The 56,641-nt window shown below is 65.1% G+C and carries 54 protein-coding genes and 2 pseudogenes (1 of these 56 cut by a window edge); 23 read left to right on the top strand and 33 right to left on the bottom strand.

The features are described 5' to 3' along the window. The 4 genes from PVW46_RS11570 to PVW46_RS11555 form a co-directional block, all read right to left on the bottom strand. On the bottom strand, positions 1-138 hold the 5' end (the start) of the coding sequence (locus tag PVW46_RS11570; RefSeq protein ID WP_069209624.1) for a hypothetical protein. 1,860 nt of this gene lie to the left of the window's left edge; the window shows 138 of its 1,998 coding nt (coding positions 1-138); it begins with the start codon at positions 136-138; its stop codon lies off the left edge, out of view. Then, positions 138-1,364, bottom strand: coding sequence for an ATP-grasp domain-containing protein (locus PVW46_RS11565; RefSeq protein WP_043145582.1), 1,227 nt, complete (start codon positions 1,362-1,364; stop codon positions 138-140). The genes PVW46_RS11570 and PVW46_RS11565 overlap by 1 nt, the downstream gene beginning before the upstream one ends. 210 nt (positions 1,365-1,574) lie before the next feature. After that, on the bottom strand, positions 1,575-1,835 hold the full coding sequence (locus PVW46_RS11560; protein ID WP_043145583.1) for a hypothetical protein: 261 nt from the start codon (positions 1,833-1,835) through the stop codon (positions 1,575-1,577). 406 nt (positions 1,836-2,241) lie between these two features. Continuing rightward, the gene (locus tag PVW46_RS11555; RefSeq protein WP_274576003.1) at positions 2,242-2,979 is read right to left on the bottom strand and encodes a class I SAM-dependent methyltransferase; all 738 of its coding nucleotides are present in this window, start codon (positions 2,977-2,979) and stop codon (positions 2,242-2,244) included. 478 nt (positions 2,980-3,457) lie between these two features. On the opposite strand from PVW46_RS11555, the pseudogene PVW46_RS11550 reads away from it, so the two are divergent. Beyond that, positions 3,458-3,733 (top strand): annotated as a pseudogene (locus tag PVW46_RS11550) (integrase core domain-containing protein); the annotation flags it as partial. A gap of 51 nt (positions 3,734-3,784) precedes the next feature. Here PVW46_RS11550 and PVW46_RS11545 read toward each other — a convergent pair. From PVW46_RS11545 to PVW46_RS11520, 6 genes are read right to left on the bottom strand one after another with little or no spacing between them, the layout of a single operon-like run. Continuing rightward, a complete protein-coding gene (locus PVW46_RS11545) occupies positions 3,785-5,464 on the bottom strand; it encodes an ABC transporter ATP-binding protein (protein ID WP_069209626.1) in 1,680 nt (559 codons plus the stop codon). A gap of 3 nt (positions 5,465-5,467) precedes the next feature. Then, positions 5,468-6,295 carry a metallophosphoesterase family protein gene (locus PVW46_RS11540; RefSeq protein WP_069209627.1) on the bottom strand — a complete coding sequence of 276 codons (828 nt, stop codon included), beginning with the start codon at positions 6,293-6,295 and terminating at the stop codon, positions 5,468-5,470. Between the two features lie 59 nt (positions 6,296-6,354). After that, positions 6,355-7,905: an ABC transporter substrate-binding protein gene (locus PVW46_RS11535; protein ID WP_069209671.1), complete on the bottom strand. Its 1,551-nt coding sequence runs from the start codon at positions 7,903-7,905 to the stop codon at positions 6,355-6,357. A 46-nt stretch (positions 7,906-7,951) separates the two neighbouring features. Next, entirely contained in the window at positions 7,952-8,836 is an 885-nt protein-coding gene (locus tag PVW46_RS11530) for an ABC transporter permease (RefSeq protein WP_069209628.1), read from the bottom strand. 4 nt (positions 8,837-8,840) lie between these two features. After that, a complete protein-coding gene (locus PVW46_RS11525; RefSeq protein WP_043145587.1) occupies positions 8,841-9,767 on the bottom strand; it encodes an ABC transporter permease in 927 nt (308 codons plus the stop codon). Then, positions 9,764-10,516 (bottom strand): HAD-IIA family hydrolase, encoded by a 753-nt coding sequence (locus PVW46_RS11520; RefSeq protein WP_274575999.1) that lies wholly within the window; start codon positions 10,514-10,516, stop codon positions 9,764-9,766. The genes PVW46_RS11525 and PVW46_RS11520 overlap by 4 nt, the downstream gene beginning before the upstream one ends. A gap of 186 nt (positions 10,517-10,702) precedes the next feature. On the opposite strand from PVW46_RS11520, the gene PVW46_RS11515 reads away from it, so the two are divergent. The 8 genes from PVW46_RS11515 (at position 10,703) to PVW46_RS11480 (ending at position 19,205) form a co-directional block, all read left to right on the top strand. Next, complete coding sequence (locus PVW46_RS11515; protein WP_043145589.1) at positions 10,703-11,575, top strand: LysR substrate-binding domain-containing protein; 873 nt, start codon at positions 10,703-10,705, stop codon at positions 11,573-11,575. A 286-nt stretch (positions 11,576-11,861) separates the two neighbouring features. After that, positions 11,862-12,560, top strand: coding sequence for a glutamine amidotransferase-related protein (locus PVW46_RS11510; RefSeq protein ID WP_069209629.1), 699 nt, complete (start codon positions 11,862-11,864; stop codon positions 12,558-12,560). After that, on the top strand, positions 12,557-13,351 hold the full coding sequence (locus PVW46_RS11505; RefSeq protein ID WP_069209630.1) for a creatininase family protein: 795 nt from the start codon (positions 12,557-12,559) through the stop codon (positions 13,349-13,351). The genes PVW46_RS11510 and PVW46_RS11505 overlap by 4 nt, the downstream gene beginning before the upstream one ends. After that, positions 13,348-14,577, top strand: a complete 1,230-nt coding sequence (locus PVW46_RS11500) for an amidohydrolase family protein (RefSeq protein ID WP_083242300.1) — start codon at positions 13,348-13,350, stop codon at positions 14,575-14,577. The genes PVW46_RS11505 and PVW46_RS11500 overlap by 4 nt, the downstream gene beginning before the upstream one ends. Beyond that, a complete protein-coding gene (locus PVW46_RS11495; RefSeq protein WP_069209631.1) occupies positions 14,574-15,968 on the top strand; it encodes an FAD-binding oxidoreductase in 1,395 nt (464 codons plus the stop codon). Before PVW46_RS11500 ends, PVW46_RS11495 begins: the two co-directional genes overlap by 4 nt. 4 nt (positions 15,969-15,972) lie before the next feature. Then, a complete protein-coding gene (locus tag PVW46_RS11490; RefSeq protein ID WP_069209632.1) occupies positions 15,973-16,854 on the top strand; it encodes a TauD/TfdA dioxygenase family protein in 882 nt (293 codons plus the stop codon). Positions 16,855-16,967: 113 nt separating this feature from the next. Then, a complete protein-coding gene (locus tag PVW46_RS11485) occupies positions 16,968-18,632 on the top strand; it encodes an ABC transporter substrate-binding protein (RefSeq protein WP_069209674.1) in 1,665 nt (554 codons plus the stop codon). 66 nt (positions 18,633-18,698) lie between these two features. Further along, complete coding sequence (locus tag PVW46_RS11480) at positions 18,699-19,205, top strand: DUF2165 family protein (protein WP_069209633.1); 507 nt, start codon at positions 18,699-18,701, stop codon at positions 19,203-19,205. Here the strand turns inward: PVW46_RS11480 and PVW46_RS11475 are convergent. Further along, entirely contained in the window at positions 19,202-20,149 is a 948-nt protein-coding gene (locus tag PVW46_RS11475; RefSeq protein WP_069209634.1) for a GlxA family transcriptional regulator, read from the bottom strand. The genes PVW46_RS11480 and PVW46_RS11475 overlap by 4 nt on opposite strands. A 93-nt stretch (positions 20,150-20,242) precedes the next feature. Between PVW46_RS11475 and PVW46_RS11470 the strand changes: the two genes are divergently transcribed. Both PVW46_RS11470 and PVW46_RS11465 read left to right on the top strand, forming a co-directional pair. Further along, positions 20,243-21,031, top strand: a complete 789-nt coding sequence (locus PVW46_RS11470; protein ID WP_069209635.1) for a class II aldolase/adducin family protein — start codon at positions 20,243-20,245, stop codon at positions 21,029-21,031. A gap of 357 nt (positions 21,032-21,388) precedes the next feature. After that, positions 21,389-24,586 carry a calcium-binding protein gene (locus PVW46_RS11465; RefSeq protein WP_069209636.1) on the top strand — a complete coding sequence of 1,066 codons (3,198 nt, stop codon included), beginning with the start codon at positions 21,389-21,391 and terminating at the stop codon, positions 24,584-24,586. Between the two features lie 78 nt (positions 24,587-24,664). Here PVW46_RS11465 and PVW46_RS11460 read toward each other — a convergent pair whose 3' ends face one another. Beyond that, on the bottom strand, positions 24,665-27,763 hold the full coding sequence (locus PVW46_RS11460) for an efflux RND transporter permease subunit (protein WP_069209637.1): 3,099 nt from the start codon (positions 27,761-27,763) through the stop codon (positions 24,665-24,667). Further along, positions 27,760-28,971, bottom strand: coding sequence for an efflux RND transporter periplasmic adaptor subunit (locus PVW46_RS11455; RefSeq protein ID WP_232786324.1), 1,212 nt, complete (start codon positions 28,969-28,971; stop codon positions 27,760-27,762). Before PVW46_RS11455 ends, PVW46_RS11460 begins: the two co-directional genes overlap by 4 nt. Positions 28,972-29,320: 349 nt before the next feature. Here PVW46_RS11455 and dctP point away from each other — a divergent pair, with 349 nt between their 5' ends. From dctP to PVW46_RS11425, 7 genes and pseudogenes are all read left to right on the top strand, one after another. After that, the gene (dctP, locus tag PVW46_RS11450; RefSeq protein ID WP_274575977.1) at positions 29,321-30,169 is read left to right on the top strand and encodes a TRAP transporter substrate-binding protein DctP; all 849 of its coding nucleotides are present in this window, start codon (positions 29,321-29,323) and stop codon (positions 30,167-30,169) included. Between the two features lie 5 nt (positions 30,170-30,174). Further along, entirely contained in the window at positions 30,175-30,309 is a 135-nt protein-coding gene (locus PVW46_RS11445; protein WP_274575976.1) for a hypothetical protein, read from the top strand. A gap of 37 nt (positions 30,310-30,346) precedes the next feature. Then, positions 30,347-30,487 carry a hypothetical protein gene (locus tag PVW46_RS11440; protein WP_198544055.1) on the top strand — a complete coding sequence of 47 codons (141 nt, stop codon included), beginning with the start codon at positions 30,347-30,349 and terminating at the stop codon, positions 30,485-30,487. Then, positions 30,454-30,597, top strand: a pseudogene (locus PVW46_RS28750) (TRAP transporter large permease subunit); the annotation flags it as partial. The gene PVW46_RS11440 and the pseudogene PVW46_RS28750, both read left to right, overlap by 34 nt. A gap of 80 nt (positions 30,598-30,677) precedes the next feature. Then, complete coding sequence (locus PVW46_RS11435) at positions 30,678-30,851, top strand: hypothetical protein (RefSeq protein WP_274575975.1); 174 nt, start codon at positions 30,678-30,680, stop codon at positions 30,849-30,851. Between the two features lie 46 nt (positions 30,852-30,897). Further along, positions 30,898-31,110 (top strand): GntR family transcriptional regulator, encoded by a 213-nt coding sequence (locus PVW46_RS11430; RefSeq protein WP_274575974.1) that lies wholly within the window; start codon positions 30,898-30,900, stop codon positions 31,108-31,110. 9 nt (positions 31,111-31,119) lie between these two features. After that, positions 31,120-31,608, top strand: a complete 489-nt coding sequence (locus PVW46_RS11425) for an FCD domain-containing protein (RefSeq protein WP_274575972.1) — start codon at positions 31,120-31,122, stop codon at positions 31,606-31,608. Between the two features lie 6 nt (positions 31,609-31,614). Here the strand turns inward: PVW46_RS11425 and hypE are convergent, their stop codons facing one another. From hypE to PVW46_RS11325, 20 genes are all read right to left on the bottom strand, one after another. Next, entirely contained in the window at positions 31,615-32,658 is a 1,044-nt protein-coding gene (gene hypE, locus PVW46_RS11420; protein ID WP_069209675.1) for a hydrogenase expression/formation protein HypE, read from the bottom strand. 2 nt (positions 32,659-32,660) lie between these two features. After that, complete coding sequence (gene hypD / locus PVW46_RS11415) at positions 32,661-33,809, bottom strand: hydrogenase formation protein HypD (RefSeq protein ID WP_069209639.1); 1,149 nt, start codon at positions 33,807-33,809, stop codon at positions 32,661-32,663. Continuing rightward, the gene (locus PVW46_RS11410; protein WP_043145603.1) at positions 33,806-34,096 is read right to left on the bottom strand and encodes a HypC/HybG/HupF family hydrogenase formation chaperone; all 291 of its coding nucleotides are present in this window, start codon (positions 34,094-34,096) and stop codon (positions 33,806-33,808) included. Before PVW46_RS11410 ends, hypD begins: the two co-directional genes overlap by 4 nt. A 3-nt stretch (positions 34,097-34,099) precedes the next feature. Then, complete coding sequence (locus PVW46_RS11405; protein ID WP_069209640.1) at positions 34,100-35,584, bottom strand: sigma-54-dependent transcriptional regulator; 1,485 nt, start codon at positions 35,582-35,584, stop codon at positions 34,100-34,102. Then, positions 35,581-36,411: a hydrogenase nickel incorporation protein HypB gene (gene hypB, locus PVW46_RS11400; RefSeq protein ID WP_069209641.1), complete on the bottom strand. Its 831-nt coding sequence runs from the start codon at positions 36,409-36,411 to the stop codon at positions 35,581-35,583. The genes PVW46_RS11405 and hypB overlap by 4 nt, the downstream gene beginning before the upstream one ends. A gap of 1 nt (position 36,412) precedes the next feature. Next, positions 36,413-36,754 (bottom strand): hydrogenase maturation nickel metallochaperone HypA, encoded by a 342-nt coding sequence (hypA, locus tag PVW46_RS11395; RefSeq protein WP_069209642.1) that lies wholly within the window; start codon positions 36,752-36,754, stop codon positions 36,413-36,415. Continuing rightward, positions 36,747-37,658 carry a hypothetical protein gene (locus PVW46_RS11390; RefSeq protein WP_069209643.1) on the bottom strand — a complete coding sequence of 304 codons (912 nt, stop codon included), beginning with the start codon at positions 37,656-37,658 and terminating at the stop codon, positions 36,747-36,749. Before PVW46_RS11390 ends, hypA begins: the two co-directional genes overlap by 8 nt. A gap of 4 nt (positions 37,659-37,662) precedes the next feature. Beyond that, positions 37,663-38,454 carry a [NiFe]-hydrogenase assembly chaperone HybE gene (locus tag PVW46_RS11385; protein ID WP_069209644.1) on the bottom strand — a complete coding sequence of 264 codons (792 nt, stop codon included), beginning with the start codon at positions 38,452-38,454 and terminating at the stop codon, positions 37,663-37,665. Continuing rightward, a complete protein-coding gene (locus PVW46_RS11380) occupies positions 38,451-39,296 on the bottom strand; it encodes a hydrogenase expression/formation protein (RefSeq protein WP_069209645.1) in 846 nt (281 codons plus the stop codon). Before PVW46_RS11380 ends, PVW46_RS11385 begins: the two co-directional genes overlap by 4 nt. 11 nt (positions 39,297-39,307) lie before the next feature. Beyond that, positions 39,308-39,691, bottom strand: a complete 384-nt coding sequence (locus tag PVW46_RS11375) for a thioredoxin domain-containing protein (RefSeq protein ID WP_069209646.1) — start codon at positions 39,689-39,691, stop codon at positions 39,308-39,310. A 9-nt stretch (positions 39,692-39,700) separates the two neighbouring features. Continuing rightward, positions 39,701-40,021 carry a HypC/HybG/HupF family hydrogenase formation chaperone gene (locus PVW46_RS11370; protein WP_069209647.1) on the bottom strand — a complete coding sequence of 107 codons (321 nt, stop codon included), beginning with the start codon at positions 40,019-40,021 and terminating at the stop codon, positions 39,701-39,703. A 4-nt stretch (positions 40,022-40,025) separates the two neighbouring features. Then, positions 40,026-40,634: a HyaD/HybD family hydrogenase maturation endopeptidase gene (locus PVW46_RS11365; RefSeq protein ID WP_069209648.1), complete on the bottom strand. Its 609-nt coding sequence runs from the start codon at positions 40,632-40,634 to the stop codon at positions 40,026-40,028. Between the two features lie 271 nt (positions 40,635-40,905). Further along, complete coding sequence (gene cybH, locus PVW46_RS11360) at positions 40,906-41,664, bottom strand: Ni/Fe-hydrogenase, b-type cytochrome subunit (RefSeq protein WP_069209649.1); 759 nt, start codon at positions 41,662-41,664, stop codon at positions 40,906-40,908. After that, a complete protein-coding gene (locus tag PVW46_RS11355) occupies positions 41,661-41,834 on the bottom strand; it encodes a hypothetical protein (protein WP_274575969.1) in 174 nt (57 codons plus the stop codon). Before PVW46_RS11355 ends, cybH begins: the two co-directional genes overlap by 4 nt. A gap of 15 nt (positions 41,835-41,849) precedes the next feature. After that, on the bottom strand, positions 41,850-43,643 hold the full coding sequence (locus PVW46_RS11350; protein ID WP_043145622.1) for a nickel-dependent hydrogenase large subunit: 1,794 nt from the start codon (positions 43,641-43,643) through the stop codon (positions 41,850-41,852). A 3-nt stretch (positions 43,644-43,646) separates the two neighbouring features. Further along, positions 43,647-44,747, bottom strand: coding sequence for a hydrogenase small subunit (locus PVW46_RS11345; protein ID WP_069209676.1), 1,101 nt, complete (start codon positions 44,745-44,747; stop codon positions 43,647-43,649). A 222-nt stretch (positions 44,748-44,969) separates the two neighbouring features. Further along, the gene (gene hypF, locus PVW46_RS11340; protein WP_069209650.1) at positions 44,970-47,225 is read right to left on the bottom strand and encodes a carbamoyltransferase HypF; all 2,256 of its coding nucleotides are present in this window, start codon (positions 47,223-47,225) and stop codon (positions 44,970-44,972) included. After that, on the bottom strand, positions 47,222-48,655 hold the full coding sequence (locus PVW46_RS11335; RefSeq protein WP_069209651.1) for a nickel-dependent hydrogenase large subunit: 1,434 nt from the start codon (positions 48,653-48,655) through the stop codon (positions 47,222-47,224). Before PVW46_RS11335 ends, hypF begins: the two co-directional genes overlap by 4 nt. Continuing rightward, positions 48,652-49,644 (bottom strand): NADH-quinone oxidoreductase subunit B family protein, encoded by a 993-nt coding sequence (locus tag PVW46_RS11330; protein WP_069209652.1) that lies wholly within the window; start codon positions 49,642-49,644, stop codon positions 48,652-48,654. Before PVW46_RS11330 ends, PVW46_RS11335 begins: the two co-directional genes overlap by 4 nt. After that, entirely contained in the window at positions 49,641-50,960 is a 1,320-nt protein-coding gene (locus PVW46_RS11325) for a sensor histidine kinase (RefSeq protein WP_069209653.1), read from the bottom strand. The genes PVW46_RS11330 and PVW46_RS11325 overlap by 4 nt, the downstream gene beginning before the upstream one ends. A gap of 398 nt (positions 50,961-51,358) precedes the next feature. Here PVW46_RS11325 and PVW46_RS11320 point away from each other — a divergent pair, with 398 nt between their 5' ends. From PVW46_RS11320 to PVW46_RS11300, 5 genes are all read left to right on the top strand, one after another. Continuing rightward, entirely contained in the window at positions 51,359-52,717 is a 1,359-nt protein-coding gene (locus PVW46_RS11320; RefSeq protein WP_069209654.1) for an ABC transporter substrate-binding protein, read from the top strand. 85 nt (positions 52,718-52,802) lie between these two features. Next, on the top strand, positions 52,803-54,050 hold the full coding sequence (locus PVW46_RS11315; protein WP_069209655.1) for a carbohydrate ABC transporter permease: 1,248 nt from the start codon (positions 52,803-52,805) through the stop codon (positions 54,048-54,050). After that, positions 54,047-55,267 (top strand): carbohydrate ABC transporter permease, encoded by a 1,221-nt coding sequence (locus PVW46_RS11310; protein WP_069209656.1) that lies wholly within the window; start codon positions 54,047-54,049, stop codon positions 55,265-55,267. Before PVW46_RS11315 ends, PVW46_RS11310 begins: the two co-directional genes overlap by 4 nt. Beyond that, entirely contained in the window at positions 55,264-56,508 is a 1,245-nt protein-coding gene (locus tag PVW46_RS11305) for an MGH1-like glycoside hydrolase domain-containing protein (RefSeq protein ID WP_274575968.1), read from the top strand. Before PVW46_RS11310 ends, PVW46_RS11305 begins: the two co-directional genes overlap by 4 nt. Then, a partial coding sequence (locus PVW46_RS11300; protein ID WP_274576008.1) for an ATP-binding cassette domain-containing protein occupies positions 56,508-56,641 on the top strand: 134 nt, incomplete at its 3' end. The genes PVW46_RS11305 and PVW46_RS11300, both read left to right, overlap by 1 nt.

Raw genomic sequence — 56,641 nt, 5'->3', positions numbered from 1 at the left:
GTCAAGGACAGGGCGCTGGTAGCGGGACTTGGCGAAGGGCCGCGCCCGCTCCAATCGCTCGATCGCCATGTCGAGCGTGCCGGAGAGCCGTATCAACGCGGCCTCATCGTCCATGGCGGACGCTTCCTTCAGGCTCATCAGACGTAGTAATCCAGTTCTTCCTGTTTCTTCAGAAGGTCCCGCAAGTCATGGGCATTGTCACCGAAGAAGTATGCCAGTCCCCAATGCGTGCCGAATGCTGACCTTTTGGCCACCTTCTGCTCTCGCGGGTCCGAAAGCTCGTGGAATTCGAAAAAAGGGTGGCTGGCCGTCTCTTCCGGAATCTCCAGTCGGCTTACGACACGGCGTCGGGGATATACGCCAAAACAGCCGGCGTGCCCCTTGGCATCGACGACCTCCTTCGGGAAGAAGGCATCCAGTTCCTCCTGCGTCGTCTTCGGATCGAATGCCAGCACGAGGCCCTGGTAGCCGTTGAAGCCATAGGCCCGTTCAATCAGTTCAAGCGCGTTGAACCCCGGTGGGCGATAAGCGACCTCGCCGAAGTAGAGCTTGTTGTCGTTGGTCAGGAAGTATTCCGGGTGGATGAACCCGAAATCGATATCGAAAACTTCGATCAACTTCTCGATTTCCTCGGTGATCCGTTCCCGGTGCGCCTCGAGCTCAGGCGTCGCCGGTACGAAGACCGAGTAGCCCAGCGTCACATATTCCGAGATGTTCAGGAACTCGATCTTGCCATTCTTGATCCAGGCCTCGACCGCGAATTCCCAGCCGTCGAGGTGACTCTCGAGCAGGGCAGGAAATTCCTCGTCGGGGATGTTGTCGACGTCCTCCGGCGTGCGTATCACCCTGTGCCCCGCGGTGCCGGACTTGTCGAAAGCCTTGAAGTGGATGGGGTCGTTCGGGTCGCCATCGAGTTTCAGAAGCGTCTGGTTCACCCGCTTCAAGAACCGGATCACGTCGCCGCGGTCATGGGCCTCTTCGAAAACGCCTACACGGATGCCTCCGAGCTGCGCTCGGCGTTTCATAAGCGACTTGTCGCGGAAGAGCATCGCCTGGCCCAAAAGGCGCGGGTTCTTCAGCAGCACGGCATTCACGGCGCCGGCCCATTCCACAGTCTCCTCGAAGATTGGGATGGCCACGTCGACGCCCATATCCTCTAGGGTATGCGCCAATTCGTGCGACCGTTCGTTGAGACGGTCGAAATCCCACGGGACGAAGGGAATGTCGTTCTGCTGGCAGTATTCTTCGGCCCAAGGCGGAGCGACCACGACGTATCTGCGATCGAAACGGTCCACCGCGTCGATGGCGTTCAGGCTCCAGCCTAGGAGCGCGACATAGCCCTTGTCCGGGTTCTTGTCGGTCATTGCTTTTCCTTTCGTCAGGCAGATCCCCAGAGACGAGCGCGCGTCCTGTCCGCTCGCGGAACAAGGGAATGTCCTGTTCGAAAGACGCGGCTCCGGCGAGCTGGTTCTGCGTTTTTTCAATTTTACAGGCTAGCCCTGTGCGGCCGGATTTCAACTGGTCCGCCCAAGAGAGGCGCTATGGGGGAAGCGCCAGCAACGCCAAGAGGCTTTTCAGAGAAGGAATTTTGCAGGGCCGTCGGCGCTGATCGTCTTGCGGCCATCCGCCGCCTCGCGGACGTCCAGCCACTCCTTCTCATCGTCGACCTCAACGAAGAAACACCACTCGTCCTGTTCCATCAGAACAATCGCCTCTTCTGCTGTAAGGCTCCATTTCGACTTGCCGAAAAACGATTTTCGGACCCCGCCGATCGCCACGATTTCTGCGCCGTTCCGAGCAGCCTTGGCCCAAGTCACTTGAGCTGGTGCAGCCATAAGGTTCACCCCCTCTCGTTCAATAACATAGTGCAGAACTGCTCAAGGTGAATGCAGTGAGGCGATAGAGGTGTCGAACTGACGGTCGAATTCTTTGGCCATACATCGGCAATCACTCTCTGCTGTATGAGATCGCACACTGTCTCGCTGTCGAACCGGAGACGGCGTTCTGGTGATGATGGGTATATGGAAGCCTTGGGTTTGGGATGTCGACTGACGCTGTGGCTGCACACCCGGCGCGGATGTCAGCTTTCCGCCCTCCGCGTCTGGCGCAGCATCCGGCCCTAAACGGACCTTCGCCCGGCTGACCAACGCTAAGGTGCGGCTTCCCCGAACCGACCGTCCGTGACGTCGTGCAGCATGCGCCTGGAGAGCAAGGCCGGCTGCACGGGACGAAGCGGACCCGCTACTTTCGCGCCCTCAGAGTCAGGCATTCCGCCGGGACGGCGAGGCCGTCGTCGTCATGGAAGTCCGCGAGTTCTTCGACGATCTCCTGGATCAGCCGGTCATGCTCGGCCGCGGGAAGCTCTGCCATTGTTTCCGCGATGGGTGAGCCCGCGATGGCGGCAGTTATGAAGGCCGTTGAATCGGGATGGCGGGCGAATTTCACGTCAAAGGCGACATGGACGTCTATCTGGCCTGCGCCCGCGGCCAGATCGTGCAGACTGTCGCGGTCACCAAGTGAGTAGACCATGTCCCACGGCGCGGTTGTGCCGTCACCGAATTCCCGGTCCAGGACCGTCGAGAAGGCCGCACCGATTGGAGACCGCGTCTTCCAGACGCTCAGAGCCAGACGGCCACCGGGCTTGATGACACGCGCCATCTCGGCCATCGCACTCGGCTTGTCAGGCATGAACTGCAGACTTTGCTGGCAGAGTCCCACGTCGAAGGCCGCGTCCGGCAGCGGCATTGCGGTGACATCGCATTCCAGCCAGGCGATTTCCGGGTAGCCGGCCTCTGCGGCGAACCGGGCCGCGGCTTTGACCATTTCGGCGGAGACGTCGGTTCCCGTAACATCTGCGGCCGAACCCGTGCGTGCGGCCGCCACGCGCGCCACAACGCCAGTGCCGCAGCCGATGTCAATCACCCGGTCGCCGGGCACGACATCGGCGGTTGCGACCAGATCCTCGGCGGCGCGGCCCATCTGGGCGCGAACCCAGGAAGCCTCATAGACCTCTGGACCGCCCCGTCTCAGCTGAAAGCCGGAATTTCCTGTCATGGTCGCTGTTCCCATGATCCTCGCGGCCGACCGCAGAGGTCGTGCCCAGCGAGGCCTGAGTGCTTCGGTTTCACGCCGTCGATGCAGTGAGTGCGATGGTCCGACAGCCAGATGAGGACGCCGCAAAGCGTCCGGTTCGCGGTTCAAGATGTGTCACGAGCATAGCACATCGCCAGGTGTTCTGCAGGCACTTGCGGGCGCACGTCGCAGTTGATGAGACAGAACGGCGGAAATGGGCTCGAAACAGTCACGCCTCGCTGCAGCGGGTCGCGAGGCCACCCGGGCACAGCAGCATATCGCTCACCGGCCCTTAGCCGTCTTTCGTTAGGCCGCGCCCGCTGCGGCGCGGCTTCCCCAAACCGGACATCGGTGGCCACGTGCAGCATTGAATGACGGCCCAAGGTCAGCAGTGCGGGACTGGATCGCCGCTGTGGGCGTCAAGACAGCCTACATAGAACCAGGTTCGCCCTGTGAGAACGGATACTGCGAAAGCTTCAATGCCCGGTTCAGGGACGAGCTGCTAAACGGTGATCTGTTCTACAGCTTACGCGAGGCTCAAATCCTCATCGAGAAATGGCGCATCCACGACAACACCGTCAGGCCGCACAGCGCATTGGGCTATCGCCCGCCTGCACCAGACAGCATCGTGCCGATGGACCAAAGGCCCACGATGCACTAACAATCAAACCGGACCACCCGACGGGGGCATGCCAGTTTTCACTATTTCGAGTCAGGTCACTCCTCCGGAGAGAACCAGCGTCTTGTGCGAGGGCAATTGCAGATCCTGGCGGCCGGGCTTTCGGGGAAGGGGGCTGGGCACCGCGGACAGCAGTCTTTTCGTGTAGGGATGATGGGGCGACCGCAGCACCTGCTCAGTCTCGCCCGCTTCGACGATCTCGCCCCGGTACATGACAGCAATACGGTGGCTGACACGTTCGACGACCGCAATGTCATGCGAGATGAACAGGAATGCGATCCCCAGCTTCTCCTGCAGGTCCTGCATCAGCGCGGTGACACGAGCGGCGGTGGAAACATCGAGCGCGGATACGGCTTCATCCGCAACAATCACCTTGGGGGAAACCGACAGTGCCCGCGCAAGGCAGAGCCTCTGGCGCTGGCCCCCTGAAAACTGATGCGGATAGCGGTCGGCGGCCGAGGCATCAAGCGTCACCATCTCCAGCAGGTCAGAGGCCAGTGCCGCGCGGGCGGCGCCTTTCAATCCGCTGTGCAGATAGGCCGGTTCGGTGATGAGATCGCGCACCTTCATGCGGGGATTGAGGCTGGCGAACGGATCCTGAAAGACCATCTGCACATCGGCGCGTGCCTGTTGAAGTGCCTGCGTGCCAAGGCCGGTGAGCTCGCGCCCGGCCAGGATGACGCGTCCGGCATCCGGCTCGATCAGGCGCATCAGGGTGCGCGACAGGGTGGACTTGCCACAGCCGGATTCCCCGACAAGACCCAGCGTCTCGCCCGGGCGGATTTCAAAGGACACGTCCTTGACGGCGGGCACCTTGACCTTCGACTTCAGAAAGCCGCCGCTGCGGGCAAAGCTCTTGGACAGGCCTTCGACCTTCAGCACCGGTTCCGCGGAGGGAACCTGCGGCCGCAGGGGCGACAGGCCCAGCTTGGGCGTTGCCGCCATGAGGTCGCGTGCATATTGCGATTGCGGGGCCTTGAAGAGAGCGCCGGTATAGGCAACCTCTTCGGTATTGCCGTGCCGCATGACGACGACACGATCAGCGATTTCCGCCACCACGCCCATGTCATGCGTGATGAACAGGATTGCCATGCCGATTTCCTGCTGAAGGCTTTTCAGCAGTTTCAGAACCTCGGCTTGTGTCGTGACGTCCAGCGCCGTTGTCGGCTCATCGGCAATCAGCACGTCGGGTCGGCAGGCCAGGGCAATGGCGATCATGACCCGCTGGCGCAACCCGCCCGACAGTTCGTGTGGATATTGGTCCAGACGTCTGGCGGGATCGGGGATGCGCACCTGGTCCAGTGCACGTTCGGCGGCGATACGTGCCTCGTTGCGGCCCATGCCCTGGTGACGGCGCAGCACCTCGCCCAGCTGTTCGCCGATCCGCATGACCGGATTGAGAGAGGTCATCGGCTCTTGAAAGATCATCGAGATGCGGTTGCCACGGTGGGTCTGCATCCCGCGGTCGGACAATTGCGCCAGATCGATCGGCGCCTGCGCGCCCAACCGGATCTGACCGGCGGTGATGCGCCCGCCCTCACGTTCGATCAGGCGCATGACCGACAAGGCCGTTGCCGATTTGCCCGAGCCGGATTCCCCGACAAGTGCCAGCGTTTCGCCGGCATGGATGTCAAAGGACAGATCGCGCACGGCGGTATGGCTGCCAAAGGCGACAGTCAGCGATTTTACGGAAAGGACGGGAGCATCAAGCATGGGTCAGAACGGCATCAGGGCGGGCGTCCAGCGCCCGGGTTTCGGGGTGATGCGCGCCTCGAACGGGTCTGCGCCAAAGACTTGCCAATGCAGGGTGTCGGACAGTTCGATCATCCCCCAGGCGGCGGCGGGCGCGCCCTGGGTGGTAAAGCTTTCGGTCAGGCTCTGCTGGGTCAGATGGGTGATCCCGTCCACCGTGGTCACAGTGTTCCAGTGAACGTGGCCGGACAGGCAGACCACCGGGACGCGGGCCTGCGACAGGGCCTGCCGGGCGCGGTCGCTTTGCGGATAGCGAGAGACACCTGGGTTGCGTTCAAAGTAATAGTTGCCGGTCTGGCCGTGTCCCGAAACCGGGACATGGCTGACCACCAGTGTCGGCTTTTCGGCGGCCTGCATGGTGCGCGACAGCCAGAGCAGGTCCGGTTCCGGCAGGTCGAACCCGATCCGGTCGGTGCCCCGGCTGATCTTGGGATCGGCCCGCCACAGGGCGATCTGCCAATCGCCGCAGTCCAGCACATCGTTCCCAAGGCTTTGGCCCAGGATATCTTCGTTCTGGGCCGTGGTCAGGTGGTCGCGGTCGTGGTTGCCGTTGACGTGATGGATGGGCGCGTTCACGGCCTTGAAGGCCTCGGCCACCTCGGCTTCCAACCGCAGGTCCGTGGTCTCGTCGATGTCCGAGATACGGTCGCCCAGGTCCAGCACAAGGTCGGGGGCCTCGGCATTGGCCCATGCGGCGAAATCCGCCATCAGCGAGAGCGCGGTATCGCCGCGCTTGGTGTGCGAGGGGGCGCCGTGGTGAATGTCGGCGATGGTGGCGATGCGGAAGGTCATGGTGTGTGTGGTCCTGAAGGGAGGGGTGGCGCGCCCCGTTCGGGACGCGCCAAAGGTGTTCAGCTGTCGGCAAGCGCGATGGCGCCGGCGCGGAAATCCAGAACGTAGGGGATGTGGCCGGGCTGCGGCGCCCAGTCGATGCCCTTGTGCATTCCCCAGCTTTCGAAGGGACGGTACAGCGGCAGGACCGGCGGATCCTGCTTGATGCGGTCCATCAGCTCGACGTAGGCGGCCTTGCGTGCCTCGACGTCCTCGGAAAAGCGGAAGCGTTCCCAGATCGCGGCATATTCGGCGTCGGTGTTGAAGCGGCCCGAGCCTTCGGAGGGGCCGTTCGGCGCCCACATCACCCCGAACGAACCGAAGGGGTCGGCAAAATACATCGGGTTCGACCAGCTGCGCGCCATCAGCTCCGGGCTGGCGCCTGTCCACTGTTCGGTGACGTTCACGCGGCCCTTGATGCCGACCTCGGCCCACATTTCGGTGATGGCCTGCGCGGCCAGCACGCCGTTGGTGTAATAGACCGGGTAGGCGTCAAAGACGATTTCCTCGCCGTCGTAGGACGATTCCGCCAGCAACTCGCGCGCCTTCTCGGGGTTGTACTCGAATGTGTCGAGCTCGGGCATGTGCAACTCGCCCATCTCGGCCATCGTGTGGGTCGAGGGCACGATCGCCTTGCCCAGCCACAGCGCCTCGTTCAGCAGGTCGCGGTCGATGGCCATCGACATGGCCTGGCGGATCTTGGGGTCGACCAGGTTGGGATGGTTCACGTTCATGATCATGACGTGGAACAGCGCGGTGGCCGAACCTTCGGTCTTGAGGTTGGGGTCGGCGTTGATCAGGTCCAGCTGGTCGGGCGCGATATTGGTGACGATGTCCGCTTCGCCGGTCTTCAGTGCGGTGATACGGCTGGCGGTTTCGGGGATGCGGATGACGGTGGCCTTTTCCAGAGGCGCGCGGTCGCCCCAGAACGCGTCAAAGCGGCTGTAGACGACCTTTTGCCCCGGAACAAATTCCGAGATCGCGTAGGGGCCGGTGCCGACGGGGGCCAGCGAGAAGGCCTCGAAATCGCCGTCCTCGGCCACGTCCGGGTCGCCGGACAGCGCCTTGGTATAGTCTTCGGGGATGATCATGACCTGTTGCAGCGAAACCAGCGTTTCCCACAGCGGCTCGGGGCGCTCGACCTTGATCTGGACGGTATGGTCGTCGATCTTCACCGCCTCGGCAAAGTTTGCCAGACGGTCCTTGGAGCGCACGACATAGGGGGCAAAGGTCGCCTGGTACATGCGGTTCAGCGAGAACACCACGTCGTCGGCGGTCATGTCTTCGCCGTTGTGGAACTTGACGCCTTCGCGCAGCTTCAGCTCCATCGTGGTGTCATCCACCAGCCGCCACTCGGTGGCCAGCGCGGGCACCCATTCGGGCTCCAGCTTGGAGTGGTCGCGGTCGATCAGCGTGTCGAAGCTGTTGTAGTAGAACTGCGATCCGACGTTGGAATGGTCGCGGCCGGGATCGAGGTAGTCCGAGATATTGGCCGCGCCGACGGTGATCGACTGGGCAAGAGCAGAGCTGGCCAGAAGCGCAGCAGCAGTGGTCATCAGAAGGGTTTTCATGATTGTCTCCATTGAAGGACGTTGACGGGCGTCTTCGGCCTCTTGTTTAGCGGTCGCGCAAGCGGACATCGGCGCGGTCACGCAGCCAGTCGCCGAGGATCTGCACGGAAAAGGTGACAAGGATGATCAGCGCAGCAGGGGCGATCACCATCCAGGGGGCGGTGGGCATGTAGTCGCGGCCATAGCCGACCATGCTGCCCAAAGTGGCGGTCGGGGGCTGTACCCCAAGGCCCAGGAAGGACAGCGTCGATTCAAGGATCACGATGTTGGACAGGGACAGGGTGAACTGCACCACCAGCGGCGAGACGATGTTGGGCAGGACATGGGTCAGCGCGATATACCGTTGACCGCCCCCCGAGGCGCGGGCCGCCTCGATGAAGGGCAATTCGATGATCTTGCGGACCTCGGCGCGCACGATCCGGGCGTATTGCTCCCAACCGGCGATGCCCAGGACGCAGATCATGACGGTCAGCGACGACCCGAAAAGCGCCAGGATCAAGAGCGCCAGCAGGGTGAAGGGCACGGCGATCTGCAGGTCGACGGCGGCCATGATCGCGTCCTCGGCAAAGCCGCGACGCAACCCGGCGAACAGGCCCAGCGTGCCGCCGATCAGCAATCCAATGGTGGCCCCCGCAAGTGCCAGCCCAAGGGTCAGTTGCAGGCCGTGCAGGCTGCGCGAAAGGACGTCGCGGCCCAGTTCGTCGGTGCCGAGGTAGAACCCGTCCTTGTAGCGCTCGAACCCCAGCGGCGGGCGCAGGCGCGAGATCAGGCTTTGGGCCAGCGGATCGAAAGGGGCGATCAGCGGTGCCAGCAGCGCCATGAGGACCAGAGACAGACCGAACAGTGCAGCCACCTTCTGGATGACATTGCTGTCACGCCAAAGCGTCAAGAGGAAGGGCGCGCGCGAGGGGATGTGAGTGCTGGCGGTCATGGTCTTATCCTTTCGCCATGCGGATGCGCGGATCCGCGACGACATAGGCGATGTCGGTGAGGGCATTGATGACGACCACGGCGAAGGCGACGGAGATCACCCCGAATTGCAGCACCGGGTAGTCCCGCATGATGGCAGCGGAGACGAGCAGCTCTCCGATCCCGGGCCAGCTGAAGATGGCCTCGACCACCACGTTGCCCGCGGCCGCCATGCCGGCGATCTGCAAGCCCAGCACAGACAGCACCGTGACACCCGCATTTCGCAAGCCGTGTTTCAGGATCACGACCGTTTCCGGCAGGCCCTTGGCGCGGGCGGTGCGCATGAAATCCTGCCCCAGCACGTCCAGCATGGCGTTGCGGGTAAACCGGGTCAGCGCCGCGATCAGCACCCCTGACATGGCAATCGTAGGCATGATGAAATGCCAGGCCGTGCCGTTGCCCACCACCGGCAACCAGTTGAGCGAGAAGGCAAAGATCAGCACCATGAAGGTGGCGATGACGAAATTGGGCACCGCGTAGCCGATAAAGGCCAGCCCCATGACCGCGCTGCCGATCCAGCTGTCGCGCCACAGTGCCGCGACCACGCCCAGCGGGACAGACACCACCAGCGTCAGCGCAAGCGCGCTGCCCAGAAGTTGCAGCGTGGGCCAGATGCGTTCGGCCACGATGTCGGCCACGGGGCGGCGCTCGATGAAGGACAGGCCAAAGTTGCCTTCCAGGATGCCGCGCAGATAGGCGAGGTATTGATGCCAGATCGATCGATCCAGACCGAAGTACTCGATCATCAAGGCGCGATCTTCCGCGGACAGACCGTCACCAAGGGCGGTGTCCAGCGGGCTGCCCGACATGCGCGTGGCAAAGAAGACCAGGGTGATGATGGCGAACAGGGTCAGCACCATCTTGAGCAGGGTGCGCAGGATATAGAGGGTCATTCCGGGGCTCCCGTGCGGCGAAGCAGGACAAAGCGGGTGCCGATGGCCCGCGCGATGGCGCCATCCGTGTCCGGGTTATCCCCGACAAAGACGGCCTCGGAGGCGGAAACGCCGGTGCGCGCCAGCGCCAGCGCGGCGAGATGGGGGTGGGGTTTGCCGATACTCTCGAACTTCAGTTCCGTCAGCATGGCGCGCAGCGCAGCCAGCAGGGCGCCGGTTTCGGCGATGGGCTGGCCAGCGTGGCCGGGGTGTGCGGTATCGGTATTGGAAACCCAGAAGGCAGCGCCGCCTTGGACCAGGGCCGCGACCGCGTTCAACCTGTCCAGCGACAGTTGCGTGTCACGGCACAAGAGCACCAGGTCGGGCCTGTCCCCTGTCAGGGCAAAGCCCAGGCGCCGCGCTTCCTGTTCCATTGCCGGGCTGGCGAACAATGCCAGGCGCGCGCCGGGATGCAGGCGCGCCAGGTGCGCCAATGTCTGCTCCCCGGCCAGCAGGATCCGTTTGGCCGGCACCTTCAGGCCAATCGCCGCGAGCCGGGCGCTGAGGTCCGCGGCGCAATGGGACGAATTGTTGGACACCAGCCACAGGCGCTCTCCGCAGCTCTGCAGGAAGGAGGCGGAATCCGTGTAGGCGCGGCCTTCCGAGACAAGACAGCCATCGAGATCGCACAGAACAAGACGATCCTGCGCGACCAGGTCGGGCGAAAGTTGGCTGGTGATCTGGTTGTTTACGGTCAGTACTGAGGCCACGGGCAAAGGCTCCCTGGACCTCGGCGCAACCTGCGCCGAGGTGGTCTGGTGTGGGGACAAGTGATCGTTCAAGTTCGAGTGCGACCGTTTCCGGCCTCGGCGGCACATTTGCCTGCTTGCCGTGACATGGCTGTGACAAAGCAAAGCTATGCTTTGGGAAACCCATAGACCTGCTTTGGATCGGCCATGACTATTCCCCTTCGCACCCTCGAAGCGCTTCGTTCAGTGGCCGAATCCGGCTCTTACGCTGCGGCTGCACGGCAGTTGAACGTCACCCAGCCGGGAATCTCGCAGCATGTGCGCAAGCTGGAAGAAGGGTATGGCGTGGTGCTTTTCGTCCGAGAAAAGGGAAAACTGCATCCGACGCCCCTGTGCGAAAGGCTCTGTGATGCGGCCGAGCGCGTGATCAGCGAATACGAAACGCTTGAGCAGATGCTGCGGCGCCACGGGTCGCTGACCAAGGGGGAGTTGTCCGTGGGGCTGGGCAACGCGATGCCCGGCATGTCGGTGATCGCGGCTTTCAACAAGGCCTACCCGCAGGTTGCCTTGCAGGTCACCACCGGTTCGCATGACAAGATCATGCGGCAGGTCATCAACCACACCGTCGACGTCGGCATCCTGCCAGAGGTGCCCAAGGACGGGCGTTTCCGCCGCCAGGTGCTGTTGACGAACAATGTCGTCGCCATCGTGCCGCTGTCACACCCTCTGGCCAGCGCAGAGGCCGTCACCTGCGAAGACCTGCTGCGCCACAGGTTGATCTTTCGCACGACCGGGTCGTCGACGCAGAAGGTTCTCGACCGCTATTTTCGGCGCCACGACGTGTCCCCGGCGCCGTTCCTGACCCTCGACAACCGGGATGGCGTCTACGAGGCGGTGGTCAATGGCATGGGCATCGGCTTTGTCTGGCGGACAGGAACGGGGCGCAACGAGGATGTGAAACAACTGAGACTGTTGGGCGCCGATACGTCGAGCGCGGAGGTGGTCTTTGCCCCGGTCGAACGCAAGATGGAAACGCTGAACGCGCTTTTCGGATTGGTCGACGGCATCGAATTGCGGTGATGTCGGCAAGCGGGGCCCAACTCTTGTGGCGCCTCGAATCATCTTCCATACAGTCCGTCCGAACAGGTCGATCCTTGCCGGATCGGCCCGCGGGATTGCCCCGCCTTGAGAATGGGCATTCGGGGGCCTCAAAGGTGTGAACTTTGTCAACTATATGACAATATTGAACGTTTTCTGATCAAACAAAAGCCTTGCCAGTTTCGGGCAGTTCTGGAAGCCTTTAGGGACATCTCTGGCACGGATCTTCCACAGGGCCACGCAACCAGTTCCTTTTGAGGGGAATGATATGGGACAGCGTGTGCTATCCGTGCGCCACGGGGATGAGCCGCTTGACGATCGCGCAACCGCCTGGCTTGAGAACGCCGGCTACACGGTGGATACCCGTCGCCCGTTTGGCGGCGAGGCGCTTGGTGTGCCGGGCGACGATCTTGCCGCGACCATCATCTATGGCGGGCTGTACAATGTCTACGAGACCGACCGGCATCCGTTCCTGAAAGAGGAATACCGCTGGATCGATGCCTGCCTGACGGCCGGGATCAAGGTCCTGGGCATCTGCCAGGGTGCCCAGATGATCGCGCATCACCACGGTGCCTGGGCCGGTGCGCGCAAGCGCGAGATCTTCGAGTTCGGATATTACGAGATCACCCCGACCGAGACCGCGGGCGATTTTCTCGACCGACCGCTGACTGTCTGCCAGGCGCATTTCCACACCTTCGATCTGCCGACGGGGGCCGTGCGCCTTGCCGCGAATGACAACTACGCGAACCAGGCCTTTCGGATGGATGAAACGGTCTATGGCCTGCAATTCCATCCCGAAGTGACAGAGCCGGGCTTTCGCCGCTGGCAGGTGCAAAAGGCCGGTGTCTATGGCCGTCCCGGCGTGCAGGACCGCGCCGAACAGGACCGCCTGCTGGCGCAACATGACTCGGTGCAGGGCGCGTGGTTCGAGGGGTTCCTCGACCGTTTCATCGGGCGCCCGGCATGAGCGTGCAGGGCTATTGGGCAGACCTGCCTTCGGCGGCGTTTCCGGACCTGCCGCAAGAGACGGTCGCGGTTCTGCCGTTGGGCGCGACCGAGCAGCACGGCCCGCATCTGCCGCTCTCGGTGGACAGCGATCTGATCGGCGCGGTGGCGGACCGGATGCTGGCGGCCCTGGCGCCCGAGCAGTCGGTGCTGGTGTTGCCCGGTCTGACGATCACCAAGAGCGACGAGCACATCGCGTTTCCCGGGACCCTGACGCTCTCGGCAGAAACGCTCCTGGCCGTGTTGCGAGAGATCGGTGCCTCGGTGGCGCGCGCCGGGGTGACGCGGCTGGTTCTGTTCAACGGGCATGGTGGCAACAGCGCGCTGTTGCAGGTGGCCGCGCGCGATCTGCGTTTGCAGCATGACCTTGTCGTGGTGAGCTGTTCCTGGGGCGGCTTCGCCGAGTGGCAGGGGATCTACGCACCGGAAAGCTACGCCCATGACATTCATGCTGGGGACAGCGAGACCTCGGCGATGCTGGCCCTGCGGCCGGACCGCGTGGACATGAGCAAGGCGCGGGATTTTCGCCCGGCGATGACGGATTGGGACAGCGCCTTTCCGCACATCGGGTTGGGGAGCAAGCCCGCCAGCCCCGGCTGGCTGGCGCAGGATCTGAACGGGCAGGGGGCCTGTGGCAACGCGGCCGCCGCGACCGCGGACAAGGGGGCGGCCCTGCTCGACAGTGCAGCGCGCGGGTTTGCGGCCTTTCTCGCCGAGTTCGCAGGGTTCGACCATCGGAGGGTGCGGCCATGACGCGGCCCGAACGGATGGACAACTGCCTGCCCGGCGTCCTGGTGCCGCGGGCCTTGCTGGCCGATCCGGCGGCGTTCGGCGGCGCGCTGGCGGCGGATTGCATGGCCGGGGACCTGGTCATCCGGGACGGGCGCGCGACCGGCCTGATCGCCTCGGGCGGCACTCCTCGGCGCATGGTCCTGCCACGCCTGACAGAGCCGCATGTGCACCTGGACAAGTGCCACAGCATCGGCCGCATGCAGGGCGTTGGCGGGGACCTGGCCACGGCCATTGCCGCGCAGAAGGCGGACAAGGTCAACTGGACGGCAGCAGACCTGCGCAGCCGCGCCGCGCGGGGACTGCAAGAGCTGGAACAGGCCGGATGCAGCGCGGTCCGGACGCATGTGGATTGGGGCGAGGCTGCCGATCCCCGGGCCGTTCCACTGGCCTGGGATATCCTGGGGGACCTGGCCGCAGACAGTGCCCTGACCGTGCAGCGTGCGGCCCTGACGGGGATAGAGCGCATGGCCGATCCGGACTACGCCCGACACTGTGCGCAGGGGCTCCGCGATCAGGGCGGCGTGCTGGGGGCATTCGTCCTTGACCAGCCAGAGCGCGACGCCGGGCTTGCCAACATGTTCCGCGAGGCCGACAGGCTGGGACTGGCGCTGGATTTCCACGTGGATGAAGGTCTGGCAGAGGGGCTCGACGGGCTGGAACGCATCGCGGATGCGGCGCTTGCGACGCGGTTTCAGGGGCCGGTCCTGTGCGGCCATGCCTGTTCGCTGGCAAACCTGGCGGATGTGGACGTGGCCCGGATCGCGGACAAGCTGGCGCGGGCGGGCATTGCCGTCGCCATGCTGCCGCAGACCAACCTCTACCTTCAGGGCCGCACCGGGGGCACGCCCGACCGGCGCGGTGTCACGCGGCTGCACGAATTGCAGGCCGCTGGCGTCACCATGACGATCGGCGCCGACAACGTGCGCGATGCCTTCTGCCCCATCGGGCGGCATGACCCTTTGCATGTGCTGGGCCTGAGCGTGCTGGCGGCGCATCTCGACCCGCCGCTGGGCGACCACCTGCCACTGATCACCACCAACGCGCAGAGCGCGCTGGGACTGGCGCCCCGAACCGTCGACGGGGCCGCCATCGGGGATCTGCTTGTCTTCGACGCAACCGACAGCTCGGACCTGTTGGGCGGCACCGCGCCGCGCCGCCTGTCCGACGCTTTGGGAGCCCTGTCATGACAGAAAAACAGACCAACTGGCGCGGGATTGCCGCCGAGCTTGCCCCCGTCGAGGTGATCGAGGAGCCGGTGCTGATCAAGAAACGCTCGCGCGATTTCTTCTGGTACTCGCCGATCCTGAACGCGCAGCTCAAGAAATGCTTCGGGGACCTGGTGGCCCGGCCCGCGACGTCCGGGGAACTCGCACAGTGCCTGGCCGTTGCTTACGCGCATGACCTGCCCGTCGTGCTGCGCGGTGGCGGCACCGGCAACTACGGGCAGGCCGTGCCGCTGCAGGGAGGGCTGATCATAGAAACCACGGCGATGAACCGGATCCGGGAAATCGGTGAGGGTTTCGTGCGCGTCGAGGCGGGGGCCTTGATGGCCGACATCAACGCGGCCCTTATCGCGCGGGGCTGGGAAATGGCCATGTTCCCCTCGACCCAGGACATCGCGACCATCGGCGGCTTTGTCGCCGGGGGCAGCGCCGGGATCGGGTCCATCGCGAACGGCGCGCTGCGCGAAAAAGGCAATATCATCAGCCTTAAGGCGCTGTCGGTGGAGGAGGCGCCACAGGAGCGTGTGTTCGACGCCGAAGAGGCGCTGCAACTGCACCACGCCTGGGGCCTGAACGGTGCGATTACAGAGGTGACGCTGCGGACCGTGCCGACCCGCGACTGGATCGGCTGCATGGCCACCTTCGACAGCTATCGCGACTGCTATGCCGCCGGTTACGCGCTGGCGCAAAGCGAAACCATCGGGCGCAAGCTGTGCTCGACCGTCGAGGCGCGGATCGTCGACTATTTTCCCCGGCTCGAAGGGCACTTGACCAAGGGGCGGCACCTTCTGGTGGCGCTGGTCCCGCGAGAGGACATGGAGGCTTTTCACGCCCTGATCGCGGCGCAGGGCGGGACGGTGGACCTCGCCCTCGACGATGCCGAACGCAAGGCCAAGGGCATCCCGCATGTGTTCGAGTTTGCCTACAATCACACCACGCTGCAGGTGCTCAAGGCCGACCGCTCTGCCACCTACCAGCAATACGGTGTCGGCGATCCGTCGGACGCCGAGGCCGTGGCGTGTCTGGGTGCCGCGGTGGGCGATGACGTCTGGCAGCACCATGAATTCGCCCGCGTGGACGGAAGGATCGTCGCGTTCGATCTGCCGATCATCTGGTTCACCGACGAGACCCGCCTGCGCCAGATCGACGACACCTACCGCGCGCATGGGTTTTCCGTGGCCGACGCCCATACCTACCACGTCGAGGGCGGCGGTCTGAAGAATGCCGACTACCGGCACCTGGCGTGGAAGAAACGCATGGACCCCAAGGGACTGCTGAACCCCGGCAAGTCACGGGCCTGGGAGATGGTGCGCCATCTCTCCGCAGACGACATCGAAGCAAAGGCCAAGGACTGAACCAATGAGTATCCAGACAAAACCGCTGACGCCACACTTCGGCGCGGACGTGCAGGGCATCGACCTGAACACCGTCACGGCAAATCACCTGTTCCCGCAGATCCGCGCCCTGTTCGAGGAGCATTCGGCGCTGCTGTTCCGGGCACAGGACATGACGGACGAGACACACCTGCGGCTCGCCGGGCTGTTTGGCCCGATCGAGGATCGCGAGGCAGATGAGCGCAAGCCGGGCGAGGGGTTCAAGATTTCCAAGGTCTCGAACGTCCAGGAGGACGGCACCACCTCAGGCGAGATGGACCTCAAGACGCTGAACCTGAAGACCAACTTCCTTTGGCACTCGGACAGCACCTTTCTGCCCACGCCCGCGTTGATCAATATCATTACCGCGCGCGTCGTGCCCTCGTCCGGTGGCGCGACAGAGCTTGCCTCGACCCGCGCGGCCTGGGCGATGATGCCCGAAGAGATGAAGGCCAGGATCCGGGGGCGTGGCATCTGGCATCGTTACAGCCATTCGCGGCGCAAGATCTCGCCCGAACTGGCCGAATTGCCGATGTTCAACAAGTGGCCGGACACCCATTGGAACGCGGTCTGGGAAAACCCGATCAACGGGCGCGAGGCGCTGTATATCGCCAGCCATGCCTTCAAGGTCGATGGTTATGACGAGGCCGAAAGCGAGGCGTTGCTGGCAGAGCTGACAGAGTTCTGCACCCAGCCCGCCTTTGTCTATGCGCACAACTGGCAGGTGGGGGACGTGCTGATCTGGGACCAGCGCGCCGTGATGCATCGTGGCACGCCCTGGCCCTACGAAGAGCCGCGCACCCTGTCCAGCATCTGCGCCACCGTCACCGAAGAAGACGGCCTGGACCGCATCCGCGTCCCGGCCTGACACCGAAACCCGCGCGGCCGACCGGGCCCCTTGCGGCCGCGCGCCTTCCCGCAGTCCTCACGCTGCTTCCCGACAGGGCGGTCCCCCTCACGACCCAACAGAGAGGAATGAACATGACCTTCACGACGCCAAGCGGCAAACCCCTTCCGGATTTCCTGGCCAAGTCGGCGGCGCGGGTCGGTGACGATGCCGTCAGCCGCCGCGAATTCCTGGCCACGGCCTGTTCCTTTGGCGCCTCGGCCGCGACGGCCTATGCCATGCTGGGCATGCCGGCCCCGGCGCAGGCGGCCAGCCATGCGCAGGTGGGCGGAACCGTCCGCATCCAGCAAGAAATCGTCGGCATGCGCGACCCGCGCAAGTTCGACTTCAACAGCCTCGCCAACTTTACCCGTGGTTGGCTGGAATACCTCGTGCAGTACAACTCGGACGGGTCGTTCACGCCCGCGCTGCTGGAAAGCTGGGACATCAACGAGGACGCGACTCTTTACACGCTCAATGTCCGTCCCGGCGTGACCTGGAACAACGGCGATCCCTTCACCGCTGCGGACGTGGCGCGCAACATCGAACGCTGGTGCGACAGCCGGGTCGAGGCGAACTCTATGGCGATCCGTTTCGCGACCATCGTTGACCCCGAAACCGGCACCATGTTGCCGGATGCGGTCACGGTCGTCGACGATCTGACGGTGACGATCACCCTGCCCAAGCCGGACATCTCGCTGATCGCAGGCATGTCCGACTATCCCGCCGCCATCGTGCACGAGAGCTTTGACGAGGCCACGATGGTCGACAATCCCGTCGGGACCGGCCCCTACCTGCCAGAATTCTACACCGTCGGCGAGGCCGCCGCGCTGGTGCGCAACGCGGATCACACCTGGTGGAACGCCGGGAACGGCGCCTTCATGGACCGCGTGGAACTGATCGACTTCGGCACCGATCCGGCGTCGCATTTCGCGGCCGCCGATGCGGATGAATTCGACGTGACCTATGACACCGAGGGCGATTTCATCCCGGCCTTCGATGCCCTGGACGGCTGGACCAAGCACACCGTGACCACCGGGGCCGTGGTTCTGGCGCGCACCAACCAGAATGCGGAAACCGGCGGCAGCAGACCCTATGCCGATGTCCGCGTCCGCCGGGCGCTGGCGCTGGCGGTGGACAATGCCGTGGTGCTGGAACTGGCCTACAACGATCTTGGCGCCGTAGGCGAAAACCACCATGTTTCCAAGGTTCACCCCGACTATGCCGACATCGGCCCGGCCCTGCACGATCCGGCGCAGGCGATGACCCTGCTGGAAGAGGCGGGCATGGCGGATTTCGAGCATGAACTGATCTCGCTCGACTCGGCCTTCTGGAAGGCGACGGCGGATGCGATTGCCGCGCAGCTGCGCGACGCAGGCATCAACATCAAGCGGACCGTCATCCCCTCGTCGAGCTTCTGGAACGACTGGGCCAAGTATCCGTTCTCCGTCACGAACTGGAACCACCGCGCACTGGGCATCCAGACCTATGCGCTGGCCTATGTCTCGGGCACGTCGTGGAACGAGACCGGCTTTGCCAACGAGGCCTTCGACGCGCTTGTCGAACAGGCGCTGGCGACGCCGGATGTCGAAGCGCGCCGAGCCCTGATGGCGCAACTCGAGCAGATCATGGTCGACGAAGGCGTGATCATTCAGCCGTATTTCCGGGGTCTTGCGAACCATTCCAAGACCAACCTGAAAGGCGCGGCGATCCACATCTCGCAGGAAATGTACCCGCAGTACATGTACTGGGAGGCCTGAGCCTGCCACCCTGGTCCGCCCCGTTCCCCGGGCGGGCCACATCAGCCCTGGATACGACCGACCGACATGCTCGATACCGTCATTCTTGCCCTCTGTGGCGCCAACCTTGTTTTCATGGCCGCATGGATGACCGTTGGGGCCCTGGAAAACCTGTTCCATCCCTTTCTCAACGAAACCTACACCGCCGAGGTGATGGACATGGCGCGCATGCGCGAGGACTACCCCGAGGCCTATGTGCATGTCGCCTATCGCCGCCTGACCAACACCCGTTTGCGGAAATGGCTGTTCGGGGTGATCGTGGCCTTCGAGCTGCTGGCGATGGTGCTGCTCTGGGCGGCGGCGGTCAGCGTCCTGCTGGCCTTGCTTGGTGCCGCTTCGGTCGCGACGGCACTGACGCTTGGCCTGGTCGGGGCCGGGGCGTTCAGCTTTGTCTGGGCCGGGTTTCTCGTGGCCGGAAATTACTTCTGCTACTGGTTCGGCCACGAGGGCGGCCAGAACACCCATTTCCAGATGCTGCAATGGGGCATGCTGAGCACCATCGTGCTGATCGCGGCCTCCGTGGCGCTTGCCTAGCGGCCCTGCGTCCCGGGCTGGGCGCGGGTCCGGAACGCCCGGGGCGTGAGGCCTGTCGCCTGGCGAAAGGTCCGGCTGAACCCTGCATGTGATCCAAAGCCGGTGGCAAGGGCGATCTCGGTCACGGACATTCTGGTGCCTTTCAGCAGCGCGCGGGCATGGTCCAGCCGGAGCCGCAGATAGTAGTGCGACGGGGTTTGCCCCAGCGCGGCGCTGCACCGTGATCGCAGTTGCCGGGGGCTTTGGCCCAGCCGCATGGCGATCTCTTCCACGGGAAGAGGGGCCTCGAGGTGGGCAAGCATTAACGACCGCATCGCCTGCAGGATCGGGTCCGTCGTGTCCTGGGGGCGCTGGCTTTGGGCGGCGGGGCGCATGGAGCCGTGGACCAGATCCTGCGCCACCTCATCGGCAAATGCCGGGGACCGGGTCCGCGCCATCCAGGCCAGCATCGCATCCCCGGTCGCGGTTCCCCCCGCCGCTGAAAGTCGCCGGTCATCAAGGGCATAGATCGCGTCGATCACGTCGATCTCGGGCCAGGTCTCGCGGAACTCCGGTTCGGCCTCGTGGTGCAGGACCACGGAACGGCTGCCCAGCAACCCGCAACTGGCCAGCACGGCAACGCCCGTGTCGATGCCCCCCAGGATGGCCCCGGTCCGGTCGGCACGATGCAGGAAGGCGGCAAGCCCCGAAGGCACCACGGCCAGCGGGTCGTAGCCCGCGATGACAAGGACAAGATCGGGCGGCGTCGAGGCGCCCCATCCCCGGATGTCAGGCGCAACGCTGCGCCCGTTGGAGGCCTCGACAGGGGCGGACAGGGCCGACCGGGTTTCCCATGTGAACAGGGAATGACCCGCCCGCTTGTTGCCGATCCTCAAGCTCTCGCTCGCCAGGACATAGGCCAGCATCTGGAACCGTGGATGAAGGACGAAACAAACGTGGGGCATGGGCTTTGACGGATAGTTTTTCGTGTTTCATGGACAGTATTGAAAATGCGGCGCGATAGCATGTCGGAAAACAGACCCGGCAGGAGAATAGCCATGACCGTCATGACCCCGGCCCCTAACAAGGGCCGCCGCGCGGATTGCAGCGATGCCGAATGGGAGGCGCGCTGCGAATTGGCGGCGATCTACAACGCGCTCGTGAAATACCGCCTGACCGACCTGACGAACCAGTGGCACGCCATGCGCGTGCCCGGAGAGGACGCCCTGCTGACGCATCACTATGGCTGGATGCACGAGGAGGTGACGGCCTCGAACCTGGTCAAGGTGGGTTTTGACCGGACCAACCAGACCCCCGAAAACGGAGAGCCGAACCCCTCGGCGACCGAGATCGGCAAGCTTTTCTTCGAGGCCGATCCAGGCATGAATTGCATCATGCACATCCACACCAAGGCGATCATGGGCGTCAGCGCCCAGGCCGAAGGCGTCGGCCCCTACAGCCAGGCCTACCTGATGATCGGGGGTGCCGATGTGATCGGCTATACCGACTATGAATTCGAGTGTACCGATGATTTCCTGTCCGGTCTGCGTGCGGCGGGGCAGGGCAGAAAGATGATCGTCGAAGCCTGGCACGGCGCCTTTGTCTTCGGGCGCAGCGCAGGCGAAGCCTTTTTTCGGTCGTTCTACCTGGATCAGGCCTGTGCCGTGCAATTGCAGGTCCAGCAGGCGGCGGCCGGTGGCGCGACGGTCCGGACTATCCCCGAGGCAGAGCAGGCGCGCCACCTGTCCGACATGGATGCCAGCGAGTGGTACGGCTACGAAGGGGAACTGGAATGGCACGCGATCCGGCGGCGGCTGGACGTCGAGATGCCGGGATATTCGGACTGATCGGCGAGCCGACCGAGAGGCGATAGCGCCCTGGCGGTGCGCGAACACCGGGCGCGGATGGAGAGGCTTGCCATTCGCGCCACTTCGGCAACAGTTCCGAACGACGGTCGAAGACGCCATTTGGCGGTATCCGGGTTATATTTCGCCCCGGTATGGCCGGCCCCGATTTCGGAGATCTGCTTCGGCCACGCCGCCGCAAAATGACCTTTGACTTAAGGGGGGCGAAATTGCACGATGGCCCGGTTTTGACCAGACATGGTTAATTTTCGGCATCGATTGTTTCAAATCCCGCGAGGCGAGATTGGCGGCGGCAATAATCGTGACAACGCCACAATTGCCGCGCCAAGGGGGAATAACATGCCCAACTTCTTCACCGCCACCAGCGGCGGCGTTTCCGGCATTGTGGGCGGAAACGGATTCAGCGCAATCGCCAACGTCCTGACAATCGCCGGCACCGTTTACACCATTGCATCCGAAATTGGCTCTCATGTGAACGGCAACGGGTCTTTCAGCGATGTCGAGGATCCCAGTCTGGCGGCGATCGCCGCGTTGAGAGAAGAGTTGAAGGCCGAGATCGACGGACTTCGCGACGATATCACCGAACTCGAAGCCGCCTTGACAGATCTGATCGTTTCGCAGTTTTCCGGCGTGCAGCAACAGCTTCTGGCAAGTGCACAGTCACGCGCGAAAAGCGCGCTCGACCTGTTGGCGTCTTACGCCATCGACCAGGACGTCGATCGGGGCGAAATCATTTCCGATGCCTCGCGCGCTCTGCGAGATGCGCTGTCGCAGGCCGAACAGTTGCTTCGTCCCGGACAGGACCTGGAAACGATCAAGGTGGCGATCGGTGCCGTGGCCTACACGCTGTACGCCAGGATGGAGGTCGCGCGCGAACTGGAGGGCGGCGAAATCGCCTCTGACAAGATCACGCGTCAGATCGAAGATGTCATGACGTTCTTCGACAACGTGGTCACCTATGTCATTTCACGCCTGAGCGTTGAATACGGCTTTGAGGACTTGAGACAAACCGAAGGTTCGCCCGACTACGATCCGGCAATTCAGGCCTTGTACGAACAATATACGGCAGACTATCCCCCCTCGTCCTCGGTGTTCGTGGTCTTTCTTGACGATCGCGAGTTCCTCCCGTTCTATTCCGCAGGTTTTGAAGAATTCGAGGGTCGCCTTGCGTCGGGGTACTACGGCACTCCCTTCGCCTTTTCCCCCGACGTTGTCGACAACGCTGCAGGAGACTTCGAGGGGCCCTACCTGGTCGCGGGCACGACCAATCAGTACTACATCCCCTCCATCGACAGGATCATCACGCTCAATTCGGGCGAATTTTATGACGATGCCGGCAACCCGGTGGCCTCGGATCACCCCGAGGCGCGATCGGCAAACGAAATCTGGTTCGCCGAGTGCAGCGCCTGGGTCCTGGAACAGACGCTGCAATGGTTCGGCATCGACCGCGTCGAATTCGCCGAACTGGTCGCCAACTATCTTGACCTGACCGACGGCGAACAGTTCATCCTGCCCAGCATCCCGGGCTTCGACAATGCCGGCACCGTGGCCGGCACCGATGGCGACGACCTGATCATCGGCAACGACGGCGACGACCTGCTGCAGGGGGGCGGCGATCCCGACATCATCAAGGGCAATGAAGGCAACGACACGGTCGAGGGCGGCACCGGCGGCGACCGGCTGGAAGGCAACGAAGGCAATGACATCCTCAATGGCGGCGAGGATAACGACGCGCTGATCGGCGGGCCGGGCGACGACACGATAGACGGCGGCGACGGTCTCGATCTGGCGATCTATTACGGGAAACGGTCGGAATATGTCGTGACCTCCTACGCGGATGCGGGCATCCGCTATGTCCAGGTCGAGGGGCCAGAGGGCACCGACACGCTGACCAATGTCGAGCGGCTTGTCTTTGACGATCGTACGGTGCAAATCCAGAGCGGCGGTAGCCCGGGACTACTGGGTGACATCCTGTTCTCCGACGGGGTCCGGAGGATTGCGGATGACTTGATGTTCCTTTCGGGCTTTGGCCTTGTGCAAGCCGAAGGCGGCATGGGCGAGGATACGATCAGCGCCTTGGCGACAATTGACACGATCATCGACGGCGGCCCCGGAAATGATCTCCTCCGCGGGAGCTGGTCGTCCGTTCTCGACAACCAGAGCACGGCGCTATTTTCCGGACTGCGCGGATCCTATCTCATCCATCCCACCGAATTCGGCATCAACCCCGTCATCGAAGTGAGCGGCCCGGACGGGATGGATATCCTGACCAGCTTCACGGAGCTCGAATTTTCCGACATGACGGTCGGGATCGTTCGCGCAAGTTTCAACTTCACGACCTTCGAAGCCGAAGGCATCGGCGACCTCAACGACGATATCGTGCTTGGCACGCCCGGGGCCGCCTATCTCGAAGGCGGTGGCCGCAACGACACCATCCTTGCCGGCAGCGGCGACGATACGATCCACGGCGGCAGCACGGCCCCCGGTCCGGACGGGTCGGACCTGATCGAGGCCGGCGCGGGCGATGACCTTGTCTGGGGCGACGCGGGCAACGATACGATCCGGGGACAGGAGGGCGACGACACCTTGATCGGCGGCATGGGAATGGACATTCTCGACGGTGGCGGTGACTCCGACACCGCGTCGTATCGCGACTCCTCGGCTGGCCTGATCGCGGACCTGCAATTCCCGGCGATGAACTCGGGCGAGGCGAAAGGCGACAGCTACATCGGTATCGAGAACCTGGAGGGCTCCGCTTTCTCCGACAGCCTGCGCGGCGATCCGAACGACAACGGGCTGACCGGCGGCATCGGCGACGACACGTTGATCGGCCGGGGCGGCAACGATCTGCTGCAGGGCGATCTTGGCGGCGACCGGCTCATCGGCGGAACGGGGACGGACACGGCCAGCTACCTGTCCTCCGATGCCGGTATCATCGCCGATCTTGCCGCGCCCGCCTCGAACACGGGCGATGCCCGGGGCGATACCTATTCCTCGGTCGAGAACATCCTGGGATCGACCTGGGGCGATGCGCTGCGCGGGAACCACCTGGGGAACCTCATCCAGGGCCTGGGCGGTGACGACATCATCATCGGGCGACAGGGGGCGGATACGCTTGTCGGGGGCGAGGGGTTCGACAACCTGCGCGGCGACGGCGGCAATGACGTCCTGCGCGGTGGCGATGACGAGGATCTGCTGATCGGCGGAATGGGGCGTGACATGCTGACCGGCGGCGCCGATGCCGATTGTTTCGCCTTTGCCTCTGCAGCCGAGATGGGGGCCAACGCCAACCGGGACCAGATCCTCGACTTTGAGCAGGGCGTAGACATGATCTCGCTGGCCGGGGTGGTGCCCGGCGTGCTCGAATTCCGCGGCACGGCGGCGTTCGACCCCTCCGGCAATCCCGAGCTGCGGCTGATGGAGATGCCCTCCGGCTCGACCATCATCCAGGTGGATGTCGACGGCGACGGCCTGGTCGATGGTGAAATCCGGGTGGCGAACGTGGTCGGGCTGACCGAGGACGACTTCACGCTCTAGATGCGGGATCGCCCCGGCGCCTTCCGGCAAATGCCGGTCAGAGGCCCTGTCGCAGGGCCTCTGACCTTGGTTGATCTGTCAGGCCAGCGCCTCTTCCAGCTCGGTTTCGAGCCGCTGCATGGCCTGGACGCGCGGCTGAGAGAAGCGGGCCAGCAGCAGGTAGGCCACCGGCGTCAGGTAAAGCGTCGAGAAGGTCGCCAGACCCAACCCGCCGACAATGACCCATCCCAGCGCCTCGCGCGCCTCGGCGCCCGCGCCCGCCGACAGGATCAGCGGCACGCCACCCAGCACGGTCGAGGTCATGGTCATCATCACCGGCCGCAGACGGATGGTCGAAGCGTCTAGGATCGCGTCGCGCACCGTGGCGCCGCCATCGCGCAGCTGGTTGGCGAACTCGACGATCAGGATGCCGTTCTTGGCCATGATCCCGATCAGCATCACCAGGCCAATCTGGCTGTAGACGTTCAGGCTCAACCCGGTGAACAGCAGCGCGAAGGCGGCACAGGCCAGCCCGATGGGCACCGTCACCATGACCACGATGGCCGAGATGAAGCTTTCGAACTGCGCGGCCAGCACCAGCAGGACCACCGCGATGGCAAAGCCGAAGACCAGCACAAGGCCGGAGGCCGTCTGGTCCAGCGTCGCGGCCTCGGCCAGCGGGACGATGCGGTTTTCCTCGGCCAGGATCTCGTCTGCCAGTGCCTGTACCTGGGTCATCGCGTCGCCAAGTGCCAAGGTCGGCGTCAGCCCGGCCGAGATCTCGACCGAGCGGTTCTGGCCTTCACGGTCAAGCTCGGGCGCGATGGCGCGCTCTTCCAACCTGACAAAGCTGGACATGGGCACGGTCTGGCCGTCCCCCGTCTGGACAAAGATGTTTTTCAGGTCGCTGGGGTCGTCGACCGGGTTCGAGGTCGACAGCATCTGGATGTCATAGCTGCGGTCGTCGATAAAGACCGATCCTACGGTGCGCCCGTCCAGGACCGCGCGCAGCGCGTCCCCAAGACCCGCGATGTCGATCCCCAGGTCAGAGGCCCGCTCGCGGTCGATCTCGATGAAAAGCTGCGGCTGCGTGGTCTCGTATTCCAGCCGGACCTGGCCGAAGGCCGGGTTCTCCTGCATCCGCTCCACCAGCCGTTGAGACACATCGGCAAGCTGCGCATAGTTATCCCCGGTGATGGCAAAGGACAGGCCACGGCCCGCGCCCCGGATGCCCAGAGAGTTGGGCTGGATCGCGAAGGCCCGCACGCCGATCACGCCGCGCAGCTTGCCGTTGATCTCTCCGACGATCTCGTCCTGGCTGCGGTCACGTTCGTTCCAGGGCGCCAGGGAAAAGACCATGAACCCCCGGTTGTCCGAGCCGAAGCCGGTGATGGAAAAGATGTTGGTGACTTCCCCGGTCTCGCGCAGCGGCTCGATCAGGGCCTCGATCTCGTCCATCTTGGAGGTGGTGTACTGCAGCGACACGCCTTGCGGGGCAGAGACGGACAGCAGGGCAACCGCCCGATCCTCGCGCGGGGTCAGTTCCTGCCGGATGCCACCGGCGACAAAGACCGCCGTGGCCGAGAAGAGCACGGCCACCAGCAGCACGACAAAGGGCATCGCCAGGGCCCATTCCAGCGTCGCCTTGTAAAGCGCGCCCAGCCGGTTGCCCAGCCAGACAAAGGGGCCGCGCGGGTTGGGGTTCGGCTCTGCGGTCAGCAGGCGGCTTGCCAGCACCGGGCAGAGCGTCAGCGCCACGACTGATGACAATAGCACCGCCATCGCAAGGGTGAACCCGAATTCCCGGAACAACCCGCCGGCCTGGCCGGGCAGGAAGGAGAGTGGCACGAAAACCGCCGCCAGCGTGGCCGTTGTGGTCACCACCGCGAAAAAGACCTGCCGCGTGCCAAGGACGGCGGCAGCGCGGGCGCCCATGCCTTCGCTGCGCCGCCGGACGATGTTTTCCAGCACGACGATGGCGTCGTCGACCACCATGCCGGTGGCCAGCACCAGCGCCAGCAGCGTCAGGATGTTGACCGAGAACCCCACCATGTAGATGGCCGCCACGGTGCCGATCAGCGCCACGGGCATGGTCAGCCCGGGGATCAGCGTGGCGCGCGCGTCGCGCAGGAACAAAAAGATCACCGCCACCACGATCGCGGTGGCCAGGCCAAGTGTCTTGAGCACTTCTTCGATCGAGCCACGGATGAACACCGCATCGTCAGATGTGACAAAGATCGAGACGTCGTCGGGAAGCGCCTCGTCGAGTTCGGTCACGACCGCGCGCACCGCCGAGGAGATTTCCAGCGTGTTCGACGTCGCCTGGCGGATGATGCCCAGGCCAATGCCGGTCTGTCCGTTGGCGCGCAGGACGGTCTCATTCGGGGCCGGGCCAAGGGTCACAGTGGCCACGTCGCGGATGCGGACGTTCTCGGCGATTTCGAGGTCTTCGAACTCGGCCGTGGTTGCGACGGTCGCCGAGGTCCGCACGGCGATGCTCTGGCTGTTACCCGACAGGTCGCCCGCCGGCGCGTCAAAGGCCACATCCGCCAGCGCGTTCCGGACGTCGGCCAGCGTCAGGCCGCGCGCGGCTAGCGCCGACTGGTCGATGTCGATGCGAAAGATCGGGTCGCGGTCGCCGTAGATCTGCAGGTCGGCCACGCCGTTGACCGACAACAGCCGATCCTCGACCCGTTCCTGCACGATCCGGGTCAGTTCCTGCGGCGAGCGCCCGGCAGAGGTGACGGCGATGCGCACGACCGGCTGGGCGTTGGCGTCGGCCTTGACGATCTCTGGTGTTTCGGCGCCGTCGGGCATCTGGTTGGCGATCCGCGCCACCGCGTCGCGGACGTCGGTCGCGGCGACATCCAGGTCGACGTCATCCTCGAATTCCAGCGTCACCCGCGACCGACCAAAGCGCGAGTTGGAGGAAATCGAGCGCACGCCGGCCACACGGCCCACGGCGCCCTCGATGCGGCCTGTCACCTCCTGGTCGACGCTTTCGGGAGAGGCGCCGGGGAATTGCGTGGTCACGGTGACGACAGGGCGGTCCACGTTCGGCAGTTCGCGCACCTCGACGCCAAAGACGGCGGCCAATCCGGCCAGGACGATCAGGGCGGAAAGGACGAGCGCCAAGATCGGGCGGCGGACAAAAAGCGCGGTGCCCGACCCGGAAACGGCTGCAGAGCTTTCCTTCATCGCGTGACACTCGGCTTGGTGGCGCCGGGCAGGGTGGCGCGGGCTTCGGTGCGTCCGGCGATGGCCACCTCTGCGCCGGGGCGCAGGGTCTGCACGCCCTGGGTGACGACCAGGTCGCCGGGGCTAAGGTCCCCGTCCACCAGCACCCGGTCGGCGTCGCGCTGGCGGATGGTCACGCCAACGCGCCGGACCTTGTCGTCGCGCACGGCCCAGACGTAGGACCCCTCGCTGGACCATTGCACGGACAGCGGGTCGACGGCGGCCAGGGTTTCCCCCGGAAAGCGCAGCGTGACGGTAAAGGCCATGCCCGCGCGCAGGCGGTCGTCCTCGTTGGCCAGCCGTCCCTGCACCCGCAGGGTCCGGCTGTTGCGGTCGACCACGTTGTCGACGGCGTGGATCTCTCCGGTCAGGGCGTCCGCCCCGTCGACTCCCAGCAGGCGGGCTTCGATCGGCATGCCGGGCTCGACCTGGCCGACCACCCGTTCGGGAACGCGGAAATCCACCAGGATCTCGGACCGGTCGGTCAGGGTGGCGATCACGTCCGTGGGCGACAGGCGTTCACCGATGGCCACGTCCACAAGGCCGATCCAGCCGGAGAAGGGCGCGCGCACGGTGCGCAGCGACAAGGCGAACTCGGCCTCGCTCAGCTCCAGCTCGGCGGTCCGAAGGCGCAGTTGCGCCTCGCGCTGGCGCACTTCGGTGACAGAGCCGCCATCCTGCAGGCGTGAAAACCGGCTTGCCGCGTCGCGGGCGTCTTCCAGCAGCAGGCGTGCCCGTTCCACGGCGATCCGTTCCGCCTCGTCGTCCAGCCGGAGAATCACGGCGTCCTTGTCCACAAACCCCCCGGTTTCCAGCGCCACCTGCACGACCTCGCCACTGACCTCTGTCCGCAGCGTCGCGCTGCGCAGGGCGCGGATGTCGCCGATGGCATCGACCCGGTCGTTGGTCGTGGCTTCTGTCACGACGGCCACGACGACCTGCGCCGGACCGCGCGGACCAAAGCCGCCACCGGTGTTCGAGACGTCCGCCGCCGCGGCCTCGATCCCCAAAAGGCCCGTCACGCCGGTGCGGTCCAGGAAAGATGCCGCGCCGGGGACATAGTTCAGCCAGAGAAAGAGGGTCGCGATCAGGATCACGGCGGACAAGATAACTTGTTTCAGGAAACGCATGTTCGATCCGTTCTTGAGAGCTGCGAGCAGGGCAGCCATGTCGGCTGAATACCGTTTCGCATCTCTTTCACCTTTCGTATAGTCGTTCGCAGAGAAAGACGTCCGGAACGGCTTTCGACGGGGATGTTTGCTTACATAGTTGCCATCCACCGCCTGTCCCGACCAGTGCCCCCGACTGCACGGTTTCGTGTTCGGATGCCCGGGTGTCCGGCCCGTGGACATGGCTTTTCCCTTCCACCATTCGGCGGCCCGGTTCGGGCGGGGCAAGACGATTTACTGAAATCTGGGATCGTTCAATGTTCGAATAAGATTAAAATATCAATTAACAAAAAAATACCAAGGGAGGGCGGCACGACCATTTTTTACCAAGACGACGTGCCTGGCTGCCTTGCTGGCGGCGGGGCTGGCCGGCGCGGCACTGGCCGAAACCACCATTCGTATCGGCAGGGTCCTGGCGCCGGACGATCCAATGGGGCAGGGGCTGGACAAGTTCGCTGCCGAGGTCGCAGAGGCGACGGGCGGCGGGGTGACCGTCGAAGTCTTTCACAACAGCCAGCTGGGTGACACGACAGAGATGCTGGACCAGGTCCGCGCAGGGGCCGGGGTGGGCGCCGTGACCGACGTGGCGCGGCTGTCGGAATTCGTCCTTTCGCTGGTCATCATGTCGGCACCGTTCCTTTTTGACAGCTACGAGGACGCGGACAAGTTCTCCCTGTCCGACGCCTACCTTGGCTGGGGTGACGTACTGGCAGAGGAGGCAGGGCTCGTGATGCTGGCCTCGACCTGGTACCAGGGCGCGCGCCATGCGCTGACCCAGACACCTGTAAGCGGCCCGGCGGACCTGGCGGGTGTGAGGATGCGCACCATCGGCGCATCGGTCTGGATCGAGACCATTCGCGCGATGGGCCCCGAACCGACCCCGATCGCCTGGGGCGAGGTCTATTCCGCGCTGCAACTGGGCACCATCGACGCGGCAGAGGCGCAGCCGACCGCGATCAAGGGGGCCAAGCTTTACGAGGTCATCGAGCATGTCACCAAGACCGGGCACATCCAGCTGGTCACGGCGCCGGTGATCTCTGCCGCCTCGTGGAACCAACTGTCGGACGAGCACAAGGCAATCCTGCGCGACCTGGTGGTCGAGAACGGGCGCTATGCCTCCAACCTCACCATCGAGCTGGGGGACAAGGCGCTGGCCGATGTGGCCCCGCCCGCAGGTGGATCGAGCTGGTCAACGTAGTGGTGGTGAAGGGGCTGCTAGCCTACCTGCTGTACCATGCCATGATCAACGTGCCCCTGATGCACAAGCGGATGCAGGGCGCACTGCAAATCCCCAAGTCCTTCATCCATCTCGCCGTGCCCGTGGGGCTGTGCCACTGAATTCCTGGCCCGCGTGAGGGAAAGCTGATGAAAGCTGATGCTGCTTCTGATCGCGGCGCTGTTCGCCCTGTTCCTGCTCATTGGCTTGCCGGCCGCCTATTCGCTGATGCTGGCGGTGATCCCGGTCTTCGTGTTGACGGCACCATGCCCACCACCGTCGCGATCCAGAAGATGGTGACGGCGCTGGAAAGCTCTCCGCTGTTGGCGGTTCCCTTCTTCATCCTGGCGGGCAACCTGATGAACGAGGCCGGCATCACGGAGCGCCTTGTCCGCTACTCGCGCCTGCTGACCGGCTGGCTGGCGGGCGGGCTGGCGCAGGTCTCCATCGTGCTGTCCATGCTGATGGGGAGGGCATTTCCGGCTCTGCGGTGGCCGATGCCTCGATGGAGGCGCGGCTCCTGGGGCCGTCGATGCGCGAGCAGGGCTATTCCCCGGCCTTCATCGCGGCGGTGCCCTTCTTCCTGGCGGTGGTGGTCTTCTTCGTCTTGCTGCTTGCCTTTCCCTGGTTGTCGCTGGCACTACCCAAGGCGATCATGGGATGACGAGACTAGCCTTGCCGATCCAGACATGCATAGACCGGGGGCGCCCATGACACGCCCTGACCTGCGCGGTGCCCGCGCATCGGAAAAGATCTCGGTCAATGCCAATGTCGCGGCTTCTACCCGCGTCTTCGAAGAGTTGCGCGCGCGGATCGTGACGCTGAAACTCCCGCCGGGGACGATCCTCAGCCGGGCCGAGCTGGCCGAGGCATTCGGCGTCAGCCCGTCGCCGATCCGCGAGGCGATCCAAAGGCTGCAATAGATCGACCTGGTGGTGTCCTACCGGCAGTCCCGCACCGAGGTGACGCGCATCAATTGCGAACGCCTGCGGCACGAGAACTTCCTGCGCAGCGGCCTGGAATGCGAGGTTGTGGACCTCTTGTGCCGGACACCGGACGCGGACCTGAGCAAGGCGCTGGGCTATCTCAGGATCCAGCAGGCGCTGGTCGACGAGCCGGACCAGATCGAGCTGTTCCGCGAACTCGACGAGAGTTTCCACGAGGCGCTGTTCATCGCCGCCGGGCACGAGGCCGTGCACCGCCTGGTGATCGAGCAAACCAGCCAGATGGCCCGCCTGCGCACGCTGGACCTGCCGCGCAGTGACAAGCTGCATTCGGTGGTCGCGGGGCACCGCGCGGTGGTCGACCGCATCCAGGCCGGCGACCGGCAGGGGGCAACCGACGCGATGCGGGCGCATCTGTCCGGCACCATCGGGCGGCTGCCCGACATCAAGGACGCCAACTGCGATTACTTTACCTGACCCGGATCAACAGATCCGGGGCAGCTGTTCACCCACCAGCGTATCGACCAGCCTTTGGCCGCCAAAGGCGGTGCGCATCGTGACCCGTCCCGCCGGGCCGGGTTTCGCCAGGCCGATGCGCGCCGCGCCGCGCCCGGCCTCGGTTTCACGCATCGCGTGCAGGGCGGCCTCTGCCTCGGCCTCGGGCACAAAGACCACCAGCGTGCCCTCGTTGGCCAGGTAAAGTGGGTCCAGCCCCAGCACCTCGCAGACGCCCTTGACCTCTGGCCGCAGGGGTAGGGCGGTTTCGTCGATCTCGATGGCGACGCCGGCGGTCTCTGCCATCTCGTTCATGGCCGAGGCCAGCCCGCCGCGTGTCGCGTCTCGGGCTGCGCGGGCATTGGGGGCGGCATGCAGCACCGCTTCGACAAGGGCGTTCAGGCTCTGGCAGTCCGACTGGATGTCGGTGGACAGGGCCATGTCACCACGCGCGGCGAGGATCGTCGCGCCGTGATCGCCCAACACACCGTTGACCAGTGCGACGTCACCCGGACGGATGTTGCCCGCCTGCAGGTCACGGCCCGGCGGTATCACACCTACGCCGGAGGTGGTGACAAAGACCTTGTCCGCGGCGCCACGACCGACGACCTTGGTGTCGCCGGTCACGATGCGCACGCCGGCCTTCTCGGCCTCGGCCTGCATCGAGGCCACGATGCGCCGCAGCAGCTCGAATTCACAGCCTTCCTCGATGATGAAGGCGGCCGACATCCACAGGGGTTTTGCCCCACCGACGGCCAAATCGTTGATGGTGCCGCAGACCGCGATCTTGCCGATGTCGCCGCCGGGAAAGACCGGCGGCGAGACCACGAAACTGTCCGTGGTAAAGGCCAGCTGCGCACCCGGTTCCGAAAGCGCCTGCGCCGTCAGACGGGCCTGGTCCTCGGTGCCGGGGGGCTGGAAGACGCCGGTAAAGATCTCCTCGATGAGGTCACGCATGGCCTTGCCGCCGCCACCGTGGGCCAGAGTCACGCGCTCTCCGCGCAGGCGCGACGGGATGATCGGGCGTTCCATCGTCATTGCACGGCCTCCGTCACGGCATCTTCGGTTGCGCCGTACTGGAAATAGGCCGCACAGGCCCCTTCAGAGCTGACCATCAGCGCGCCCAGCGGCATTTCCGGCGTGCAGCCGGTGCCGTATTGCGGGCACCCCGTGGGCTTGATCCGGCCCGTCATCACCTGGCCGCAGGCACAGCCCTCGGGTTCGGAGACGATACGCGGACCCGCCCCATAGCCCACGCCGAATTTCTCCTCGGCGTCATAGGCGGCATAGGCGGGGCGGATGCGCAATCCGCTGGCGTCGATTTCTCCAAGGCCGCGCCATTCGAAACTCGGGCGCGGTTCGTAGACATCCGCGATGGCCGCCAGCGAGACCGGGTTGCCGTGTTCCGGGACGATGCGGGCATATTGGTTTTCGACCTCGGCCCGCCCGTCGCGGATCTGTTCCAGTACCATCAGCACGGATTGCAACAGGTCCAGCGGCTCGAACCCGGCGACGACGATGGGCTTGCCATACAGCTGCGCGATGAAATCATAGGGATGCGTTCCGATCACCATGCTGACATGACCCGGCCCGACGAACCCGTCCAGCACCATGTGCGGATCGTCCAGCAGTGCCTTGATCGGGGGCGGCACGGTGATGTGGTTGCAGAAGACGCTGAAATTCTTCAGCTCTTCGCGCGCCGCCTGCTGGATCGAAAGCGCGGTCGAGGGCGTGGTCGTCTCGAATCCCAGGCCGAAGAAAACCACCTCGCGGTCAGGATTGCGCCGGGCGATTTCCAGCGCGTCGAGCGGGGAATAGACCATGCGGATGTCGGCACCATCGGCCTTGGCCTGCATCAGGGACTTGCGCGTTCCGGGCACCCGCATCGCGTCGCCAAAGGTGGTAAAGATCACCTCGGGGCGTTCGGCGATCTCGACGCATTCGTCGATCCGGCTCATCGGCAGCACACAGACCGGACAGCCGGGGCCGTGGATGAACTCGATCCCCGGGGGCGTCAGGCGATCCAGCCCGTAGCGAAAGATCGCGTGGGTGTGCCCGCCGCAGATTTCCATGATGTGCACGGGGTTTTCGGCGGTGGCGCCGATCTGGTCGACCACCTTGCCGATGGCGGCCAGCACGCCCCTGGCGGCGATGGGATCGCGGAATTCCTCGACATATCTCATTGGCTGCCCTCCAGTGCGGCGGCGCCGTCGGCCATCGCCTCCAGCGTTTCCTGCGCCTCGCCCAGGCCACGCAGGGCCTCCAGCGTCTTGGCGGCTTCGTCCTCGTCGATCAGGCTCATGGCAAAGCCCACGTGGATCAGCACCCATTCGCCCACCAGGTCGGACAGGTCCGGCGTTGCGACGCAGGCGACAGAGACCTCACGGCGCACGCCGGACACGTCCGCCAGCGCCATCAGGCGGGTTTCGTCGGTGATCTTGACGATCTGTCCGGGTATTCCCAAGCACATGGCTCAGTCCTCCTCCTCTTCGGCCGGGTCGAACTTGCCCGGTTGCTGCACGCCGTAGCGATCGAGTTTCGAGCGCAGGCCGACGCGGCTGAGGCCCAGCTCCTCGGCGGCGCGGCTCTTGTTCCATTTCATGCGGGTCAGCGTCTCGCGCAGGATGCGGGCCTCCATCGCCTCGATCCGGTCCTTGAGCGTACCCTCGGAGGCCAGAAGCCCGGCCTCGAACGGGTCGGGGCGGCCGGAAACCGACGGATCGGCCTGCAGGATGTGGCGCGAGATCAGTTCCGGCCCAAGGCGTGGTTCCTGGCTGAGGATCAGCATCCGCGTCAGCTCGTTGCTCAGTTCCGGCAGGTTGCCGGGCCAGTCGTAGTTGCCCAGGAATTCCAGCGCCAGGTTGGTCAGCCCCTCGACGGGCTTGCTGTGCTGGGCGGCCAGGTCGCCCAGGATATGCCGGGTCAGGATGTCCAGGTCGTCGATGCGCGCGCGCAAGGGCGGCAGGGAAAGCTCGGTGGTGGACAGGGCATAGAACAGGTCCTTGCGGAACCGGCCAGAGGCCAGCGCCGGGGCCAGGTCGCTGTGGCTGCCTGCCATCAGGCGCGTGTTGGTGGTCAGGGTCTCTGTTCCGCCCAGCGGTTCGAAACTGCCCTCGGTGGCAATGCGCAGCAGGATCAGCTGCATCTGCGGGCTGAGCGTGTCGACCCCGTTCAGGAACAGCGTCCCGCGCGAGGCCTTTTGCAACAGGCCGATACGGTTGCTGGGGGCGCCGCCAAGGGCACCTTTCTTGGCGCCCAGCAGTTCGGCCATCAGCACCTCGTCCGGCAGGCCGGCGCAGTTGAGCTCGTAAAAGGACTGGTCCGACCGCAGCGAGGCATAGTGCATCGCGCGCGCCATCACGTCCTTGCCGGTGCCCGCCTCGCCGGTGATCAGCACCGGCACGTCGAAACTGGCCACCTGCCGGGCCAGCTCGACCGTGGCGTTCATCGGCGAATTGGGGGCCCGCAATACCCGCTCAAAGCCAAAGCCCTCGCGCAGGGTACGGCGGCGGGCCTCCAGCTTGTTTTCGGCGGTCTTGCCCATGAACCGCATTTCCAGCGAAAGCCGGTCGTGATCGCGGCTGAGCTGGAACAGTTGCGCGGCGTTCTTGGCCGCCATGACCAGCTGGTCGGGGTGCCAGGGCTTTGTCAGGAACTGGTAGATGCCGGCCTCGTTGATGGCGGCGATCATGTCGTTGGTCTCGGTATAGCCGGTGATGATGATCCGCACCGTTTCCGGCCAGCGTTCGCGCACCTCGGACAGGAACTCCACCCCGGTCTTGCCCGGCATCCGCTGGTCGCAAAAGATCGCCTGGACAAAGTTCTCCTCCATCAGGCGCATCGCGTCCTCGGCGCCCGGCGCGGTCAGGCAGTCAAAGTCATCCTCCAGCGCCATGCGCATGGCGGCCAGGGAATGCTCCTCGTCGTCGACCAGCAGAAGGGTGGGAAGGGCGGTCATTCCGCCGCCTCTGGGGCGGACTTGTCGGCCAGGTGGGTGCGCAGCCAGTCGATCCAGTCTGCCATGCCCTCGCCGGTGCGGGCCGAAAGGCGCAGGATCTCGATCCCGGGGTTCACGCGGCGCAGGTTGGCCTCATAGAGGTCGAGATCCACGTCGCAATGCGGCGCCAGGTCGATCTTGTTGAGGATCGCAAGCCGCGCGGCGGTGAACATGTCGGGGTATTTCAGCGGCTTGTCCTCGCCCTCTGTCACAGAGAGGATGGCGACCTTGCCGTCCTCGCCCAGGTCGAAGGCGGCGGGACAGACCAGGTTGCCGACGTTCTCGATAAACAGCAGGCTGCCGGGGGCAAGGTCCAGGTGATCCATCGCGTGGCCGACCATGTGCCCGTCGAGGTGACAGCCCTTGCCGGTGTTCACCTGCACGGCGCGGGCGCCGGTGGCGCGGATGCGGTCGGCGTCGTTCTGGGTCTGCTGGTCGCCTTCGATCACGCCCAGCGGCTGATCGCCCAGGGACTCGATCGTCTTGCACAGCAGGGTCGTCTTGCCGGATCCGGGAGAGGAGACAAGGTTCACCGCCAGGATGCCCCGTGCCGCCAGGCGCGCGCGGTTGGCCTGGGCGTATTGGTCGTTCTTGGCCAGGATGCCGGTCTCGATCTCGATCAGCCGGTCCTGCGACATGCCGGGCACCTCGGTGCCTGCGGGACCCTGGCCGTAGTGGTGGTGATCGTCATGATGGTGGTGGTGTCCATGCCCGTGGTCATGATCATGTGAATGACCGTGGCCATGCACCTTCGTTTCGCCGTCTCCGCATCCGCATACCGTACACATCTCAGGCCACCTCCAGGTCCTTGATTCTCATTTCGTCCCCGCCCTGCGGCATCAGCTTGCCGCCGCCGCAGGTGGGGCATGGGTCGAGGCGGTCCAAGATTTCCACCTCTTTCATGCAGTCGTAGCACATCGCCCGTCCGGGCAGTTCCAGCGTCACCAGTTCGGCGCCCTCGGCCACGGATCCGCGCATCACCACGTCAAAGGCAAAGTGCAGCGCGTCGGTCTCGACCCCGGCAAAACGCCCGATCTCGACCCGCACGCGCCTGATGCGCGTCACGTCATGTTTGCGGGCCTGGTCCTCGATCACCCGGCGGATGCCCTCGCAAAGCGACATTTCATGCATGGTCAGCCTCCATCGGTGCGAAGGGTTCCAGCCTGACCGGGCTGCAGGGGTCAAGCAAGGACAGAACCAGCGGTCCCAGGGCCTGTGCCCGGGCCGGGCGCAAGGATGCAAGCGATTGCTCGAGGGCGCCACCCGGGGCCAGCAGATGATCCGTCGGTGTCTGCCGTGCGAAGGCCGTGACGCGCCCGTGTTCGACCGAAGCCGTGATCCCGTAGAGCCCGCGCGCGGCGGGCACGACAGCGCAGCCCCGTGAAATGACGGCGGCAGGCAGCCTGCCGTCCAGCACCGCCTGCAGGTCACAGGCCAGAGCGGTTGCCGACCAGAGCGGCCCGCGCCCCCATCGCGTTTCGATGTCTTGCAGCACGGGGTGCGCCGCCTGCCGGGTCGCAGTGGAATTCTCGGTCACGCGAGGGCCGAAGAACCCACCGACACCCGGAGCGGGCAGGGCGGTCCGGCAGGCCTCGAACGGGGCAAAGAGGCGGCTGATCGCGCGCAGCAGGCGCGCGCAGCCCTGTTCCGCCTCCAGAAAGGCGCGGAACTGTTCCGGCGTTTCGGGCATCTGTCCGGCGGGACCGAAGATCACGCGCCGTGTCTCGGCATTGCCCGCCTGCCAGTCGCGCGGCAGCGCAAGCGGCGGGAGCGAAACCAGCGCGGGCCACCGGAGACAGAGTTTCGCAACGTGTTCGCGCAGGATCTCTGCGCGCAGGTCGTCTTGCCAGCCGGTAGGCAGGGGCAGGCCAAAGGCGGCCCGGGCCGCGACGCCCTGTGCCACGCGGCACAGGTTGAACAGGCGTGGCAACAGTTCTGCCGCCTCAGCCGCCGGTTTGCCGATGACCAGGCGGGCAACGGGCAGACCGGGCACCGTGACGGCGCGCAGCGCGGGATATGCGGCCCCGGCCAGCACGGGGTCAGTCGGACCCGGCCATGCCGGCGGAAATCACCGCGCGGCGCGTCGGAGCATCCGAAAGGGCGCTGTCGGTGTCCTCGGCCTCGGCCGGGGGCGCCAGTTCGGTCTCGCGGGCCGCACGAATGTCGGCGGCGCGATCGGTTTCGGCCCGGTTCCCCTCGTCGAAGAGGGCGACCATGACCGCCCGGGCGACCTCTTGCGCCTGCATCTGCGATGAGAAATCCCCCATCGGCGAGAACAGCGAACAGGCCTTGTAGCCGCCGATCATGTCGCGGGTATTGTGGATGAACTCGTACTCGCCCGACGGGAAGGCGATCAGCTCCTTGGCGCCTGCTGTCAATCCGGACCAGTCCTCGCCCTCTCCGGGCAGTTGCACCAGGTTCATGAACCAGGGCGAGATCAGCACCCCCAAGGGGCGCCCGTCGATCATGCGAAAGCCGACCGCCTCGACGCTGAGCAACTTGTTGACCATCGGCACATCGCGCATCTTGGCGTGCCAGATTTCGCGGAACTCGGCCACCAGTCGCGCTGTCAACTCGTCCAGTTTCGCGGCCTCGGCCACGGATTGCGCGCCGGGGTCCTCCAGCACCATGAACTGCGACTTGGGGGCGCTGCAATTGGGGCAGGACCAATCCTCTGGCAGGTCGGAAAAGGCGGTGCCGGGGTCGACCTGGCGGAAATCGTCGCCTTCGGCCGGGTGGTAGGGCGTCCAGCAGATCTTGCATTCCATGATCGCCAGCGGGCTGATCTTGTCGTTTGCGCCCAGGAAACTGCCCTCGAACCCGCCATTCATCGGATCACCTCCAGCACCTTGAACAGGCGGTCGGCGCTGTCGGTCAGGTCCTCGGGCGCGGCGCAGGCGACCTCGGGCACGGTCGTGACCTCGAAGGTGTCCAGGATCAGCGCGTCCTGCGAGTTGAAGAACTGTACCCGCCAGACATGGGGCAGGGCGGTGGCGGTGACACGGCAGTTGCCATAGCCGCGCGACAGGATCGTGACCGCGCCTTCGCCCAGGGCCCGGTCCAGCCAGGCCAGGTCTTCCTCGGTATGGGGCAGGAGGGTGAGATTGATGACATGCAGGGGCGCCGCGGCGTCAAAGGCGGCGGACTTGTCCGTCAGTTCGACCAGCAGGGGCGGGGCGTTGACCACCCCGGGGGACAACGGCTCGGCGCCACCTGTCGCGGCGCGGTGCGGGGCAAAGGGCGTTTCGGTCACGCAGGCGGGAATCGCGGCGACCTCGATCACATGGGCCTTGGCGCTTTTCAGGGTCCAGATCCCGGCAAAGACGCTTTCCTGCACCGCGATGGCGGGAATATCGCGGACCTTGGCGGCGACCTCGCCGCTGCCCAGGGTCTCGGCGATCAGGGCGCGGTTCGCCTCGTCCAGCGGGGCAAGGTCGAAACGGGCGTTGCCGCCGTCGCCGCCGATCCGCGCGGCAGCCTCGGCCACATCATGCAAGAGATCCAGCGCCGGGGAAAGATTGGCCGCTCCCAACGCCTCGACCTCGGGGATGCGGGGGGAATAGGTGCGCATGTCCTGCGGCAAAGGCATGTATTCTAGCGCCTCGTCCTGGCTGTCCAGGGGCTGCGATCCGGGGCCGAAGCCGGTGGGCGGCATCATGAAGGGATTGGTCATCGGGTCGGTCCTTATTCGGCGGCAAGGGGCTGCGCGAGCAGTTGCGTGATCCGGTCGACGTAATCCGACCAGTCGCGCACCTTGGGAATGCCGCCCAGAACCTGCCCGTCGCGGAAGAAGATCAGGCTGGGGGTTTTCAGCACGCCAGTGGATTCGCGCAGGCCGGTTTCGATGCTGTCGGCGGCCACAGCGCAATCGAACCGGCCCTGGAAGGCCTGGCGCAACTCGGGCAGCACCACGGCCACGTCGGGGGTTTCAAGGTTGCGGCGTGCGTCGCCGGGGACAAAGATCACATGCGTGCCGGGCGCTTCGGTGAAGGCCGCGATCTCGGCCTCTGTCGTCAGGGCGGGATAGCCGAATTCCTCGGTCAGGCGGGTGACAAGGGGATGGGTCATCTTGGGTCCTCAACCGGTGGTGCGGCCCGCGTCCAGCGCGGCCTGAAGGTGGGGGGGAAGCTGCGGGCCTGCGGCCTCGAGATCGGCAAAGGCCTCGCCGGGGCCGCCGCCCTGCATGACCGCGCGCAGACCGTCCAGCGCGGCGGTGATCTTTTGTGCCTCATCGGGGGAAATGACTTCGCGCGCGGCGCCCAGAAAGGTCAGCACCCAGTCGCCGGGGCCCGCCTCTGGTGTCAGCGACAGGTCGATCAGTTCCGACTCTTCGCCGTTGGTGGCCGTGGCGGCGATGCCGTCGACAGAACGGATGCAAAGGGGGAGGCCGACGCACATGGGATCAGTCCGCAGCCTGAAAGAAACGGTTGTCGCCGATGCGGCAGGCCTCTTCCTCGGTCGGGCGGCCGGCCTCATAGGCGTCCTGCATGATCGAGGGGTCGGCCAGCAGGTTGCTGTGGGTCCGGCCCGGCAAAACCGTGATCCCCATGTCGGCCAGCCGGTCCAGTGCAACCGATACCGCCGGCTCGATCCGGGCCGCCACGACAGGGCGCAGCCCGCCGCCGTAGTCCTCAAGCTCCTCGGGCTGGCAGCCGATCAGCAAGAGCGACGGTGGGCAGTAGCCCATCAGTTGCGCGGTCGCGATCACGTCCTGAAAGCCGGTCTGGTGCAGGGACATCTTCTTGGCGCCCATGAACCTCGGCACCGCGTCGCCCTCGACGATCTTGATCGTGCCGGGCGCGAGGCCATAATCCACCGCGTCGAAGACGATCAGCGTGTCCGCCTGTTCGAGGAACGGCAGCAGGTAGAGCCCCTGCGTGCCGCCGTCCAACAGGGTGATGTCCGCGGGCAGCGCCCAGTTCTGCGCCAGGTGCTCGACGCAGCGCACGCCAAACCCCTCGTCCGCCCAGAGCACGTTTCCGATGCCCATGACCAGCACGTTCGATGCCATCTGTCCCTCCCTCACCCGGATGCCAGTCAGCTTTCCATCCGGGGCTTTGGTGCAGGGTAGCTTACCATCTGACTGCCGGTCTGTAAAAAAGATGAACTTCAGTGCATTTTATAACCCCCATGAAAACAAGAGGTTTTATGTGTTCTTGAAATACTGGGTGCAGCAATGGTGGAAAGTAACTTTCCGTATTTTCGCGATAATGGTTTTAGTTTGTCCATCAAAAAAGCGGGCGCAGGGCGCCCGCTTTCCAGGAATTGACGATCTGCCGGGATCAGGTCGGATCGTCGTCCTTGAAGGTGCGCGTCCCCGAGATGATGGTCGAGACCATCGACTGCCGGGACATGATGTCCTCGCGGATGGCGGCATAGATGTGGATCATGACGAAGACGACGATGGCCCACATGCCCAGGTGGTGCAGCTGGTGCATGACGTGGCTGCCGCCTACGAGGTCGCGCAGGGGGCCGAAAACCTGGTCCAGAAGGCTGCCGTAGCCCTCGGCCTCGGCATAGATCGCAAAGCCTGTCAGGATCATGAAGCTCATGCCAAGCGTCATGAAGAAGAACATGGCGATCTGGGCCAGCGGGTTGTGCCCGACGTATTTCTTGGGCCGCTTCTTGAGAAAGGCGTACCACTTCGCTTCGTCCACCACCTCTGACCACCAGCGGCGGTTCCAGATCGGCAGGCGAAACAGTTGCCGCGAATGCGAGTTGCCGACGAAGGCCCAGTAGATGCGCCCGAAGAACCCGACGGTCATGATCATCGCCGCCGCGAAATGGGCAAAACGGATGTAACCGAACAGGAACTGGTGCGTGGCCTCGCCCATGTCGACACTGGGCAGGGGCGAGCCGATCAGGTAGCCGGTGACGCAGAGCACGAGGATCGCCGCCGCGTTGATCCAGTGCCAGAGCCGCACAGGCGCCTCGTAGACATAGACCGAGGTATTGCGCGTGATCGTGGCCAGATCCGCCTCGGTCGCGTCCCCCGTCAGGGGGACGGCCGGGTCCGGCCTTTGCGCGGCCTCGAAATTCATGACGCCCACCGCTTGTGGATCAGCAAGGCCAGCGCGGCCACGATCAGCGCACCGCCCAGCAGGGGCGCGGTATGGGTCATGCCGTGTGCTGCCTCCGGCACCGGGGCATGGCCACCGTGGGCCAGCGCGGCACCGGGAAGGAGGGTCAGCAGGGTCACTAGTCGTTTCATGGGTCTTTCCTTCCTTCAGCGAACCTTGACGGTGGTCAGCTCGTCACCGTCTTCGGACATGACATGCGTGGAACAGGCCAGGCAGGGGTCGAAACTGTGCAGGGTGCGCAGGATCTCGACCGGCTCTTCGGGGCGTTCCATCCTGGTGTTCATCAGGCTGGCCTCGAAGGCGCCGATGTTGCCCTTGCTATCGCGCGGAGAGCCGTTCCAGGTGGTGGGCACCACGCATTGATAGTTCTCGATGCGGCCGTCCTTGATCCGGATCCAGTGGCCAAGAGCGCCGCGCGGGGCCTCTGTCATGCCCACGCCCTTGGCCTCTTTCGGCCAGGTAGACGGGTCCCACTTGGCCACGTTAGCGGTGCTTTCGTCGCCGTTCTTGATGTTGGTCACCAGCTTGTCGAAAAAGTACTTTTGCAGCCGTCCGCAGTATTCGGATTCCAACGCCCGCGCCGCCGTGCGGCCCAGGGTCGAGAAAAGCGCCTCGACCGGCAGGTCCATCGTTCTTAGCAACCCGTTGACCTGGTCCGTGATCTCTTCGTGGCCCTTGGCATAGCCGACGACGTAACGCGCCAGCGGGCCCACCTCCATCGCGTGCCCCTTCCAGCGGGGGGCCTTGATCCAGCTGTATTTCGCGCCTTCGTCGATCTGCTCGATGTTGGTGCGGGTGCCTTTCAGTTTTGGTCCCAGCTCGAACTTGGCCTCTGTGACGCCGTCCCAGGGGTGCAGCCCCTTGCCCGCCTCGCCGTAATCGTACCACGAATGATCGACGTATTCCTGGATCTGCTCGGGGTCGCGCGGGTCGACGTCATGCACGGTCGACAGGTCGCCGCCGATGATCGCGCCGCGCGGCAGGTGCAGTTGGTCGGGCGAGAAATCGTTGGGATGTTCGGGAATGTCGCCGTAGGCGAGGCAGGCCTGCGAGGACAGCCCGCCACCATAAAGCCAGTTCTTGTAGAAGCCGCCGATGGCCACGACATCGGGCAGGTAGACGTTCTTGTTGAACTCGATGCACTTGTCGATGATCGAGCTGACAAGATTCAGCCGCTCCATGTTGATCGCGCCCACAGCACCCGTGGAATGCACGTTGATCGGGCAGGGCACGCCGCCCACCAGCCAGTTCGGATGCGGGTTCTTGCCGCCAAAGATCGTGTGGACCTTCACGATCTCCTTTTGCAGGTCCAGCGCCTCCAGGTAGTGGGTGGTGGCCATCAAATCCGCCTCTGGCGGCAGCAGGTAGGCGGGGTTGTCCCAGTAGCCGTTCTTGAACAGGCCCAGCTGGCCGCTTTCGACGAATTGCTTCAGGCGGTTCTGCACGTCGCGAAAATACCCCGGCGAGGAGAGCGGGTGCGACGGAGAAACCGCCTGCTGCAGCTCGGACGTGGCCTTGGGGTCGGCGCGCAATGCGTTCACCGGGTTGACCCAGTCCAGGGCGTGCAGGTGATAGAAATGCACGACGTGGTCGTGAATTTGCAGGTTCAGCTGCATCATGTTGCGGATGGAATTGGCGTTGTCGGGGATGGTGATCCCCAGCGCATCCTCCACCGCGCGCACCGAGGTCAGCGCATGGGTGCCGGTGCAGACGCCGCAGATGCGTTCGGTAAAGGCCCAGGCGTCGCGCGGGTCACGCCCCTTGAGGATAACCTCGAGGCCGCGCCACATGGTGCCGGTGGAAACGGCGTTGCGGATGATGCCCTCGTCGTCGACGTTGACCTCGCAGCGCATGTGGCCCTCGATGCGGGTGACGGGGTCGACCACGATGCGCTGGCCGCTGTCGTCAAGGCTGAAGCCGTTGGGTGTCTGCACGACCATGCGTCAGGCCTCCTCGTTGGTTTTGCTGGGGGATTTCTGGGCCTTGCTCTGCGCGGACTTCAGCGCGGATACGGCGGCGTGCAGGGCGATGCCGCCGCCGACGACGCCCGCCGCGGCAAGGCCGATCTGGTCGGCGTTCTTTTCGACGCCAAACTGGGTCAGGTCGGTCACCCGGTCGTAGAAGGTGCCCTGGTCCCAGAAGCCGTCCTCGGAACAGCCGATGCAGCCGTGGCCGGACTGGATCGGGAAGCTCACGCCTTCGTTCCAGCGTACGGTGGAACAGGCGTTGTAGGTGGTCGGGCCCTTGCAGCCCATCTTGTAGAGGCAATAGCCCTTGCGCGCGCCTTCGTCGTCCCATTCCTCGACGAATTGCCCGGCGTCGAAATGTGGCCGGCGATAGCATTTGTCGTGGATGCGCTGGCCGTAGAACATCGCCGGCCGCCCCTGCCGGTCCAGCTCGGGCAGGCGGTCAAAGGTGAGCATGTAGGTGATGACGCCGGTCATGACCTCGGCGATGGGCGGGCAGCCCGGCACCTTGATGATCGGCTTGTCGGTGATGACCTTGTGGACGGGTGTTGCCTGCGTCGGGTTGGGCTTGGCCGCCTGTACGCAGCCGTAAGAGGCGCAGGCGCCCCAGCTGATGATCGCCTTGGCGTCCTTGGCGGCGTATTTCAGTTTCTCGACAAAGGGTTTGCCACCCGAGATACAGAACATCCCGTCTTCGTTCAGGGGCGGGTTGCCCTCCACCGCGAGGATGTAGTTGCCCTTGTACTTCTCGATCGTGTCCTTCATCGCGGCCTCAGCCGCGTGACCTGCGGCGGCCATCAGCGTGTCGTCGTAGTCGAGGCTGATCATCGACAGGACCACGTCCTTGGCCAGCGGGTGGGCCGAGCGGATGAAGCTTTCGGAACAGCAGGTGCATTCCAGCCCGTGCACCCAGATGACGGGCGTGCGGGGCTTGGTTTCCATCGCGTTGGCGATCTTCGGCACGAAGGCGGGCCCAAGGCCCAGGGCGCTTGCCGTCAGCGCGCAATATTTCATGAAACTGCGGCGGGTGATCCCCTGCCGGCGCATCACGTCGTAAAAAGTTTCTATCTCGGCCAAGTCTGTCTCCTCCGCCATTGACCCGGATGGCGGGGCCGCCGCCGGGATGTCTCCATCCTCTTGATCGCGCAGGGGCGGGGGCAAAGGCTGCAAAAAAGCACCGGATCGCGGAGTACGCGATTAATGATTTCTGGACAGCGGGTTAGGCGGCATTTTTCGGTATGCCGAAGGATGCCGGGCGGATAGGGGTTTACCGGCGCGGGGCGCCGGGTGGCACGGGGCTTACCGGCGGTGCAGGTGGCGCGCGGCGGCAATCACCGCCTGGCCCAGGGCCAGCCCGCCGTCATTGGCCGGTGTCCGGTGGTGCAGGTAGACGCGGCTCCGGTCCAGCCCCAGCGCGTCCAGCGTGTCGCGCAGCAGGCGCGCATTCTGAAAGCATCCGCCGCTGAGCGCGACGCGCTCCGCCTCTCCGGCATCGACCAGAGCGCGGGCCTCCTTGGCAAAGGCATGGGCGAGGCTGAGGTGGAACAGCGTGGCGCAGTCGCCCGCGCTGGTGCTCCGGGCCAGGTCGGCGCGCAGGCGGTGGAACAGCGGGGCGGGGTCGATCCCCGCGGCACCATGTTCCAGAGGGACCGGCGCGAACACAGTCTCCGAGGCCAGCGCCTCCATGCGCATGGCCGCCTCGCCCTCGTAGCTTTGGCCGTCCGGGCAGATGCCCAGAACCGCGGCCACGGCATCGAACAGCCGCCCGGCGCTGGAGCTTTGCGGCGCATTCAACCCCTTGCTGGCGGCCATCCGGGCAATCTCCAGCGGTTTGTCCGCGAACAACTGGTCCGCCCAGTCCGACAGCCCCGCCTGGTCCAGTCGCATCAGCGCGTTGCGCCAGGGCTCTGCCTGTGCGCGGTCGCCGCCGATCAACGGTGCCGGTGTCAGCCAGGCGCGGCGGTCAAAGCCGGTGTAGTCCCCAAGCAGCAGCTCTCCACCCCAGACTGTGCCATCCGGGCCAAGGCCCAGACCATCCAGCACGATGCCGGCGACCTTGCCACCGTTCAGGGCGTGCCCGTTCTCGGCCATGCAGGCGGCGAGGTGGGCGTGATGGTGCTGGACCGACTCCAGCGCCAGCCCCTCGTCGCGTGCGCGGGCCTCGCCGTGGCGCGTGGCCTGGAAATCCGGGTGCAGGTCGACGGCCACGACATCTGGACGATGGTCGAACAGAGCCGCGTAATCCGCATCGGCCTGCAGGAAGGCTTCCAGCGTCAGGGCCTCGTCCAGCTCCCCCAGGTGGTGTCCCAGAAGGGCCTGCCCGTTCTTGAGCAGGCAGAGCGCGGCCTTCATCTGGCCGCCATAGGCCACGACCTGCGGCGCATCGCCGAACCCATCGGGCAGGGGCAGGGTGTCCGGCACCATTCCCCGCGCCCGGCGCAGGATCATCGGTCCCTCGGGCGTCAGCCGCATCACGCTGTCGTCCAGCCTGCGGGCGATGTCGCGGTCGTGGTCCAGGATTGCGTCTGCGATCCCGCCCAGCTTGTCCCGGGCCTCGGCGTTGCCGATCACCTGCGGCTCACCGGACAGGTTGCCCGAGGTCATGACAAGAGGCCGGGCGACCGTATCCAGCAGGAGATGGTGCAGTGGGGTATAGGGCAGCATCCAGCCAAGGTGGTTCTGGCCGGGCGCAAGGGCCTCGGGCAGCGGATCGCCCTTTGCCAAGAGGACGATGGGCGCGGCGGCAGAGGCCAGCGCGGCGCGTTCCTCGGTGTCTGGCCGGGCGTGCCGGTCGATCTCCTGCCATCGGCCCATCAGGGCCAGCGGCTTGGACGGGCGATACTTGCGGCGGCGCAACCGGTCGATGGCCTGGGCATTGGTGGCGTCGCAGCACAGGTGAAACCCGCCCAAGCCCTTGACCGCCAGGATCGCCCCGTCCAGCAGGGCGCGGGCCGCCGCCGCGATCGCGTCCGGATGTGCGCCGTTGGCATCCTCGAACCCCAGGTGCGGACCGCAGAGGGCGCAAGCCACGGGTTGCGCGTGAAAGCGGCGGTCGCCGGGGTCGGCGTATTCGGCAGCACAGTCGGGACACATCTCGAAGCCGGCCATCGTCGTGCGTGCCCGGTCATAAGGCAGGCCCTTCAGGATCGTGAACCGCGGGCCACAATGTGTGCAATTGGTAAAGGCATAGCCCCGGCGGCGCGGATCATCGCCCCGGATGTCAGCCAGGCAATCGGGGCAGGTCGCGGCATCCGGGGTGACCCGGGTCTCTGCGCCGCTGCCCCGGCTGGCGGCGATCGCGAAATCGCAGGGCGCTGTGTCGAAGGCGAAGGGGCCGGTTTCCACCGCATCGACCCGGGCCAGCGGCGGGGCCTCGGCGGTGATCGCGGCGACAAAGTCGGCGATCCGCGCGCCTTGGGCATGGATCAGGACCCCCTCGGGGTCGTTCAGCACCTCGCCCCGGATGTTCAGCCGATGCGCCAGTTGCCAGACAAAGGGGCGGAAGCCCACGCCCTGCACCTGGCCGCGTACCCGGATGCGCAGGGCGCCGCTCAATGGACCGTGCAGACCATGCAGGGGTCGAAGCTGCGAACGATGTGCTGCACCGACAGCGGCGTTTCCTCGCCGGGGCCGACCGGCGCGCCCTCCAGCGCGGCCTCGACCGGGCCGGGGGTGCCGCTGGCGTCGCGGGGGCTGAAGTTCCACGTCGTCGGTGCGACGATCTGGTAACCGGAGATCCGCCCCTTTTCGACCTTGATCCAGTGTCCAAGCGCGCCCCGGGCCGCCTCGACCAGCCCCTCTCCGCTGCCTGCATCCGGCAAGGCGACATCGGTGATGAATGGGGCGTCGGTCTTTAACGCTGCGACCCATGTTTCCAGCAGGATCTGCGTGCGCGCGATTTCCAGCAGGCGCCCGGCGACGCGCGCCCGGACATTGGTGCCGCTGGCCACCAGATTCCGTGCGGCCGGGTGGCCGTCGATGACCTGCCGGGCCAGCGCGCCGGTCTCGACCGTGCGGCCGGCAAGGCGCGGCGCCTTGCACCAGCTGTAGGCCGGGGACTGCATGTCTTCGTCGGGGTCGGTTTGGCCCTCGGTCGGGTGGCGCGCCTCGCCCAGCATCCAGGCGTGGCTGAGATCCTCGCGGATCTCCGTCGTGTCGACCGGCCCAAGCGTGCCATTGTCCCAGGTCCCGGCGGCAAGGGCTGGGCCGTCTGGCAGGGGATAGGCCCCGAAGGACAGGAAGCGCCCCGACCCGTGCCCCATGTCGGCCAGGTCAAGGTCCTCGGCGATTTCCATGAACAGACCGGCATCGCCCCGGGTCCAGCCGGTCAGGGCTTGGGCGGTAGACAGTTCGGCGAATTCCTCGACCGGGGCGCCGAACAGCGTGCTTTCCAGGTAGCGGCGAAAGGCGGCCAGGATGCTGGTCATGCGGATGCGGTCACGGGCCGTGGGCGCGCGGGTCACGCCGCCGGGCTGGATGGCCAGCGTGTGCGGCCACTTGCCCCCCAGCAGCCCGACGATGTGCAGGATCTGGGCGCGGGCCTCGACACTGGCGCGCACGGCAGAGCCGTCCATCGCGGTAAAGCGCGCCACGGCGCGGTCATGCCAGGGCCGTCCGGCATAGGCGGCGCGGGCGAAATCGGCGCAAAAGAAAAGGTTGAAATGGGTCAGGTGATCGCAGAGGTTCTCGACCCCGTGCATGATCGCCGCGGCCAGTGCCCCCTGTGGCGCCGGTGGCAAACCGGCCAGCGACCCCAGCGCGGCCGAGGCGGCGGCGGACTGGCTGATCGAGCAGATCCCGCAGATGCGCGGCGTGATCGTCAGCGCGTCCATCGGCGATTTGCCGAGCATCATGATCTCGAACCCACGGAACATGGGCGAATTGGCAAAGGCCTGCGCCACGCGTCCGTCCTTGACCTTGAGCCGGATTTCAAGGTCGCCCTCGACCCGGTTGAAGGGTCCGACCAGCAGCGAACGCTCTGTCATTTGCGCCCCGTCCGCAGGGTGGGCGGCACCTCGATCCGGTCGGCCACGGCGTTTTCGGCCAGTCGCTTGGGCGTCGCCGCTTTTGACAGCGAGGCCAGCGCCATGAACCAGGCCTTTGGCATGTCCGAGGGCAGGCCGACGGGGATGCCCGCGAACTTGGGCGTTTCGGTGAAGGGGTGGTTGGGCTCCTCGAACTCGGGGGCCGTGCAGTTGATGCAGGCGTAACCGGCGCGGGTGCAGCAGCTGCCTCCGTTCCAGCCGCGGATGTTGCAGTCTCCGACCGCCTGCGTGCCGACACAGCCCATGTGTTCCATCATGCAGCCCAGCTGGCCGGGTTTCTCTGCGCTGGCCTTGTACTCGTAGAACTCGTTTTTCGGGCAGGCGTGGTGGACGAGGTGTTCCGCGTAGAACAGCGGCCGCCCCAGCTCGTCCAGCGCCGCCTTGTTCATCTCTCCGCCCGCGATCAGCAGCAGGGTTTCCGTCACCCAGTCGGGATGCGTCGGGCAGCCCGCGACGTTGATGACCGGCATTCCCGAGCGGGCGCGGAATTCGGCGGGCAGGGCGCCGCCGGGATAGCTGCCGTCATATTGCAGGCCGATGGCGCCGGCGGGATTGCCGCCGGCCGAGGTCATGCCGCCATAGGTCGCGCAGGTGCCCACCGCGACGACCTGTTCGGCCAGCGGCGCCAGCGATCTGACCCAATCCAGCATCGACCGCCCGGTGCCAGACAGCATCTGGAACCGGCCCGTGCCCTTGGGGCCGGTCAGGATCGACCCCTCGACACAGAAGATGTCCAGCGTCTGGCTGCCGTCCTCGATCCCGGCCAGCAGGGCGCGCACCTCGGCACCGGTCTGTTCGGACAGTGCCGGATGCCAGAGGAAGGACAGCCCGGCGTCGCCCAGAAGGTCCAGTACACCGGGGGACTCCGCGCAGAGCAGCGACATGGTACAGCCGCCGCAGCCTGCGGATTGCAGCCACAAAATGTTCATGCGTGTCCCTCTGTCGGCAGGGCCAGTTCAAAGCAGCTGCCCTCGGCGCCGGAATAGGCCAGCGTCAGCGCCCCGCCATGTTCTTCGGCGATCTTGTGCGAGATGGACAGGCCCAGCCCGGTGCCCTTGCCGACCTGCTTGGTGGTGAAGAACGGATCAAAGATCGACCCGGCAATCGCCTCGGGGATGCCCGGTCCATTGTCGGTCACGCGCAACAGCACCTGTTCGTCCCGGTCAAGGACATGCAAGTGCAGTGTCGGCGTGCCGGTTTCCGACATGGCGTCGATGGCGTTTTGCACCAGGTTCATGACGATCTGCTGGACGTGGCCGGGATTGCCCCAGGCCAGGCGTGTCGCATCGTCCGCAAAGGTGATCTGGACGGCAGTCCGCGAGGTGCGCACGACCCAGTCGGCGGCGATCCGGGTGGTGGCCATCATGTCGAAGGCCGACCGCTCGCCGGTGCCATCGGCGCTGAGCCGGCGCAGGTCGTCGACGATGTCGCGGACCCGTTCGGCCCCGTCCTTGGCGCCGTCGATCGCGGTGCGCAGGTTGCGCACGGTCTTTTCAAGTTTCAGTTCGTCGCGCAGAGCAACCAGCTCGGGGCGGCTCTTGCCGGCCTGGACCGCCTCGAAATAAGTCTCGAACCGCTTGGTGTATTTCTCCAGCCCGTGGGTGTTGGCATAGACAAAGCTGATCGGGTTGTTCAGCTCATGCGCTACCCCGGCAACGAGGCGACCCAGAGAGGCCAGCTTTTCGTTGCGGACAAGCTGTGTCTGCGCCTGTTGCAATGCCTCGTGGCTGGCTTCCAGTTCCATGTAGGCATTGCGCAACTCGCCCAGCGGCCGCCCCACCAGGACAACGCCGCGGCTGCGCCCGCGCTGATCGAGCCGGGGGCTGACGCTGATTTCCAGGGGCGTGGGGCCGTCCCCGGTCAGGAAGCGGGCCTCGACCGTGGTGGGTTCTCGGCCCAGCATGACCTTGTCGACCGCGGCCAGCAGGTTGTCGCTGTCGCCATCCTCCAGCAAGGCGCCGAGGGGCGTTCCGCTGCGGGCCACGGTGGCGCCCAGGATCTGGTCGATGGCGCCGCCGGTGCGTTCGATGATGCGGTTCTTGTCCACGACGATCAGCAGGTCCGACATCGACGACAGCACCGAAGCCATGAACTGGCGCATCTCGTCCAGCTCGCGGTTCTGCTTTTCCAGCAACTCCTGGTAGTCGACGAGTTCCGAATAGGTGCGGTCCATCGCGGCGATGACGTCCCGCCAGGTGTCTTCGCTGAGGGAATGCATCGGATCGTCTGCGGGCGAGGGTGTCATTCTGGCCTCCTTGGCGGGCAGAGTAATACGCGGACCGGAATACGCAAGGAGAGGCGGCCACCGGGCGGTTGCAGCATGACGGCGGTCCCGTGCCAGGGGGAGAGGGGACGGGGGCTGCAAGCGCTTTGGGAAACCTGCCAAAAACGGTCCCGGAGGTGGTGGTGGAGAGGCGCAAATTCCAGCCTTTCGCTGCTGTGAAATGCTGCGGCGCAGAGCGTGGTGATCGGGCGCGGATGATCTGCCTTGTCCGGTCGAAACGCCTAATTTTCGAGCAATATTAAGGGGCTGCTGCCTGGTGTGCCGCCTGCGCAATCGACGCCGCGGTGGAAAAATCGCTAGAACTGGGGTAGGTCATGGAAAACGACCGATAAGAATCAAAGCGCATTGGGAGGTGCGAAATGCCCATCAAATCACCAAACACTTTATCCCGTCTTCTGACGACTGCGGCGCTTGGTCTTGCGCTGGGCGCGGGCTCTGCGGCGGCCGATATCCGGTTCTGGACAACCGAGGAACAGCCAGAGCGACTGGCCAAGCAGAAGGAAATGGCAGAGGCTTTCGAGGCTGAAACGGGCATCGGTGTCGAGGTGATCCCCGTCTCCGAATCCGACCTGGGCACACGCGCCACGGCGGCCTTTGCCGCGGGCGATCTGCCGGATGTGATCTACCATACGTTGCAATACGCCTTGCCCTGGGTCGAGGCGGGCATCCTCGATGCCGAGGCGGCGACCGAGGTGATCGACGAATTGGGCACCGGCACCTTTGCCCCCGGCGCGCTGGACATGGCCAAGACCGATGATGGTTGGGCCAGTGTCCCGGTGGACGGCTGGACGCAGATGATCGTCTATCGCAAGGACCTGTTCGACGAGGCCGGGCTGGAGCCGCCCACCACCTTTGCCGCCGTCACCGCCGCCATCGAGGCGCTGCACAACCCGCCCGAGATGTTCGGTTTCGTCGCCGCCACCAAGGTTGACGAGAACTTCATGAGCCAGGTTCTGGAACATGTCTTCCTTGCCAATGGCGCAACACCCGTGGGGCCGGACGGGTTCATGGGCTTCGACGAGAAGAAGACGGTCGAGGTGCTGGAATTCTACAAGGTGCTGGCGGATGCCTCGCCCGAGGGTGAGCTGTACTGGGACCAGTCGCGCAGCCTCTACTTTGCGGGGGATGCGGCGATGATCATCTGGTCGCCCTTCATCCTGGACGAACTGGCCGGCCTGCGTGACAGCGCCCCGCCGACCATCAACGAGGACCCGACCTCTGCGGCGCTGGCCTCGATGACCGGGATCGTGACCAATTTCGCCGGTCCGTCCAACCCCGACGGCGCGGCCTGGGGCGACATCCGCTATTTCGGCATCACCGCCGACGCGGATTTCGACGAGGCGCAGGAGTTCATCAAGTACTCGATGGACACCGGCTATACCCAGACGCTGTCCATCGCGCCCGAGGGCAAGTTTCCGGTGCGGCGCGGCACCCAGGACGACCCAACCGCCTTTGTCGATGCCTGGTCCAAACTGGACGTGGGCGTTGACCGCAAGGCACCGCTGAGTGAGCTCTACGCGGCCTCGATGATCGACGAGATCGTCGGCGGGCTGGACGTGGCACAGCGCTGGGGCGTCAAGGACGGGCAACTGGCGCTGGCCTCCAAGATCATCAACAGCCAGGCAATCAACCGTGTCGTGCGGGAATACATCGACGGCAACATCTCCGGTCCCGATGCGGTCAAGAAGATGAACGAGGAACTGGCCGGCATCGAGTGATGCCGGACCTTCGGGCGACCGGCCCTGCGCCGGTCGCCCGCGCGGACGTGGCCCCTGGTCCGCGTCCGGAAGGGGGGACCGCGACATGAGCGACAGCACCGGACCGGCCTCGGGGCCGCCAAGGGGCACTGGCCCCCTGCTGAAACGCGAGGCGCGGCTGGCCTGGGGGCTGTTGTTTCCCACGCTGGCCATTGTCTCGGCGGTGGTCGTGCTGCCACTGCTGGCGATCTTCTGGATCAGCTTCAAACCCATCGGCCTGGCGGACCTGCGCCCCCCGGCGCCGGTAGTCCGCGAAAGCCTGCGCGGATCGGGCGACGATCTCCGCCTGCAATACCGCGTCCGCAATTCCTCGCAATCGGAGCCGATCACGGGCGTTACCCTGTCGGACAGCCTGCCCGAGAGCCTGACGGTCCTGACAGCCGACCCGCGCTGTACCTTCGACGCTGCCGACTTCACCTGCGACCTGGGCGACCTCGACGGCGGCGGGCGCGACGAGGTCGAGATTTTCGTGGCCTTGCAAGGGGACGAGGACGCCGCCGAAGAGGCCGCCGAGGGCAGCGATCCGCGCATGACGGGGCGCAGCAACAACATCCTGACGAACTTCGACTTCACGCTGGAGAACTTCGACCGGATCTTCAGCGGGGACGAGTTCTGGGGCGTGCTGGGGGTGACGCTCTTTTACACCGTCTTCGGTACGCTGGGAGCGCTGATCTTCGGTCTCTTCGCGGCCATGCTGTTGAACAAGGAGTTTCGCGGCCAGGGCATCCTGCGCGGGCTGTACCTGTTTCCCTATGTCGCCCCGGTGATCGCCGTGGCCTTTGCCTGGATCATCCTGTTCGATCCCTTCTCGGGCTCGGCCAACGCGCTCCTGATCCAGATGGGCGTGACCAGGTCCAGCATCAATTTCTTTGGCGAGAGGCCACTGGCGCTGATCATGGTCACCGTCTTCGAGATCTGGCGCTATTTCCCGCTGTCCTTCCTGTTCATCCTGGCCCGGATGCAGTCGATCGACACCGACATGTACGAGGCCGCCGACATGGACGGCGCGTCGCCCTTCCAGAAGTTCTGGTATCTCAGCCTGCCGCAACTGCTGGGCATTCTCAGCGTGCTGTTCCTGCTGCGCTTCATCTGGACCTTCAACAAGTTCGACGACATCTTCCTGCTGACCGGCGGCAACGCGGGCACGCGGACCCTGACGGTAAATGTCTACGAACAGGCCTTTGCCATCTCGAACATCGGGGCCGGGGCGGCGGTTGCGGTGGTTGTCTTCTGCTGTCTCGTGCTCTTCTCGGTCTTCTTCTTCCGCTATGTCAGCCAGGAGGAAGGCCTATGAGCACGCTTCGTTTCGGCTATGTCACCGGCCCCGTTCTGGGCGCGCTCTGGCTGTTTGTGCTGGCAACGACGCTGGCGGTGCTGATGTCCTTTGCCACCGGCGATCCGTTCCGGCCGGCGGGCCTGTGGTCCCTGTTCTGGGGAGCGGCGCTGGGGCTGGGCCTTGTTGCGCTGCGCCCGGGCAAGGGGATCGCGTCGCTGGCGGCGGCGGTGGTCTTTGTCCTGCTGGCGGTGATCGGCATCGGCCCCGTCGCGTCGGGAGAGACGGCCTCGACGCTGTGGAAACTGGTCGGCAGCGGGGCGCTGGGGCTGGCGACCGGCTGGTCGCTGCATGTGATCCTGGGGCATCTGCCCGGCGTGGGCGCGCTGACCCGGCACGAGTTCGAAGAGGCGGTGATCCGGTTCCTGACCGGCTTTGGTTACATCTTCTTCACCGCCATCGTCGCCATTCCGTTTTACGTCATGGTGATGACGAGCCTGAAAAACCAGTCGGAACTGATCCAGAATCCGCTGGATTTCACCATCGACCTGTCGCAGGGCTGGGGCCTGTTCCGCAGCTATGTCGAGCTTTTCGCCGACTTCAATTTCGGCAGCTACCTCTGGACCTCCTTCTATGTCTCGGTGCTGACGGTCCTGCTGACGCTGGCCTTCTCAATCCCCGGCGCCTACGCGGTGGCGCGGCTGCGGTTCCGGGGGCGGGCGGCATTTTCGCGCTCGATCCTGTTGATCTACATGGTGCCGATGATCGTTCTGGCCTTGCCGATCTACATCGCCTTTTCGATGACGGGGCTGCGCAACACGATTTTTGGGATCGTCCTGATCTACCCGGTCACAACGATCCCCGTCGCGCTCTACATGCTGCAGGGCTATTTCCGGGGCCTGCCGGCGGAGGTCGAGGAAGCGGGGCTGATGGACGGTCTGTCGCGCCTCGCGGTGATCTGGAAGATCACGCTGCCGCTGTCGCTGCCGGCGTTGGCCAGCGTGTCGCTCTATGTCTTCATGATCGCATGGAATGAATTCCTGCTGGCCTTCATGCTGCTGGACGATCCGTCGAAATTCACGCTGACCCGGGGCATCGCCTCGCTCAACTCTTCCGAGATCCCGCGCCAGCACCTGATGGCCGGGGCCGTGGTGGCGACGGTGCCGATCATGGCGCTTTTCCTGGGGCTGGAACGGTTCATGACCAAGGGGCTGACAGCCGGGAGTGTCAAGGGATGACAACACGAGACGCAGAGGCCCGCGCCATCCTGAAAGGGAATGACCGGGGTGGATACACCGTGCCGACCGCGGGGCTGTATCCTTACCAGTGGAACTGGGACAGCGTCTTTGCCGCCATCGGGTTCGCGGAACATGACATGGACCGGGCCTGGACCGAGATCGAGACGCTGATGAGCGGGCAGTGGCCCAACGGCATGGTCCCGCATATCCTGTTCCACAAGGTCGACCCCAGTTACTTCCCCGGCCCGGACATCTGGCGCGGGGTGGGGCCGATCCCGTCCTCCGGCATCTCTCAGCCGCCCATTGCCGCAACCTTTGCCCGCTGGCTGCTGGAGATGGTTGGCTCGTTCGAGGATCGCGCCCGCGCATTGGTGCCGGGACTGATCGACTGGCACCGCTGGTTCATGACATGGCGCAACGAGGGCGGCGCCATCGTCGTCACCCATCCCTGGGAGACGGGCCGCGACAACTGTCCCGACTGGGACGGGCCCTTTGCCGCCATCGAGCCCGAGGGGATCGAGGACTACTATCGCCGGGACACCACCCATGTGGTCGAGGAAGAGCGCCCGCGCCGCTGGGACTATGACCGCTATCTCTACCTGGTCAAGCTGGGGGCGGAATGCGGCTGGGACGAGGCGCATCTGCGCGAGATCACACCGTTTCGTGTGGCCGACCCGACGATGACCTTTACCCTGCTCAGATCCACCCGAGACCTGCGGGTGCTGGCGGACCGGATGGATCTGCCCACGGATGACCTCGATGACTGGATCACCGAGTTGGAAGGCGGGAGCGAGCGGCTCTGGAATGCCGAACTTGGCACCTATGACTGTCTCGACATCCGGTCGGGGCAACATACGGGCGTCGTTTCGAACGCCTCCTTCCTGGCATGGTACGCCGGGGTGGGCGGGGATCGGATGCAGGGACATTTCGATCGGATCACCAGGGCGACCCGCTACTACGTCCCCTCCACCGATCCGGCGCATCCATCCTACGAGCCGAAACGCTATTGGCGCGGGCCGGTCTGGGCGATGATGAACATGCTGATCGCCACCGGCCTGCATGAGGCGGGCCATGAAGACCGGGCCGAGGCGCTGCGTGTCAACACCCGCGACATGATCGCGGAAAACGGCTTTGCCGAGTATTTCGACCCGCGCGACGGCGCAGCGGCGGGCGGGCGCAATTTCACCTGGACGGCTGCAATCTGGCTGGCCTGGGCGTCGGACAGCGCAAGGAGGGCGTGATGGGGGCGATAACTCTGGACAAGGTCGAGAAGTGGTACGGCGACCTGCAGGTGATCAAGGGCATCGACCTGACCATCGCGGACGGCGAATTCGTCGTTTTCGTTGGGCCGTCCGGCTGCGGCAAGTCCACGCT

The sequence above is a fragment of the Mameliella sp. AT18 genome (assembly GCF_028807275.1).
Classification (GTDB): Bacteria; Pseudomonadota; Alphaproteobacteria; order Rhodobacterales; family Rhodobacteraceae; genus Antarctobacter; species Antarctobacter albus.
This window is presented reverse-complemented; position numbering and strand designations above follow the sequence as displayed.

Coding starts and splice junctions, on each gene's coding strand:
- PVW46_RS11565 (WP_043145582.1), bottom strand. CDS start 1,364: ATGACCGACAAGAACCCGGACAAGGGCTATGTCGCGCTCCTAGGCTGG.
- PVW46_RS11560 (WP_043145583.1), bottom strand. CDS start 1,835: ATGGCTGCACCAGCTCAAGTGACTTGGGCCAAGGCTGCTCGGAACGGC.
- PVW46_RS11555 (WP_274576003.1), bottom strand. CDS start 2,979: ATGGGCCGCGCCGCCGAGGATCTGGTCGCAACCGCCGATGTCGTGCCC.
- PVW46_RS11545 (WP_069209626.1), bottom strand. CDS start 5,464: ATGCTTGATGCTCCCGTCCTTTCCGTAAAATCGCTGACTGTCGCCTTT.
- PVW46_RS11540 (WP_069209627.1), bottom strand. CDS start 6,295: ATGACCTTCCGCATCGCCACCATCGCCGACATTCACCACGGCGCCCCC.
- PVW46_RS11535 (WP_069209671.1), bottom strand. CDS start 7,905: ATGAAAACCCTTCTGATGACCACTGCTGCTGCGCTTCTGGCCAGCTCT.
- PVW46_RS11530 (WP_069209628.1), bottom strand. CDS start 8,836: ATGACCGCCAGCACTCACATCCCCTCGCGCGCGCCCTTCCTCTTGACG.
- PVW46_RS11525 (WP_043145587.1), bottom strand. CDS start 9,767: ATGACCCTCTATATCCTGCGCACCCTGCTCAAGATGGTGCTGACCCTG.
- PVW46_RS11515 (WP_043145589.1), top strand. CDS start 10,703: ATGACTATTCCCCTTCGCACCCTCGAAGCGCTTCGTTCAGTGGCCGAA.
- PVW46_RS11510 (WP_069209629.1), top strand. CDS start 11,862: ATGGGACAGCGTGTGCTATCCGTGCGCCACGGGGATGAGCCGCTTGAC.
- PVW46_RS11505 (WP_069209630.1), top strand. CDS start 12,557: ATGAGCGTGCAGGGCTATTGGGCAGACCTGCCTTCGGCGGCGTTTCCG.
- PVW46_RS11500 (WP_083242300.1), top strand. CDS start 13,348: ATGACGCGGCCCGAACGGATGGACAACTGCCTGCCCGGCGTCCTGGTG.
- PVW46_RS11495 (WP_069209631.1), top strand. CDS start 14,574: ATGACAGAAAAACAGACCAACTGGCGCGGGATTGCCGCCGAGCTTGCC.
- PVW46_RS11490 (WP_069209632.1), top strand. CDS start 15,973: ATGAGTATCCAGACAAAACCGCTGACGCCACACTTCGGCGCGGACGTG.
- PVW46_RS11485 (WP_069209674.1), top strand. CDS start 16,968: ATGACCTTCACGACGCCAAGCGGCAAACCCCTTCCGGATTTCCTGGCC.
- PVW46_RS11480 (WP_069209633.1), top strand. CDS start 18,699: ATGCTCGATACCGTCATTCTTGCCCTCTGTGGCGCCAACCTTGTTTTC.
- PVW46_RS11475 (WP_069209634.1), bottom strand. CDS start 20,149: ATGCCCCACGTTTGTTTCGTCCTTCATCCACGGTTCCAGATGCTGGCC.
- PVW46_RS11470 (WP_069209635.1), top strand. CDS start 20,243: ATGACCGTCATGACCCCGGCCCCTAACAAGGGCCGCCGCGCGGATTGC.
- PVW46_RS11465 (WP_069209636.1), top strand. CDS start 21,389: ATGCCCAACTTCTTCACCGCCACCAGCGGCGGCGTTTCCGGCATTGTG.
- PVW46_RS11460 (WP_069209637.1), bottom strand. CDS start 27,763: ATGAAGGAAAGCTCTGCAGCCGTTTCCGGGTCGGGCACCGCGCTTTTT.
- PVW46_RS11455 (WP_232786324.1), bottom strand. CDS start 28,971: ATGGCTGCCCTGCTCGCAGCTCTCAAGAACGGATCGAACATGCGTTTC.
- PVW46_RS11440 (WP_198544055.1), top strand. CDS start 30,347: ATGCTGCTTCTGATCGCGGCGCTGTTCGCCCTGTTCCTGCTCATTGGC.
- PVW46_RS11430 (WP_274575974.1), top strand. CDS start 30,898: ATGACACGCCCTGACCTGCGCGGTGCCCGCGCATCGGAAAAGATCTCG.
- hypE (WP_069209675.1), bottom strand. CDS start 32,658: ATGGAACGCCCGATCATCCCGTCGCGCCTGCGCGGAGAGCGCGTGACT.
- hypD (WP_069209639.1), bottom strand. CDS start 33,809: ATGAGATATGTCGAGGAATTCCGCGATCCCATCGCCGCCAGGGGCGTG.
- PVW46_RS11410 (WP_043145603.1), bottom strand. CDS start 34,096: ATGTGCTTGGGAATACCCGGACAGATCGTCAAGATCACCGACGAAACC.
- PVW46_RS11405 (WP_069209640.1), bottom strand. CDS start 35,584: ATGACCGCCCTTCCCACCCTTCTGCTGGTCGACGACGAGGAGCATTCC.
- hypB (WP_069209641.1), bottom strand. CDS start 36,411: ATGTGTACGGTATGCGGATGCGGAGACGGCGAAACGAAGGTGCATGGC.
- hypA (WP_069209642.1), bottom strand. CDS start 36,754: ATGCATGAAATGTCGCTTTGCGAGGGCATCCGCCGGGTGATCGAGGAC.
- PVW46_RS11385 (WP_069209644.1), bottom strand. CDS start 38,454: ATGAATGGCGGGTTCGAGGGCAGTTTCCTGGGCGCAAACGACAAGATC.
- PVW46_RS11380 (WP_069209645.1), bottom strand. CDS start 39,296: ATGACCAATCCCTTCATGATGCCGCCCACCGGCTTCGGCCCCGGATCG.
- PVW46_RS11375 (WP_069209646.1), bottom strand. CDS start 39,691: ATGACCCATCCCCTTGTCACCCGCCTGACCGAGGAATTCGGCTATCCC.
- PVW46_RS11370 (WP_069209647.1), bottom strand. CDS start 40,021: ATGTGCGTCGGCCTCCCCCTTTGCATCCGTTCTGTCGACGGCATCGCC.
- PVW46_RS11365 (WP_069209648.1), bottom strand. CDS start 40,634: ATGGCATCGAACGTGCTGGTCATGGGCATCGGAAACGTGCTCTGGGCG.
- cybH (WP_069209649.1), bottom strand. CDS start 41,664: ATGAATTTCGAGGCCGCGCAAAGGCCGGACCCGGCCGTCCCCCTGACG.
- PVW46_RS11355 (WP_274575969.1), bottom strand. CDS start 41,834: ATGAAACGACTAGTGACCCTGCTGACCCTCCTTCCCGGTGCCGCGCTG.
- PVW46_RS11350 (WP_043145622.1), bottom strand. CDS start 43,643: ATGGTCGTGCAGACACCCAACGGCTTCAGCCTTGACGACAGCGGCCAG.
- PVW46_RS11335 (WP_069209651.1), bottom strand. CDS start 48,655: ATGACAGAGCGTTCGCTGCTGGTCGGACCCTTCAACCGGGTCGAGGGC.
- PVW46_RS11330 (WP_069209652.1), bottom strand. CDS start 49,644: ATGAACATTTTGTGGCTGCAATCCGCAGGCTGCGGCGGCTGTACCATG.
- PVW46_RS11325 (WP_069209653.1), bottom strand. CDS start 50,960: ATGACACCCTCGCCCGCAGACGATCCGATGCATTCCCTCAGCGAAGAC.
- PVW46_RS11320 (WP_069209654.1), top strand. CDS start 51,359: ATGCCCATCAAATCACCAAACACTTTATCCCGTCTTCTGACGACTGCG.
- PVW46_RS11315 (WP_069209655.1), top strand. CDS start 52,803: ATGAGCGACAGCACCGGACCGGCCTCGGGGCCGCCAAGGGGCACTGGC.
- PVW46_RS11310 (WP_069209656.1), top strand. CDS start 54,047: ATGAGCACGCTTCGTTTCGGCTATGTCACCGGCCCCGTTCTGGGCGCG.
- PVW46_RS11305 (WP_274575968.1), top strand. CDS start 55,264: ATGACAACACGAGACGCAGAGGCCCGCGCCATCCTGAAAGGGAATGAC.